Annotated in this window: 55 protein-coding genes and 3 tRNA genes (2 of these 58 running past the window's edge); 32 read left to right on the forward strand and 26 right to left on the reverse strand. The window is 51.3% G+C overall.

All coding sequences use genetic code 11. The annotated features are described in order from the left end of the window. Positions 1-620: the 5' portion of an efflux RND transporter periplasmic adaptor subunit gene (locus DU002_RS15555; RefSeq protein WP_114339398.1), read on the reverse strand. The gene continues 469 nt to the left of window position 1, outside the view; the window shows 620 of its 1,089 coding nt (coding positions 1-620); the start codon lies at positions 618-620; the stop codon falls past the left edge of the window. A gap of 49 nt (positions 621-669) precedes the next feature. After that, positions 670-1,239: a TetR/AcrR family transcriptional regulator gene (locus DU002_RS15560; protein WP_114339329.1), complete on the reverse strand. Its 570-nt coding sequence runs from the start codon at positions 1,237-1,239 to the stop codon at positions 670-672. A gap of 141 nt (positions 1,240-1,380) precedes the next feature. Here DU002_RS15560 and rep point away from each other — a divergent pair, with 141 nt between their 5' ends. After that, positions 1,381-3,396 carry a DNA helicase Rep gene (gene rep, locus DU002_RS15565; protein WP_114339330.1) on the forward strand — a complete coding sequence of 672 codons (2,016 nt, stop codon included), beginning with the start codon at positions 1,381-1,383 and terminating at the stop codon, positions 3,394-3,396. 59 nt (positions 3,397-3,455) lie between these two features. Here the strand turns inward: rep and DU002_RS15570 are convergent, their stop codons facing one another. Beyond that, a complete protein-coding gene (locus DU002_RS15570; RefSeq protein WP_114339331.1) occupies positions 3,456-3,869 on the reverse strand; it encodes a c-type cytochrome in 414 nt (137 codons plus the stop codon). Between the two features lie 226 nt (positions 3,870-4,095). On the opposite strand from DU002_RS15570, the gene DU002_RS15575 reads away from it, so the two are divergent. From DU002_RS15575 to DU002_RS15595, 5 genes are all read left to right on the forward strand, one after another. Further along, a tRNA-Arg gene (locus tag DU002_RS15575) sits at positions 4,096-4,172 on the forward strand. 40 nt (positions 4,173-4,212) lie between these two features. Further along, positions 4,213-4,288: transfer RNA gene (locus DU002_RS15580), tRNA-His, on the forward strand. A 10-nt stretch (positions 4,289-4,298) separates the two neighbouring features. Then, positions 4,299-4,375, forward strand: a tRNA-Pro gene (locus DU002_RS15585). 139 nt (positions 4,376-4,514) lie between these two features. Further along, positions 4,515-5,909, forward strand: coding sequence for a DNA recombination protein RmuC (rmuC, locus tag DU002_RS15590; protein ID WP_158538082.1), 1,395 nt, complete (start codon positions 4,515-4,517; stop codon positions 5,907-5,909). Then, positions 5,902-6,603, forward strand: a complete 702-nt coding sequence (locus tag DU002_RS15595) for a TIGR01621 family pseudouridine synthase (RefSeq protein ID WP_114339333.1) — start codon at positions 5,902-5,904, stop codon at positions 6,601-6,603. The genes rmuC and DU002_RS15595 overlap by 8 nt, the downstream gene beginning before the upstream one ends. A 70-nt stretch (positions 6,604-6,673) precedes the next feature. Here the strand turns inward: DU002_RS15595 and DU002_RS15600 are convergent, their stop codons facing one another. Then, positions 6,674-6,982 (reverse strand): hypothetical protein, encoded by a 309-nt coding sequence (locus tag DU002_RS15600; protein WP_147271882.1) that lies wholly within the window; start codon positions 6,980-6,982, stop codon positions 6,674-6,676. 244 nt (positions 6,983-7,226) lie between these two features. On the opposite strand from DU002_RS15600, the gene DU002_RS15605 reads away from it, so the two are divergent. Continuing rightward, on the forward strand, positions 7,227-8,096 hold the full coding sequence (locus tag DU002_RS15605) for a tetratricopeptide repeat protein (protein WP_158538083.1): 870 nt from the start codon (positions 7,227-7,229) through the stop codon (positions 8,094-8,096). On the opposite strand, the gene DU002_RS15610 is transcribed toward DU002_RS15605, so the two are convergent. Beyond that, on the reverse strand, positions 8,093-10,045 hold the full coding sequence (locus DU002_RS15610) for a bifunctional diguanylate cyclase/phosphodiesterase (protein ID WP_114339336.1): 1,953 nt from the start codon (positions 10,043-10,045) through the stop codon (positions 8,093-8,095). The two genes, DU002_RS15605 and DU002_RS15610, sit on opposite strands and share 4 nt — an antisense overlap. Before the next feature lie 10 nt (positions 10,046-10,055). Then, complete coding sequence (locus DU002_RS15615) at positions 10,056-10,709, reverse strand: transglutaminase-like cysteine peptidase (protein ID WP_114339337.1); 654 nt, start codon at positions 10,707-10,709, stop codon at positions 10,056-10,058. A gap of 153 nt (positions 10,710-10,862) precedes the next feature. Here DU002_RS15615 and ubiE point away from each other — a divergent pair, with 153 nt between their 5' ends. The 11 genes from ubiE (at position 10,863) to hemB (ending at position 20,358) form a co-directional block, all read left to right on the forward strand. Beyond that, entirely contained in the window at positions 10,863-11,621 is a 759-nt protein-coding gene (ubiE, locus tag DU002_RS15620; protein WP_114339338.1) for a bifunctional demethylmenaquinone methyltransferase/2-methoxy-6-polyprenyl-1,4-benzoquinol methylase UbiE, read from the forward strand. Between the two features lie 11 nt (positions 11,622-11,632). Further along, a complete protein-coding gene (locus tag DU002_RS15625; protein ID WP_114339339.1) occupies positions 11,633-12,253 on the forward strand; it encodes a ubiquinone biosynthesis accessory factor UbiJ in 621 nt (206 codons plus the stop codon). Continuing rightward, the gene (gene ubiB, locus DU002_RS15630; protein WP_114339340.1) at positions 12,250-13,896 is read left to right on the forward strand and encodes a ubiquinone biosynthesis regulatory protein kinase UbiB; all 1,647 of its coding nucleotides are present in this window, start codon (positions 12,250-12,252) and stop codon (positions 13,894-13,896) included. The genes DU002_RS15625 and ubiB overlap by 4 nt, the downstream gene beginning before the upstream one ends. 70 nt (positions 13,897-13,966) lie before the next feature. Further along, entirely contained in the window at positions 13,967-14,215 is a 249-nt protein-coding gene (gene tatA / locus DU002_RS15635; protein ID WP_114339341.1) for a twin-arginine translocase TatA/TatE family subunit, read from the forward strand. A gap of 3 nt (positions 14,216-14,218) precedes the next feature. Further along, positions 14,219-14,668, forward strand: a complete 450-nt coding sequence (tatB, locus tag DU002_RS15640) for a Sec-independent protein translocase protein TatB (protein ID WP_114339342.1) — start codon at positions 14,219-14,221, stop codon at positions 14,666-14,668. After that, entirely contained in the window at positions 14,665-15,405 is a 741-nt protein-coding gene (tatC, locus tag DU002_RS15645; protein ID WP_114339343.1) for a twin-arginine translocase subunit TatC, read from the forward strand. Before tatB ends, tatC begins: the two co-directional genes overlap by 4 nt. After that, on the forward strand, positions 15,405-16,061 hold the full coding sequence (locus DU002_RS15650; RefSeq protein ID WP_114339344.1) for a hypothetical protein: 657 nt from the start codon (positions 15,405-15,407) through the stop codon (positions 16,059-16,061). Before tatC ends, DU002_RS15650 begins: the two co-directional genes overlap by 1 nt. Position 16,062: 1 nt before the next feature. Further along, positions 16,063-16,851 (forward strand): TatD family hydrolase, encoded by a 789-nt coding sequence (locus DU002_RS15655; protein WP_114339345.1) that lies wholly within the window; start codon positions 16,063-16,065, stop codon positions 16,849-16,851. A gap of 106 nt (positions 16,852-16,957) precedes the next feature. Then, the gene (locus DU002_RS15660) at positions 16,958-18,802 is read left to right on the forward strand and encodes a sensor domain-containing diguanylate cyclase (RefSeq protein WP_158538084.1); all 1,845 of its coding nucleotides are present in this window, start codon (positions 16,958-16,960) and stop codon (positions 18,800-18,802) included. Then, positions 18,795-19,328 (forward strand): DUF3859 domain-containing protein, encoded by a 534-nt coding sequence (locus DU002_RS15665; protein ID WP_114339347.1) that lies wholly within the window; start codon positions 18,795-18,797, stop codon positions 19,326-19,328. Before DU002_RS15660 ends, DU002_RS15665 begins: the two co-directional genes overlap by 8 nt. 13 nt (positions 19,329-19,341) lie before the next feature. After that, positions 19,342-20,358 carry a porphobilinogen synthase gene (hemB, locus tag DU002_RS15670; RefSeq protein WP_114339348.1) on the forward strand — a complete coding sequence of 339 codons (1,017 nt, stop codon included), beginning with the start codon at positions 19,342-19,344 and terminating at the stop codon, positions 20,356-20,358. Between the two features lie 83 nt (positions 20,359-20,441). Here the strand turns inward: hemB and DU002_RS15675 are convergent, their stop codons facing one another. The 3 genes from DU002_RS15675 to rhlB all read right to left on the reverse strand — a co-directional run bounded on the left by DU002_RS15675 (position 20,442) and on the right by rhlB (position 24,653). Then, complete coding sequence (locus DU002_RS15675; protein ID WP_114339349.1) at positions 20,442-21,710, reverse strand: DEAD/DEAH box helicase; 1,269 nt, start codon at positions 21,708-21,710, stop codon at positions 20,442-20,444. A gap of 162 nt (positions 21,711-21,872) precedes the next feature. Further along, on the reverse strand, positions 21,873-23,378 hold the full coding sequence (gene gppA / locus DU002_RS15680) for a guanosine-5'-triphosphate,3'-diphosphate diphosphatase (protein ID WP_114339350.1): 1,506 nt from the start codon (positions 23,376-23,378) through the stop codon (positions 21,873-21,875). 3 nt (positions 23,379-23,381) lie between these two features. Then, complete coding sequence (gene rhlB / locus DU002_RS15685) at positions 23,382-24,653, reverse strand: ATP-dependent RNA helicase RhlB (protein WP_114339400.1); 1,272 nt, start codon at positions 24,651-24,653, stop codon at positions 23,382-23,384. A gap of 109 nt (positions 24,654-24,762) precedes the next feature. On the opposite strand from rhlB, the gene trxA reads away from it, so the two are divergent. From trxA to DU002_RS15700, 3 genes are all read left to right on the forward strand, one after another. After that, positions 24,763-25,089, forward strand: coding sequence for a thioredoxin TrxA (gene trxA / locus DU002_RS15690; protein WP_114339351.1), 327 nt, complete (start codon positions 24,763-24,765; stop codon positions 25,087-25,089). 200 nt (positions 25,090-25,289) lie between these two features. Beyond that, positions 25,290-26,555 (forward strand): transcription termination factor Rho, encoded by a 1,266-nt coding sequence (gene rho / locus DU002_RS15695; RefSeq protein WP_114339352.1) that lies wholly within the window; start codon positions 25,290-25,292, stop codon positions 26,553-26,555. Between the two features lie 159 nt (positions 26,556-26,714). Next, a complete protein-coding gene (locus DU002_RS15700; protein WP_114339353.1) occupies positions 26,715-27,338 on the forward strand; it encodes a DUF642 domain-containing protein in 624 nt (207 codons plus the stop codon). 23 nt (positions 27,339-27,361) lie between these two features. Here DU002_RS15700 and DU002_RS15705 read toward each other — a convergent pair whose 3' ends face one another. Together DU002_RS15705 and DU002_RS15710 are read right to left on the reverse strand one after the other, a co-directional pair. Then, a complete protein-coding gene (locus tag DU002_RS15705) occupies positions 27,362-28,903 on the reverse strand; it encodes a DUF3369 domain-containing protein (protein ID WP_114339354.1) in 1,542 nt (513 codons plus the stop codon). A gap of 77 nt (positions 28,904-28,980) precedes the next feature. After that, positions 28,981-31,407: a cation:proton antiporter domain-containing protein gene (locus tag DU002_RS15710; RefSeq protein ID WP_114339355.1), complete on the reverse strand. Its 2,427-nt coding sequence runs from the start codon at positions 31,405-31,407 to the stop codon at positions 28,981-28,983. A 116-nt stretch (positions 31,408-31,523) separates the two neighbouring features. On the opposite strand from DU002_RS15710, the gene ubiD reads away from it, so the two are divergent. Genes ubiD through fre form a run of 3 tightly spaced genes read left to right on the forward strand, consistent with a single transcriptional unit; the run spans position 31,524 to position 34,024 of the window. Continuing rightward, positions 31,524-32,993 (forward strand): 4-hydroxy-3-polyprenylbenzoate decarboxylase, encoded by a 1,470-nt coding sequence (ubiD, locus tag DU002_RS15715; protein ID WP_114339401.1) that lies wholly within the window; start codon positions 31,524-31,526, stop codon positions 32,991-32,993. Continuing rightward, positions 32,990-33,265 (forward strand): 2Fe-2S iron-sulfur cluster-binding protein, encoded by a 276-nt coding sequence (locus tag DU002_RS15720; protein ID WP_199405259.1) that lies wholly within the window; start codon positions 32,990-32,992, stop codon positions 33,263-33,265. The genes ubiD and DU002_RS15720 overlap by 4 nt, the downstream gene beginning before the upstream one ends. 60 nt (positions 33,266-33,325) lie before the next feature. Then, positions 33,326-34,024 carry an NAD(P)H-flavin reductase gene (gene fre, locus DU002_RS15725; protein WP_199405260.1) on the forward strand — a complete coding sequence of 233 codons (699 nt, stop codon included), beginning with the start codon at positions 33,326-33,328 and terminating at the stop codon, positions 34,022-34,024. 58 nt (positions 34,025-34,082) lie between these two features. Here fre and DU002_RS15730 read toward each other — a convergent pair whose 3' ends face one another. The 5 genes from DU002_RS15730 to DU002_RS15750 form a co-directional block, all read right to left on the reverse strand. Then, entirely contained in the window at positions 34,083-35,258 is a 1,176-nt protein-coding gene (locus tag DU002_RS15730; RefSeq protein ID WP_114339356.1) for a heme biosynthesis HemY N-terminal domain-containing protein, read from the reverse strand. Continuing rightward, on the reverse strand, positions 35,255-36,580 hold the full coding sequence (locus DU002_RS15735) for a uroporphyrinogen-III C-methyltransferase (RefSeq protein ID WP_114339357.1): 1,326 nt from the start codon (positions 36,578-36,580) through the stop codon (positions 35,255-35,257). Before DU002_RS15735 ends, DU002_RS15730 begins: the two co-directional genes overlap by 4 nt. Continuing rightward, positions 36,573-37,337, reverse strand: coding sequence for a uroporphyrinogen-III synthase (locus tag DU002_RS15740; RefSeq protein ID WP_114339358.1), 765 nt, complete (start codon positions 37,335-37,337; stop codon positions 36,573-36,575). Before DU002_RS15740 ends, DU002_RS15735 begins: the two co-directional genes overlap by 8 nt. Then, on the reverse strand, positions 37,334-38,263 hold the full coding sequence (gene hemC / locus DU002_RS15745) for a hydroxymethylbilane synthase (protein ID WP_114339359.1): 930 nt from the start codon (positions 38,261-38,263) through the stop codon (positions 37,334-37,336). Before hemC ends, DU002_RS15740 begins: the two co-directional genes overlap by 4 nt. 124 nt (positions 38,264-38,387) lie before the next feature. Next, a complete protein-coding gene (locus DU002_RS15750) occupies positions 38,388-39,242 on the reverse strand; it encodes a DUF2914 domain-containing protein (RefSeq protein WP_114339360.1) in 855 nt (284 codons plus the stop codon). 205 nt (positions 39,243-39,447) lie between these two features. On the opposite strand from DU002_RS15750, the gene DU002_RS15755 reads away from it, so the two are divergent. Next, entirely contained in the window at positions 39,448-41,973 is a 2,526-nt protein-coding gene (locus DU002_RS15755) for a class I adenylate cyclase (RefSeq protein ID WP_158538085.1), read from the forward strand. A gap of 38 nt (positions 41,974-42,011) precedes the next feature. Here the strand turns inward: DU002_RS15755 and DU002_RS15760 are convergent, their stop codons facing one another. Further along, complete coding sequence (locus tag DU002_RS15760; protein WP_114339362.1) at positions 42,012-42,704, reverse strand: alpha/beta hydrolase; 693 nt, start codon at positions 42,702-42,704, stop codon at positions 42,012-42,014. Beyond that, positions 42,704-43,015, reverse strand: a complete 312-nt coding sequence (gene cyaY, locus DU002_RS15765) for an iron donor protein CyaY (RefSeq protein ID WP_114339363.1) — start codon at positions 43,013-43,015, stop codon at positions 42,704-42,706. The genes DU002_RS15760 and cyaY overlap by 1 nt, the downstream gene beginning before the upstream one ends. A 72-nt stretch (positions 43,016-43,087) precedes the next feature. On the opposite strand from cyaY, the gene lptM reads away from it, so the two are divergent. The 7 genes from lptM to uvrD all read left to right on the forward strand — a co-directional run bounded on the left by lptM (position 43,088) and on the right by uvrD (position 49,983). After that, positions 43,088-43,258 (forward strand): LPS translocon maturation chaperone LptM, encoded by a 171-nt coding sequence (gene lptM / locus DU002_RS19450; protein WP_199405261.1) that lies wholly within the window; start codon positions 43,088-43,090, stop codon positions 43,256-43,258. Between the two features lie 14 nt (positions 43,259-43,272). After that, positions 43,273-44,523, forward strand: a complete 1,251-nt coding sequence (lysA, locus tag DU002_RS15775) for a diaminopimelate decarboxylase (protein WP_114339365.1) — start codon at positions 43,273-43,275, stop codon at positions 44,521-44,523. A gap of 99 nt (positions 44,524-44,622) precedes the next feature. Then, positions 44,623-45,453: a diaminopimelate epimerase gene (gene dapF, locus DU002_RS15780; RefSeq protein ID WP_114339366.1), complete on the forward strand. Its 831-nt coding sequence runs from the start codon at positions 44,623-44,625 to the stop codon at positions 45,451-45,453. Continuing rightward, entirely contained in the window at positions 45,450-46,139 is a 690-nt protein-coding gene (locus tag DU002_RS15785) for a DUF484 family protein (protein ID WP_114339367.1), read from the forward strand. Before dapF ends, DU002_RS15785 begins: the two co-directional genes overlap by 4 nt. Continuing rightward, entirely contained in the window at positions 46,132-47,043 is a 912-nt protein-coding gene (gene xerC, locus DU002_RS15790) for a tyrosine recombinase XerC (protein WP_114339368.1), read from the forward strand. Before DU002_RS15785 ends, xerC begins: the two co-directional genes overlap by 8 nt. Before the next feature lie 6 nt (positions 47,044-47,049). Continuing rightward, complete coding sequence (locus DU002_RS15795; RefSeq protein WP_114339369.1) at positions 47,050-47,778, forward strand: HAD-IA family hydrolase; 729 nt, start codon at positions 47,050-47,052, stop codon at positions 47,776-47,778. Positions 47,779-47,811: 33 nt separating this feature from the next. Continuing rightward, on the forward strand, positions 47,812-49,983 hold the full coding sequence (uvrD, locus tag DU002_RS15800; RefSeq protein ID WP_114339371.1) for a DNA helicase II: 2,172 nt from the start codon (positions 47,812-47,814) through the stop codon (positions 49,981-49,983). A gap of 153 nt (positions 49,984-50,136) precedes the next feature. Here uvrD and DU002_RS15805 read toward each other — a convergent pair whose 3' ends face one another. The 8 genes from DU002_RS15805 to DU002_RS15835 all read right to left on the reverse strand — a co-directional run. Beyond that, positions 50,137-50,418, reverse strand: a complete 282-nt coding sequence (locus DU002_RS15805; protein WP_114339372.1) for a hypothetical protein — start codon at positions 50,416-50,418, stop codon at positions 50,137-50,139. A 302-nt stretch (positions 50,419-50,720) separates the two neighbouring features. Further along, complete coding sequence (locus DU002_RS19385; protein ID WP_158538086.1) at positions 50,721-50,867, reverse strand: hypothetical protein; 147 nt, start codon at positions 50,865-50,867, stop codon at positions 50,721-50,723. A 40-nt stretch (positions 50,868-50,907) separates the two neighbouring features. Continuing rightward, positions 50,908-51,207, reverse strand: coding sequence for a hypothetical protein (locus tag DU002_RS15810; protein WP_114339374.1), 300 nt, complete (start codon positions 51,205-51,207; stop codon positions 50,908-50,910). A gap of 233 nt (positions 51,208-51,440) precedes the next feature. Further along, the gene (locus DU002_RS15815; protein WP_114339375.1) at positions 51,441-51,638 is read right to left on the reverse strand and encodes a DUF1289 domain-containing protein; all 198 of its coding nucleotides are present in this window, start codon (positions 51,636-51,638) and stop codon (positions 51,441-51,443) included. Between the two features lie 214 nt (positions 51,639-51,852). Further along, positions 51,853-52,740, reverse strand: a complete 888-nt coding sequence (gene rarD / locus DU002_RS15820) for an EamA family transporter RarD (protein ID WP_114339376.1) — start codon at positions 52,738-52,740, stop codon at positions 51,853-51,855. An 89-nt stretch (positions 52,741-52,829) separates the two neighbouring features. Beyond that, positions 52,830-54,323, reverse strand: a complete 1,494-nt coding sequence (locus tag DU002_RS15825; protein WP_114339377.1) for a methyl-accepting chemotaxis protein — start codon at positions 54,321-54,323, stop codon at positions 52,830-52,832. Positions 54,324-54,346: 23 nt separating this feature from the next. After that, positions 54,347-55,192, reverse strand: a complete 846-nt coding sequence (locus DU002_RS15830) for a substrate-binding periplasmic protein (protein WP_114339379.1) — start codon at positions 55,190-55,192, stop codon at positions 54,347-54,349. A 139-nt stretch (positions 55,193-55,331) separates the two neighbouring features. Then, on the reverse strand, positions 55,332-57,671 hold the 3' portion of the coding sequence (locus DU002_RS15835) for a family 14 glycosylhydrolase (RefSeq protein WP_158538087.1). The gene runs 366 nt beyond the window's last position; 2,340 of the gene's 2,706 nt are visible here — the last part of the coding sequence; its start codon lies beyond the right edge, outside the window — the gene reads right to left on this strand; the stop codon is at positions 55,332-55,334.

Consider the following 57,671-nt stretch of genomic DNA (forward strand, 5'->3'; position numbering starts at 1 on the left):
ATCTTGCTTAGCTGATTTTGTGGAATAGTGAAGCGAATACGCATGGTTGAGGTGTCTTCGAGCCTGACAATCTCGGTACCTGCCTCCAGATACTGTCCAAGAAACACCTGGCGAATACCTATTTGCCCTGCAAAGGGCGCGCGAATTTCACGGCGAGCGATGGTGGCTTTTTGTGCTGCGACGTCCGCCACTTGCGCTTCATAGTTGGCAACCGCTTCATCTCTTTGTCCTTCCGAGGCGCTGTTTTGTCTCAATAGCACTTCCATACGATGGGCTTGTGCTTTTAGTGCGGGCAAACTGGCTTGTGAGCGTTTCAGGTTAGCGCGCTCAACATCGGTGTCTAAAGACAGCAGTAAGGTATCAGCGGAGACCTTCTCGCCAGATTCGAAGTCGATCGTCTCAATCAAACCAGCGGCTTCACTTTTCAGGGTGACCCCCCGGTAGGGTTCAATAAAACCAATGGAGTCAATGCTTGGGATCCAATCGACCGGAGAGACGGTGGCAGTGGTCACCGGAAAGGTAGGGGCGGGCTGATTGGCCATATATTCGCCGATCATCTTTTGTTTAAACAGGTTAAATCCGATCACACTACCGAATACCAGTACAACCAAAACCAGCATAAGCAGGCTCCAGATAATACGTTTTCCGTTGACCATCACACATTCTCTCTCATTGGTTGGCGATGGCTTGCCAGCTCGCATTCGCGGCGGTGGCGATCATCGCATCATTCAAAATAAAACTGCCTTCAATATGCCGCCGCGCTAGGGCGGCACAGCTTTCAATACCTATCGCTCCGAGCACTTCAACAGGTAAAGGTTTCAGTTGTTGTGCCGCGAGCCCCGCCTCTAACATCGCGGCAAGTGGCAAAAATAGCTGTTGTCGTCGTTTGATTAAGTGCGCGAGCTGCGATTTATCGGTGACATGACGGGATAACTCCCAGCCATGTAATGTGTCTGGGTGGGCGATTAGATATTGAAACAGTGCTTGCCAGATCTGGGTAAATTGTTGCTCCAGGCTGACACCCAGCCGATGTTGTTTGAAGCAGGCATCAGCGATTAGCTCCAAATTGTTTTCCAGAGTCTCCAGCAGCAGGGTCTGTTTATCTTTAAAGTAGAGATAAAGAGTGCCTGCCGCCATATCGGCGTGCTGCGCTATTTCGCCCATGGTGGTGCCGTGAAACCCTTTATTGGCAAGGGTGACACTGGCTGCTTGGAGAATTCGTCGTCGTTTGTCCATCATCGCTATCGCATTATAATGAATGAGCGTTCATTCATTTTGTAAGATTTGTAACAGCTGATGAAAAATCAGCAGTTGATTTCGCTCACGTTCGTGGCTGGCTTGCAGTAAAATCGCCACCTCAAGTTTAGTCTGTGAGTCAGAATGAAGTTAAACCCTGGGCAAGCTAACGCCGTCAAACATATCTCTGGACCTTGTCTGGTGCTTGCTGGAGCCGGTTCCGGTAAGACGCGAGTGATCACTTTGAAGATTGCTCATCTGGTGCGTCAATGTGGCTATCAAGCTCGGCATATCGCGGCGGTGACCTTTACTAATAAGGCGGCGCGGGAGATGAAGGAGCGCGTGGGACAGACCTTAGGCCGCAAAGAGGCTCGGGGCTTGATTGTTTCCACCTTTCATACCTTAGGGCTAACTATTCTCAAGCGTGAAGTGACTACCTTGGGGATGAAAGCCGGTTTTACTTTGTTTGATGATCAGGACAGTCGTGCGCTCATTAGCGAGCTCACCGAGAAAGAGTACGACGGCGATAAAGATCAGATTAACTTGTTGTTGAATCAGATCTCCCGCTGGAAGAACGACCTGATCTTACCGCCACAGGCCATTAAGATGGCTGAAAGTGGTGGTGAACAGATCCTTGCTATGTTGTATGAGCGCTACCAGCGCCACCTGACGGCATACAATGCTCTCGACTTCGATGATCTTATCCTGCTGCCAACGCTGCTATTGAAGCAAAATGAACAGGTGCGCCAGCGTTGGCGTGATCGTATTCGCTATCTGCTGGTGGATGAGTATCAAGATACCAATACCAGCCAATATGAATTGGTGAAGCTACTTGTGGGCGAGCGTGCGCGCTTTACCGTGGTGGGTGATGATGATCAGTCAATCTACTCATGGCGCGGCGCGCAGCCGAAAAACCTGGCCTTGCTGCAACAAGATTTTCCGTCATTAGAGGTGGTTAAGTTGGAGCAGAACTATCGCTCCACGGGCTGCATCTTGAACGCGGCTAATATCTTGATCGCCAACAATGACCATATTTTCGATAAACGCCTGTTCAGCGAGTTGGGTTACGGTGAGCGTTTGCGAGTGCTTTATGCCAAGGATGAGGAGCATGAAGCTGAGCGCACGGTGGCAGAGCTGCTGAGCCATAAGTTTATGAAACGCACCAACTATAAAGATTACGCCATTCTCTATCGCGGCAATCATCAGTCACGACTGATTGAAAAATCGCTGATGACCAACCGTATTCCATACAAGATCTCCGGTGGTACCAGCTTTTTCTCCCGCGCCGAGATCAAAGACATGATGAGTTATTTGCGTCTGTTGGTGAATCATGATGATGACAATGCGTTTCTGCGTATCGTCAATGTGCCAAAGCGGGAGATCGGCCCGGCAACATTAGAGAAGCTAGGTAATTATGCCAACATGCGTGGTATTAGCCTATTTGCTGCCAGTTTTGAGCTGGGGCTAGAGCAGCACCTGACCGGACGCGGTTTGGCTTCGCTGCAGCGCTTTACCCGTTGGATGGTGGAGCTCGCTGATTTTGCTGAGAAAGGCGAAACGATTGAGGCGGTGCGCCAGTTGGTACGGGATATCAATTACGAAGAGTATCTTTACGACAGCTCCCCTAGCCCGAAAGCCGCAGAGATGCGGATGAAAAATGTCTCCGAGCTGTATCGTTGGATCACCGGCATGTTGGAGGGGGATGATCTCGATGAAGCGATGACTTTGCCAGAGGTCGTGACCCGTTTGACCCTGCGCGACATGATGGAGCGAAATGAAGGGGATGATGAGAGTGATCAGGTGCAGTTGATGACATTGCACTCATCGAAAGGCTTGGAATTTCCGTACGTCTTTATGATCGGCATGGAAGAGGGGTTGTTACCGCACCAAAGCAGCATTGATGAAGAGAATGTAGATGAAGAGCGGCGTTTGGCCTATGTCGGGATCACCCGGGCACAAAAAGAGCTGAGCTTTATCGTCTGTCGTGAACGACGTCAATTTGGCGAAAGTTTTCGTCCAGAGCCCAGCCGTTTTCTCTACGAGTTACCGCAGGATGATCTTATCTGGGAAGGTAAAACTCAGAAATCGAAAGAGGAAAAGAAAAAAACCGGCATGGCGCATTTAGCCGCGATGAAGGCGATGTTGAATAAAGATAAGTAGTGGTGGACTAAAAACAAAAAAGCCGCGAAAGCGGCTTTTTTGTTTTACTCGACGGGCAATTAGATCCCTTCAATCATAAAATCGATAGCTGCCTGGATCTCTTCGTCAGAACAGTTACCACAGGTGCCACGTGGTGGCATGGCGTTGAAGCCGTTGATTGCGTGGTCCATCAGTTTGTCCATGCCTTTTGCCAAGCGCGGCGACCAAGCTGCGGCATCGTCTTTCTTCGGTGCGTTCATTGCGCCAGTGCCGTGACAAGCAAAACAAGATGCTTGGTAGACATCGCCGCCAGAGCGAGGGCCTGCCGGTTCGGCTGCCAAAGCTTCGCCAGCAGGAGCATCGCCTTCAATATAATGGTCACCGACAGGTTTAATGCGTGATTCAACAGGGTCTACTTCTGCTGCAAAAGCAGTGGAGGCCATAACCAAGCTGGTGATTCCTGCGACGAGGAATTGTTGAAGACGAGTTGCCATTGGGATCTTCTCTCTCTATTTGTTGTTATGCAGATTAATCATGATCTATATCGGCTGCATCCTGATTTTTCGATTATAACGTTAAAACCCGGTAGCTAAAATGCTAACTGCGCTGATTTTTCAGTCAATAATGATTCGGATCGCAAGAGTTTTTCAGATTCTTTAAAATAATCGTAGACAAGCGATTAGTGCTTTTGTAATATGCGCATCCGCTGAAGGCAGGTGAGCGCCCGTAGCTCAGCTGGATAGAGCGTTGGCCTCCGGAGCCAAAGGTCACAGGTTCGAATCCTGTCGGGCGCGCCAGAGCTACAACGTACTTCATCTTCAGCAAAGTAAGACACTGGTGGCTGTAGCTCAGTTGGTAGAGCCCTGGATTGTGATTCCGGTGGTCGTGGGTTCGAGCCCCATCAGCCACCCCAGTTTTAGTGTCGGCGATTAGCGCAGCTTGGTAGCGCACTTGGTTTGGGTCCAAGGGGTCGCAGGTTCAAATCCTGCATCGCCGACCATTTCTTCAGAGCCCTCGGCAATTATGCCGGGGGCTTTGTCGTTCTAACACCCTATTCTTTCTATCGTTCCCTTGTTTGTTGCAGCAACGCGCACGGCAGAGTTATCCTGCCCTATTCTTGTTTGTCTGGAGCGACCCCTTTGGATCTTCAGTTAGCCGCTATCGCAGCTGGTAGCCTAAGTCTGCTTTTTCTCGTCACTACCCTGATCTACCGCCAGCGGGCGTCGCGTTTAGCGCAGCATTATCAAAGCTCAGAACAGCTTCTGCAGAGCGAGTTGGCGTTTAAGTCGGCAGCGCTTGAAGCGCTACAGGTTGATGTTCAGCAGCTAACAGAAAAAGAGCGGGAGCAATCCCTCAGCGCGACTGCACTCCGAACCCAGTTGGCGGTTGAACAGAGTGCCAATCAGGAAAAAATAGCGTTGCTGGCGCAGTCAGAAGCACGCCTGAAAGAGCAGTTTGAGAATCTGGCTAACCGTATCTTTGATAGCAAAGCACAGCAATTTGATCAGCAAAGCCAGCAGCGTTTGGCAGCCACGTTTGCTCCTTTGAAAGATCAGTTAGGTGCATTTCGTCAGCAGGTGCAGTCAGTTTATGAAACTGAAGCGAAAGAACGTCATACCCTAAAAGCCGAAATTTTGTCTCTCAAACAACTCAATGAGCGGATGAGTGAAGATGCATTGAATCTCACCAAGGCACTAAAAGGCGACAGTAAGCAGCAAGGGAACTGGGGCGAAGTGGTATTGGCGCGGGTATTGGAACAATCTGGGCTGCGCCAAGGCCATGAATACAGCACTGAGGTCAGCCAATCCACCGATGACGGCAAGCGTTATCGTCCCGATGTGATTGTGCATCTGCCGGAAGGCAAGCAGATCATCATTGATTCGAAAGTTTCGTTAACCGCTTACGAGCAGTATTTTAATAGTGATGATGACGTCGAGCGTCAGGCGGCGTTAACAGCCCATGTGCAGTCGCTACGTAATCATATTAAAGGGTTAGGAGCAAAAGATTACCAAGCATTACCAGGGATCCACAGCCTAGATTACGTATTGATGTTTATTCCCATCGAAGCTGCTTTTTTAACTGCGCTGGATCAGCAGCCGGATCTGGTGAAGTTGGCTTTAGATAACAACATTATGTTGGTCAGCCCAACCAATTTGTTAGTGGCCCTGCGTACGGTGAATAATATCTGGCGCTATGAGTATCAGAACCAGAACGCCAAGCTGATCGCTGACAAAGCGGCGGCGATGTACGACAAGCTGCGCTTGTTTGTTGATGAGCTGCAAAAGCTGGGTAAAGGGCTTGAGCAAGCACAGCTAAGTTATGAAACGAGCTTGAAACGTCTGGCCAGTGGCCGGGGGAACTTGCTGTCGCAAGCGGAGGGGTTGCGTGACCTTGGAGTGACAGCGAAGAAAGCGATTGATCCTGAGTGGCTCCAGCAAAAAGGTGTTGTCGTTGAGAAAAGCAGCGACAACGGCGCTGCCAATGGTGAAATGACCCGACCAGTAGCCTCAGAGCGGAGCGCCAACGATGAATAAGGCGTTAGCTGCCAATGCCGTTTCGCCGATTTTTGTTCATGACGACTTCTGGATCTTTAATAAGCCGGCGGGGATCAGCTGTCATGATGAGCCTACAACCGGTGAGCATGGCTATTTTCGCCTGCTGCGGCAGGCTCTATTGGAAGATGTTTATCCTGTTCACCGCTTAGATAAAGTCACCTCCGGGCTGCTGATTGTGGCTCGCAGTAGCGAGGCAGCCGCCCAATTTGGCTCGCTGTTCGCCAATCGAGAGATGCAGAAATTTTATCTTGCGATCAGTGATCGCAAGCCGAAAAAGAAGCAGGGCTGGGTGATCGGTGATATGCAGCGCTCACGTCGGAGTAGTTGGCGCTTAACGAGTGGCAAAAGTGACCCGGCTGTCAGTCAGTTTTTCAGCTATTCGATGAGACCGGGATTGAGGCTCTTTGTGGTTAAACCTTTATCGGGTAAGACCCATCAGATCCGTGTGGCATTGAAAAGCCTTAGTGCACCTATTGTTGGCGATCATTTGTATGCTGGGACGCCCGCAGACAGAACCTATCTGCATGCTTATGCGGTAGAGTTTAATTGGTTAGGAGAGTGTTTGCGCTACCACTGTTTACCCACTGACGGCGTTGAGTTCTCCCCCGTTGAGTCGCTGCTTATGGCAAAAGAGCTGTCTTGCCCTTGGTTGCTCCCTTGGCCACAACGTTAATGACAGTGTTGCGTACCAAGCCAAAAAGCCACCCGACTGCGGTGGCTTATTGTTATGTTTTTAAGCTAGCTTAATTATTGTAATTCAGATAGATAGGCTCGACATAGCCAGCCACGCTTTGGGCTTTTTTCACTGTCCCTGCCGCTGGCGGAGCTGTTCTGAGAAGTGTGTCTAGATCTGTTACTGTTGGATCAAACTGGTAGTTAAGGTAGCCGGGCGTAAATACCCCATTTTTTGAGGTTTTTCCCATCGGCAGCGTTGTCCCCTCGTGACTGATCTTAACTCCATAATTCAAATAGATAGGCTCTTGGTAACCGTTGTTGGCATAGGCGGATGTGGCTAGCAAGGTGGCGCCGAGAAACATTATTAGGTTTTTCATCTCTGTATCCTCCGGGCGAGCCGTGCCAGTGTTCATTGGGTTATGCCAGCTCGCGTAGTGTCTTCCTGATAGTTGACCTACTCCCAGGCCATCTGCTTTTAGACGCTGCGGTTATGAGGTGGCAGTTTAGGGTCTGAAAGATATTTAGCTGTCTAGTTAACTTTGTCTGCATATTGACTGTGCTATGGTGTCGGGGTTAAACCAATATCACGCTTTGGTTGGTTACAAATGTATGGAGAGGCCTGTGGAACAAGTGATGTCTGCCCCAAATACCATTGAGATCTCAGTGGCTAATTTTCAACAAACTATTCAGCAGTTGACGCCTGACCAGCTATTGCTTGTGGAATTCTGGGCGCCGGAGATGGAAGCTTGCCAAGCGATGAGCCCGATACTTGCGAAGGTGGCGGCGGAACATAGCCATGCGTTGGTTTTAGGGCGGGTAAATTGCGCAGCAGACCAACAGTTGGCCATGCAGTGCGGAGTGAGAAGCTTACCCACGGTGATGCTGATTAAAGAGGGCAAAATGCTTGATGGCTTTGATGGTGGTGCGGATGAGATGCAGATCCGTGCTTTGCTGGATAAGCATTTACCTAAAGAGCAGGACCAACTGTTAGCTCAAGCGCGAGAGCACCTGCAACAGCAGCAAGCTGGCGACGCATACCCGCTGTTAAAGCGTGCCATCGAGCTGGATAGCTCTCGGGTCGATATTAAACTGGCGCTATCGGATGCACTGTTGGCGTTAGGCAAACTCGCTGATGCAGAGAGCTTATTGCGCAGTATCGGGATGGCTGATCAGGATGGCTACTATCAGTCGTTGATGGCGCAATTGGAGCTGAAGCAGCAGGCGGCGCAATCGCCCGAATTAAAACAGCTTGAGGAGCAGCATGCTGCCTCCCCTGACGACCCACAAGTCAGTTTTCGGTTAGCAGTGCAGTATCAAGCGGCAAACCGAAGTGAAGAGGCGCTGGCACTGCTGTTGTCTCTGCTGAAGAAAGATCTAAACGCCGCTGATGGTGATGCGAAAGCGGCGCTGTTGGATATTTTGGCTACCCTGCCCCAAGGCGACCCCCTGGCTGGTACCTACCGCCGCCAGTTCTATAGCCTGCTTTATTAAGAGAGCATCGTTGCCGACGCGAGTGGGGCAGGTTTACCCAACAAGTAACCCTGCCCATGCTCAACACCCAACTGCCGCAGCAGTGCCAGATCTTCTTTATCTTCAATCTCTAATGCGACCAAGGTGCATTGCAAACCGCGGCATAGCTGTAACAGTGTCTGAATAAAAAACTGATTGTCTATATGTAGCGCCAGTTGGTGGCTATAGCGGCCATCAAGTTTCAGATAGTTGGGCTTCATTGATGTTAACAGGGCGAAACTGGCTGTCGCAGCGCCAAAATGGTCGATGGCGAAGCGGACGCCCAGTAATGCCAACTGTGAAATGATGTTGCTGATACTGTTATAGCTCGGCGTTAGCCGCCTTTCGTCGAACTCCAAGATTAACCGTTTGGCTAAAGTGGGATCTTTGCGGCAGCGATCAATTAACCAGAGGGAAAAATCCCGATCCTGCAGCGTCAACGGATCCAAATTGACGGAAAAATCACCACCGGGCTGCTGTTTTGCGAAGGCTAACGCTTCTGTGACTATGCCTCGCTCTAGTGCCGGTAGCTGATCCGTTTGCCGGGCTAGTGCCAGGATTGTCGCAGTCGGTAGTGCTTGCCCTTTAAGATCAGCAAAAGTTGGTAGCCACTCTTTGTACAGGTGATTGTCGCGGACCAGCTGCTTCACCCCCTGCCAGCGAAATTCAAAGCGTTGTTCCTTAATGATGGCGTCGATCAGCTGCTGTCGGCGCTGGGTATTGAGCAAAATGGTAGGTAACTCTCGGTTACCTTGATTGAAGAAAAGATTATGTGCACCTTGCTGTCGCGCCTGCTGTTGTGCCAGATCCAATTCACTTAACAGCTGATCCTGGCTATCTCCAGGACGGAAGTAGCATAGCCCGGCGTGGCCTAAGCCTTCATCGGCCAGTTCGCTCTCTTGTTCTGACAAAAATTCGAGCAGGCCTTGCATGGATCGTTCGGCACGTTGCCGGTCGCATTGTGGAAAGAGGATGGCAACTTCATCATCATGTAATCTAAATGACTGGTTTGCAGCTAATTTTTCTTGTTCGATGCGCTGAACTAATCCGCGCCACAGTTGGGTGACCGCACTGTAACCCTGTTTTTGATGCAAGGCTTCGATATTCAGTTTGAGTAGGCCGATACAGCCGATCGACGCTTGTTCACTTTGGGTTAAGTGCTGTAGTTCGGCGATAAATCCACGACGATTGCCAAGCCCGGTTTCATCATCCTGAAAAGCTTGAAGTTGTAAGTGTTCAGCTTTCTCTTCTAGGCCAGAAAATAGCTCCTTGAGTGCGTCAGACATCTGGTTAAAACTGTCAACCAAGCTGTCAATCTCCTGCGTACCAGACATGGCTTGCATCGGTTTAAAGCTGCGTTGACTGATCTGAGCGGCTTGCTTTTGTAGCTGTTGCAGTGGCTTGAGTATTCTTTTCACCAGCAGTCTGGCTGCGATGACGGCGACGAGCAGTATGATTAAAGTGGCGAGCATAAACTGCCAACCGGCAAGCCATAACCGATTGTAGGCTTGGGTGACATCGGCAGTCACCTCCACTCTGCCCATGACGCGCCAGCCGTCACTTAGCTCCATCTTTTGGGTCGGTGCTTGTAACGGGTACAGTTGTTTAAACCACTGCGGAGCACCGTTCTGTTGTTCTAGTGGGGTCTGTTTTCCCGCGATCAGGCGATTATCGTTATCAAACAGTGCTATCTGACTAAAGTAGCCCCGGTCATGCAGTGCAGTGATTGTCGCGGTGATCGCGGCGACGTCCAGGGGTGAGGTGTATGGGGTAAGCGTTAGACTTAGAGCAGTAGCAGTGTCTTGGGCGTGATTGCCTAACTGCTGTTGCATCTCGCTACGGCTGTTTTGCAAGTAAATTAGCCAACAGGCGACCAGCATTAAGCCCAGTAACAGTCCGATCATTCGCAACAACTGCCGCGATAGTGTCATAGAGTCCCTCCTAGATCTGTTTTTCAATGCGTTCCATCAACTCCTGCCAGAATGCGCCGCCCTCCTCTTTCACTTTTCCACCGCGCCCTTGCACCCGTGCCAGCCATTGGCCGTCATCATTGAAGCTGATGATGGGGAGTAGATCGGTGCGCTCACTGGCTGGGCGGATCTCCTGGTCGAGGTTGTCTAGAACCAATGGTATGTCACCGTGGCGAGGGTGGTAGGTTAATACCATGTGGGGCTGATTATCGGCAATATTCTTCACATACATCAGGCGTAGCTTTTCTGACGATACGCCCATCATCTTTAGCGTTGCCAATTTCGCCACCGAGTAGTCTTCACAATCCCCGCCGCTGGTGGCGATAAACTCCAGTGGCGTTGCCCAATAGTCCTCTTGCTGCCAATGCTCCATGTCACTGATGAAAGCCATTTGGTTGAGGAACTGATTGGTGAGCAGCAGCTTTTCGTCATCGCTGCTGAGCTGGAGACCATCATCAATCAGTGTTTGCCAAGCGAGCACGTTGGCCCGCGCATCGACACCATAGGTCTGCTCTATGTTGGCTAGCGCTTGATCCGAAAAATAATTTGATGGGTGGCTATCCATTGCCCACAAGGGAAAAGTTGTCATCCAAAGCAGCGCAGCAAAGAAAGTGTTTTTTATCATCGGCGTAATAGGATTCTCTAATTTATAAACTAAGTGTAGTCGGCAAATTCAACAAATAAACCTTATTGCCGTAGTTTGGCATGTAATTAGCGTTTGGGGAGTCGTGCTATTTTTCAGTACACTGGGCAGCAATAAGTTATTGAGGGGAAAGCAGTGAGCGGATCATCAACGGGCGATACCACCCATTTTGGTTTCAAAACGGTCGCCAAGGCCGAGAAGGAATCATTAGTAGCCGATGTGTTTCACTCTGTTGCGGCCAAATACGATTTGATGAACGATTTGATGTCTGGCGGCATCCATCGGGTATGGAAGCGTTTTACTATCGATTGTAGTGGTATCCGTCGTGGTCAACGGGTGCTGGATCTCGCTGGTGGCACGGGTGATCTTACCGCGCGCTTCTCTCGCTGTGTCGGTGACACCGGTCAAGTGGTGTTGGCAGACATCAACAGTTCGATGTTAAAAGTCGGACGAGACAAACTGCGTAATATGGGGATCTTGGGCAATGTCAGTTATGTGCAGGCAAATGCCGAGGCGTTGCCCTTTCCCGATAACCACTTTGATTTAATTACCATCGCTTTTGGCTTGCGCAATGTTACCGAAAAAGAGCGTGCACTCGCTTCGATGCTGCGTGTGCTAAAACCTGGCGGTCGCTTGTTGGTGCTTGAGTTCTCTAAGCCGCAAATAGAGTTATTAAGTAAGGCCTACGATGCCTACAGTTTCCATCTGCTACCAAAGATGGGGGAGGCGGTGTTGAAAGATGGCGCTAGCTATCAGTATTTGGCGGAATCGATCCGTATGCATCCGGATCAGGAAACCCTGAAACAGATGATGGAACAGCAAGGCTTCGAACAGGTGAGTTACTACAACCTGACCGGTGGCATTGTTGCCTTGCACCGGGGTTATAAGTTCTAGGAGTTTTGGTGATGCCGATCTCGCCGCTGTTAGTAGGCGCATTGGAAACAGTGCTCAATCAATATCTTAAGTTAGATCCTGACTATGCGAATGGCTTGCTCCCTATGGCTGGTAAGCGTTTGCGTATGGATCTGTCGGAATTGCCTTTTCCTCTGTTATTTGTTTTCAGCGCCAAGCAGATAGACCTGCTCTCCGGTGAGCAGGATGATTGGGATTGCCGTATGCAATTAGCTATCCGCGATCTGCCGAGACTACAGGATGGTGAAACGCTGGCGCAGCTGATCAAACAAGACCGGCTGCAGATGGAGGGGCAAGCGGAACTGGCACAACAGTTTGCTGCCATGCACAAAGGGTTGGACATCGATTGGCAAGAGCCGTTGTCCCGCTGGCTAGGTGATCCTGCCACGCACATGGTGGCGCAAGCCCTGACACGTGCCAAAGCGTTTGTCGTTAACCAAACGCAGGAAGGGAAACAGCAGTTCGGGCGCTTCATTACTGATGAAGTCGCACTGCTCGCTCACCCCTTGGCTCTCGCTGCATTTGCCGACGATGTGCAGCTACTTGCCGCAGATGTGGATGATGTCGAAGCCAGAGTAAGACGTTTGGAGCGTTCGCAGGCGGCTCTGTCATGAAGCCCTTTAGGCAGCTGTTTCGATTGTATCTAATTGGCGCGACCTTGTTGCGTCACGGCGTTGATCAGATCATTCCTCGTCAACGCTGGCCGTTATCGCTGAAGTGCTTACGTATTGGGTTGTTTTGGCTACGCAATCAACATCCCGACGCTTCGGAAGCGAAGCGCTTACGCCTCGCCATGGAGGCGCTTGGTCCGGTGTTTATCAAGCTCGGGCAGATGCTTTCTACCCGTCGCGACCTACTTAATGATGATTATGCCGAAGAGCTGGCATTGTTGCAGGATCAGGTTGCCCCTTTTCCTGGCGAGCAAGCCTTAGCTTTAATAGAGGCGTCGCTTGGTTACCCCTTAACTGAGCGCTTCAGTGATTTTGATGAGACGCCGTTGGCTACGGCGTCGATTGCCCAGGTGCATACCGCCACATTGTTGGCTGACGAGCAGGGACAGTCGCAAGAGATTGTCTTGAAGGTGATCCGGCCGGGGATCGACAAACAGATTTTAGCGGATCTGCATTGGATGGAAAGCTTGGCAGAGCTGGTGGCGCGCTTGCTGCCGGATGGCAAGCGGTTGCGGCCGAAGGAGGTGATCCGGGAGTATCGCAAAACTATCCTGGACGAGCTGGATATGGCGCGAGAAGCAGCCAACGCAATCCAGCTAAGGCGCAATTTTGAAGGCTCAGACGCCCTCTATGTGCCGCGTATTTACAGTGATTATTGCCGCCCTCGCCTGTTGGTTATGGAGCGTATTTATGGCATTCCAGTGGGCAATATCGCTGAGCTGGAAGCTAATGGCACCAACATGAAGCGCTTGGCTGAACGGGGTGTCGAGGTGTTTTTTACTCAGGTATTTCGTGACAGTTTCTTTCATGCCGATATGCATCCCGGGAATATCTTTGTTGCCAAAGAGCATCCGGAAGATCCACTGTGGATAGGCATTGATTGCGGCATTGTTGGTACCTTGAATCGCGAAGATAAGCGCTATCTGGCGGAGAACTTCCTAGCGTTCTTTAATCGAGATTATCGTAAGGTGGCTGAGTTACATGTGGATTCAGGTTGGGTGCCTGCTGATACCAGTATCGATGAATTTGAAGTGGCGATCCGTACTGTATGTGAGCCTATTTTCAATAAGCCTTTATCTGAGATCTCGTTTGGCCATGTGCTGATCAATCTGTTTAATACCGCCCGCCGCTTCAATATGGAGGTGCAGCCGCAGCTGGTGCTGTTGCAGAAGACCCTGCTCTATATCGAAGGCCTGGGGCGTCAGCTATACCCGCAGCTGGATCTGTGGCAAACCGCCAAACCTTTTCTCGAAGATTGGATGCAGGATCAGTTGGGGGCGAAAGCGCTGAAGCGCAACTTATTGGAAAATTTACCTTACTGGGGGGAGAAGCTGCCGCAACTGCCAGACCTGATTTTCAATAATCTGCAGCAAGCACAGCAACTACTTCCTCAGTTAGAAACGCTATCTGAGCAGTACCATCAGCAAGCTGACCGCCGTTCTCGCGGCCTGTTTTGGCTTGGTACTTCTGCCATCATCGCCTTGATTACGCTGTTTTTTGATTGGCCATCTATGACTTGGTCGATGCTGGGATGGAGTGGCGTAATTGGGTGCTGGATCTCGGCTTGGCGGTTTAGCAGCCGTTAGAGGTTTTCATGAACAACCATCTGCCTATAATGGGTCAGCATAGCCACTTCTGGCGTTTGGGAGAGTAAAAATGGGTTTTAGTTGGCCTCAGCTATTAATCGTTGCCGTTATTGTCATTCTGCTGTTTGGTACGAAAAAGCTCCGTAGTCTAGGTGGAGACTTGGGCTCAGCGGTTAAGGGCTTTAAAAAAGCGATGAGTGACGAAGATGCTAAAGGCGAAAAAGCCGATGCAGATTTCGACAAGCAGCCTATAGAACACAAACAAGACGCCAGCGCAGATGTGAAAGAGCCGGTAGTCAAGGATAAGGACAAGGCCTAAGCCGTGTTTGATATCGGCTTTTGGGAGCTTGTTATTATCGCTGTGGTTGGGCTGCTGGTACTTGGGCCTGAGCGACTGCCGGGTGCGGTGCGCAGCGTTACGCGTACCATCAGCAGTGTGAAGCGTTATGGCAGTGCGATCCGTAGTCAGGTAGAGCAGGAGCTGGAGATCGAGCAACTGCATAATGACCTGAAGAAAGCAGAAGCCCTAGGCACCAAGGTAACACCCGAGCTGCAAGCATCGTTGAACAAGCTACGTGCGCAAGCGGATGCTGTGAATCGACCTTATGCTGCAGAAGAGCCTGAGGCTCAGGTTGATGGTGATAGTGCTGAGAATAAACTCGACGTTGAAGAGGACCTGCTTTCTGCCAATGATTCCGGTCACCGAGAGTATCCTGGTCCTGATGATGAAGTGGAGCCACTCCCCACCCCCTCGGATAGTAAACGGCAATGAATAACCCCACCCAGCAGCCATTTTTAAGTCATCTGTATGAGTTGCGAGACCGCTTACTGAAAGCGTTAGGCTCTGTGCTGGTGATATTCCTCGGGCTGGTTTATTTTTCCCAGGAGATCTATCACTTTATTGCGGCACCGTTGATTGCAGAGATGCCAGACGGGGCCTCGATGATTGCAACCGATGTGGCCTCGCCGTTCTTTGTACCAATTAAGCTCACCATTGTGCTTTCCGCAGCGCTGGCAGTGCCATTTATTTTGCATCAGGTGTGGGCTTTTATCGCGCCAGGGCTTTATAAACATGAGCGTAAGTTAGCGCTGCCTTTGGTGGTGATGAGTTCACTGTTGTTTTATGCCGGTGCTGCGTTTGCTTTTTTTGTGGTGTTTCCATTGGCGTTTGGCTTTCTTACTGCGATTGCCCCAGAGGGCGTGACCATCGCCACTGATATCGGCAGCTACCTCGACTTTGTGCTGAAACTGTTTTTCGCGTTTGGGCTGGCTTTCGAAGTGCCCATTCTGATTATTGTGCTCTGTTGGGTTGGCATTACGACCCCGGAGAGTCTGAGTAAGAAACGGCCCTATATCATTGTGGCCGCATTTGTTTTTGGAATGTTGCTGACGCCGCCTGATATCTTTTCGCAGACGTTATTAGCTATACCTATGTTGCTTCTGTTTGAAGTTGGCTTGTTGATTGCGCGATTGTATCGGCGTAAAGATGATGAGCAGGAGGAGGAATAATGATCCGAACCACGGTCCTTTTATCTGTGGCGTTAAGTTGTTTAAGCGTTCATGCCGCTCCCGCTTCATTGCAGCAATGCGCCGCGATCAGCGATGATGCCCAGCGCTTGAACTGCTACGACCAACTTGCTGCTCGCACGCTGCCTGACTCTCTTGCCGCCATTGCGCCAGCGCCAGATGCGCAGCCATTGCCAGCCGTGAAACCTGCTGAGGCGGTTCCTGCTGTGGGCGGTTTAGCTGGTGCACCTGACGCCCCTGCCGCCATTGCGCCAGTGCCAGATGCGCAGCCATTGCCAGCCGTGAAACCTGCTGAGGCGGTTCCTGCTGTGGGCGGTTTAGCTGGTGCGCCCGACGCCCCTCCCGTGATAGTAGAAGAACCCACCGCCGAAGAAAAATTTGGCCTCGAGCATAAGCAAGCGGTCGCTGAAGATGCGCCTGAGACGTTAACGTTACGGATCAGCAAGAAAAAGAAAGACGCTTATGGAAAATGGGTATTAACCCTAGAGAACGGCCAAGTTTGGAAGCAGACCGATGGCACACGTTATAGCTTTAGAAATAAAGATGGCTTGGTGGTGATCGTACGAGGTGCAATGAGTAGCTTCTTTATTGGTGAGCCAGATCGTAGTAAGCGGATCCGAGCGAAGCGAGTGAAGTAAGGTGAGCTGGGTTGATATCGGGGTCAATCTCACCAATAAGCAGTTCAAAGATGACGCTGCTGATGTCGTGGAGCGTGCCCTATCGGTCGATGTTGATCAGCTGATTTTAACGGGCACCTCGTTGCTTGAAAGTCAGCAAGCGCTCTCTCTGGCAAAGAGGTGGCCTGGTACTTGTTTCAGTACCGCGGGCATTCACCCCCACGATGCGAAAGAGTTCCAGCCTGAACAGCTGACAGCGCTTGCACAGTTATTGATACAGCCGCAAGTAGTGGCTGTCGGCGAGTGTGGCTTGGATTTCAATCGTGATTTTTCACCGCGACCAGTGCAATGCGAGGTGCTAGAACAGCAACTCTCGTTGGCGGCTGAGCTAAATATGCCGGTATTTCTCCATGAACGCGATGCCAGTGACACACTATTGGCGATACTCAAACCTTGGCGAGATAAGTTGCCGGCGGCAGTGGTGCACTGTTTTACTGGTAGCGAAATAGCATTGCGTCAGTATTTGGAGCTAGATTTGCATATCGGTGTGACAGGATGGGTGTGTGATGAGCGTCGAGGTACTGAGCTTTTAGCTATGATGCCGCTGATCCCCGCCGGGCGCTTGATGTTGGAAACTGATGCGCCGTTTTTGATTCCAAGAGATCTCCAGCCCAAACCGAAGCGCCGCCGCAATGAACCCTGTTATCTGCCCCATATTGCAGCGACTATTGCTGCCAAAAGAGGGGAAACGCTAGCGCAGTTAAGTGAGCACACATTGGCTGCGAGTCAGCGCTTTTTTGGCCTGATGTAATTGATTTGTTTTTCGTGCTTGAAAGTGCGGTTTAAAAGCTAAAAGAAGGCTTTCACTACTAATGCGGATTGAGCGGCTCATATTAGCGTGGCTATGGTTAATACTGATGACTTTCAGTGTTAATGCCTCTGCTGCGTGGGTGTTGAGCGATGATACACAACAAACAGATGCGACGGTTCCCTGTTGTGAACTGTATGTGGCAGACGATAGTTCACTGTCTGCGAGCCAAGTTATGACCTTGCCGCCTGCGGCCTGGCAATCGCTGCCAACTTCCCGAGTCAATTTTGGTTTCTCTGCGAAGACGTTTTGGGTGCGGCTGACAGTCGACAACCGTGCCGCGGCCACTAAACAGTGGATATTGGCGTTGGATAATCCGCTGTTAGATGTCGTTAATGTCTACCTGCAATCCCCCTCTGTGCCGTTGCGTCAAGTGGCAGCGCTCGCTGAAGGCGATACCGGACGTTTGGTTTCTCACCCTGAATACCTTGTGCCGCTGAATATTTCTAATGATCCTGGCGTGTCTACTTTGCTAGTAAGCTTTCAGACCCAGGGGGCGGCAGAGTTATCTTTTTCTGTGTGGGATCGCGACAGCTTTATCGCCGCGGATCATCGCCGTAGCTTAGGTTGGGGACTGTTATTTGGCGCGTTATTGTTGATGGCGTTATATAACGTGTTATTGGCTGTATCGACCCGTGTTATGAGTTACTTGACCTATGCTGCTTATGTGAGCTGTGCGACCTTGTTGATGGCCGGTTTAATTGGCTTCAATAGCTATTACATGTGGCCAAACAGCCCTTGGCTACAGCACTTAACTACCCCCTTTCTAGGTGGGGCGACCTTACTATTTGCCAGTTTGTTCTTACAGCAATTGACGCAAGTCGATAGTAAACGAATCGTAATCAGTCGCTGGCTACGCGTGATCCAACTAGGCACAGTGAGTTATTTGTTACTGGTGTTTGTCCTTGACTACCGTACTGCAGTGCTTGTATTCGCGGGATTGGTCGTGGTGGTTGTGCTTAGCCTGCTCAGTATTAGTTGCTGGCTTTCCTTGCAACGTGTGGCGTTGGCAAAGTACTACGCTGTTGGCTGGTTTGCGTTATTAGTGGGGGCATTCATAAGTAGTTTGGCCTACTTAGGCTGGCTGGAATTACCTGTGTCGAATTTTACTCCTTTTCTATTGGGGGCTGTGACCGAGGTGGTCGTGGTGACACTGACCTTGGCGATGCGGGTGGGGCAATCTTATCGTGGCCGCCAGTTGGCCGAAAAATCGGCGATGGAACAGGCTCACCGGGTGCGGCAGGTACAGGACAAATCGATGCAGATGCAGGCGAAGGCCAACGCTGATCTTGAACAGAAAGTACAGGAACGCACCTTTGAACTTGAGGTGGCACTTCGTGAACTGGCTGACACTAATCGAGAGCTGGAAGAGCAGAATACCCGTGATGCGCTAACTGGCGTACGCAACCGAAAATACTTTGATAAACGCTATATAGCGGAGCAGCGACGTAGCCGTCGTGAACAGACACCGCTTGCTCTGATCATGGCGGACATCGACCACTTTAAGCAGATCAATGACACCTATGGTCACCCCGTTGGTGATATCTGTATTCGGGAAGTCGCGTCGCGAGCTGCTGAAGTGGTTAAACGTCCAGGGGATGTGGTGGCTCGCTATGGTGGTGAAGAGTTTGCGCTGATATTACCCAATACCTCGCCGGAAGGGGCGAGACAATTGGCCGAGCGGTTATGTAGTGCTATTCGTGACCAAGGTGTAGTGACGGGGGTGGGAGAATTACCTTTGACCATCAGTTGTGGTGTCGCTTGTTTGTATATTGATCCCCAACTCCCCCCTGAAACCTTACTCGCGCAGGCAGATAAAGCACTCTATCAGGCCAAACAGCAAGGTCGTGATCGGGTATGCGTTTTTATTACTGAGGAGCAGCAGGTTGAATAGTTATTGGCAAATCGCCGTTGAGCGAAGCGGATTAAGATTAACGGTGATGATAGCCGTCGGCTTGTGCTGCTTTATGCTATTAACGGGGTGTCAGGAGCAAGCCGTAGAGCAGGAATTAGAGCCCATCCAATTCCGTTTGCAGGTGAGCGATTACGGCTTATATCAACGCCCGGACAACGTCAGTGAAGAGTGGTCAAATGAGGCTGAACTGTTGCGGCAGCGGCGCAAGTTAGAACTGGGAGCGCAAACCAGTTTTGGCTTTCGTTTTATGCTGCATGCTGATCCTGCCGAACGTCCAGTGACCCTGACGTACACGGTCAAGCCGCCGGTAAGCGAAAACGGATTGAAGTCGTTACAAAAGAAAGTCGTGGTAATGCCAGAGCAGTTCCCTTACCAAGGTAGCTTTATTCACACCCTAGAAGATGCTGATAGCCTGGTACCCGGTACGTGGCTTATTTATCTCAAAGCTGATGGTGAGTTGTTAAGCCGTCAGCCGTTCCAACTATTACCTTCAGTGCAACCTTAACGGAATATTATTCATGTCTGATGTGATTAACAGTTTTGGTCAGTTTCCTGCGCGCCGCCCCCGCCGTATGCGTGCTGATGATTTTTCCCGCCGTTTGATGGCCGAGTCGCAACTCTCCGTAGCTGATCTTATCTATCCGATGTTTGTGCTTGAAGGTGAGGGGCAACGGGAATCGGTGACCTCGATGCCGGGTGTTGAGCGGGTGTCTATAGACCTGTTGTTGCAGGAAGCTGAAGAGTTGGTTCGCTTGGGTGTGCCCGCGATTGCGCTTTTTCCGGTTACGCCCGACGGGGTGAAATCTTTGGATGCTGCTGAGGCCTATAACCCTGAAGGTTTGGCACAACGGGCAGTGCGTGCGGTAAAAGCTGCGTTTCCTGAGTTGGGGGTGATCACTGATGTGGCGCTTGATCCGTTCACTACCCATGGCCAGGATGGCATTATTGATGAACAGGGCTATGTGGTAAACGATGTCACCACTGCCGTATTGGTGAAACAGGCGTTATCCCATGCGGATGCGGGTGCTGATGTGGTGGCGCCGTCTGACATGATGGATGGCCGCATCGGTGCTATCCGCGCCGCGTTGGAAGCCGCTGGTCATGTTAATACGCGCATTCTTGCCTACTCAGCTAAATATGCTTCTAGCTACTATGGTCCGTTCCGTGACGCTGTCGGTTCAGCCGGTAATCTTAAGGGTGGCAATAAGTACAGTTACCAGATGGATCCGGCCAATAGTGATGAAGCGTTGCAGGAGGTGGCTCTGGATCTCCAGGAGGGAGCCGATATGGTGATGGTGAAGCCAGGTATGCCGTATCTGGATGTGGTGCGCCGGGTAAAAGACAACTTTAAAGTGCCTACCTATGCTTACCAGGTTAGCGGCGAGTATGCGATGCATATGGCGGCGATTGAGAATGGCTGGCTAGCGGAAAAACCGGTAATAATGGAAAGCTTGTTGGCTTTCAAACGTGCCGGGGCTGATGGCATTTTGACCTATTTTGCCAAGCGAGTGGCGCAGTGGCTTAATGAGAAATAGCCCCAGTGTTGGATGCTGAAAATGGCGAATAAAAAAGCGAGCTGAGCTCGCTTTTTTATTGTCTGCTACTTTGCTAGCTAAAGTTAGCCATTCGCTGGGCGATGGCCTTTTGCCAGTTCGCCGGAGCGTTGTCCATCCGCGTGTTCGATTTTAGGTTTCTTCGGCTTTTTCGGTCGCGGAGCACGCCTTGCTTGTGGCGTGCGTGAAGGCGGTAGCGGATGAGTCGGTTCAAAACCAGATAGCTCTTTACGCGGAATAATATCGCCAATAAGTCGCTCAATAGCAGCAAGCAGTTTGAAATCATCGGCACAGACTAGTGATACCGCTTCGCCACTGGCACCAGCTCGGCCGGTACGACCGATGCGATGGACATAATCTTCAGCCACATGGGGCAGATCGTAATTGACCACATGGGGTAACTGATCGATATCCAAGCCGCGGGCAGCAATATCGGTGGCCACGAGAACGCGGATAGCACCACTCTTAAAATCGGCTAATGCTTTGGTTCGCGCCCCCTGACTCTTATTGCCGTGGATCGCTGCGGCGTTGATCTCTTTGGCGTTGAGTTGCTTGGTGATACGGTTGGCACCGTGTTTGGTTTTACTGAATACCAACACCTGTTGCCACTGATTATCTTGGATTAAGCGGGTCAATAGCCCGGATTTCCGCCCCTTATCCACTGGATAAACTAACTGCTCGATACGCTCGGCGGTAGTATTAGGGGGAGCAACGGAGACCTCAACAGGGTTGTTAACCATCCCTTTTGCCAGCGCCCGGATCTCGTTTGAAAAGGTTGCCGAAAACATCAGGTTTTGGCGTTGTTTAGGCAGCAGGGCGAGGATCTTCTTGATGTCGTGAATAAAGCCCATATCCAACATACGATCGGCTTCATCAAGTACCAGTATTTCCAGTTGCTTAAAACGCACCGCATTTTGATTGTATAGATCAAGCAGTCGACCCGGTGTAGCGACCAATACATCCACGCCCCGTCGTAGTGCCATCATCTGTGGATTGATCTTAACGCCACCAAACACCACCGCAGATCTTAAGGGTAGATGTTTTGAGTAAGTTTCAACACTTGCACCTACCTGCGCCGCCAGTTCGCGGGTTGGTGTCAGCACCAGAGTGCGCACCTGGTTGGCTTGTGCTTGCGGCCCTTTCGACAATATTTCCAAGATAGGTAAGGTAAAGCCAGCCGTTTTACCGGTACCTGTTTGTGCCGCTGCCATCACGTCCCGCCCTTCGAGTACCGCAGGAATGGCCTGCGCTTGAATAGGAGAGGGGGTTTCGTAGCCCTGCTCTTTGATCGCTGCAAGAATGGAATCAGAGAGGCCGAGTGAGGCAAATGACATATAAAGGTCTCGTTTTGTTACGGGGGTAAGTGCCTAATGGCGGGCGCGCAGCTTACCCTATAAAGAGCGCCAGCGCGAATAGGCCTATAAAATCGTTATGTGGCCTTGTTAAACAGTGTAGCGGGTTTTAGGGGGCTAAGGAGCTGAGATAAGAGTGCTCAATCAGGATCCTGTCGCCGCAGTGAGCTTTAATTCACCGCCAATCTTCAATGTGTAGCACGCTTCTTGCTGCAACTCACTGCTGACCAGCGGGTGGCTATTTAGCCATGGCTGGGAAAGTTGCAAGCTCAGGGTCTCGCCCTCTGCTGTCAAAATCAGCTCAGGTACCGAGCTGTCTTGGCGGCGGCCACAGAATATAATGGCCAAGCGCAGTAGCCGAGTCAGGCGCATGGCTGTTGTTGGCTCAATGCCGGTCAGCTGCTCATAGCAAGCACTGTCGAGAGGCCCTTGATACTGACCGAGCAGACTTGCCAACAATAATTTCTGACTGTTGCTAAAACCGGGGAGCGTGGCATTTTCGATGATATATTTGGCGTGTTGCTGGGCATTTTGATAGCCAATCAACAGGCCGATTTCGTTGAGTTGTGCCGCACTGGCAAGTAGCTCATTGAGTTCGATATCTTCTAGCTGCCATGGAGCCGCTACTTGCTGACATAAGGCCAATGCAAGTTCACTGACCCGAGTGGCGTGGGGCTGATCGATTCGAAACTGTTGTTTGAGGCCGGCGAGGGTGCGTTGGCGGACATTTTCTTGGCGCTGCTCGCCTAACATCTCGTAGACGATCCCTTCTCGCAGGGCGCCGCCAGAAGTGGTCATCTGCTCAATGCCAAACTTACGAAACAGGGCAATTAAGATCGCCAAACCACTGACAAACACCGGTTTGCGTTCTTCTGATAAGCCGACGATATTCAATGCCTGAAGTTGGCCACAAGCCACTGCTTGCGCCATCATTTGCTGCAACTTAGGCAGCGTGATCCGCTCGTCATATCCTTGCGCCAGCAACACTTCCTGTAATGCCTGTACCGTGCCGGATGCGCCAACACAACGCTGCCAGCCATAGGCGCAATAATCGACGACCAAGGGCGCGACCAAAGCTTCTGCCGCGCTAATGGCTGCATCAAAATTGCTTTGTTGCAGTTGACCGCCGGCGAAATAACGTTCACGGAACAGTACACAGCCCATATTCAAACTATGCAGAATGTGGGGTTCATACTGTTGCCCAACAATCAGCTCGGTGCTGGCACCGCCAATATCAATCACCAACTGATTACCACTGCCACTGGAGGTGTGCGCGACACCTTGGTAGATGGTTTCTGCTTCTTGCTCGCCGGTAATGATTTGGATTGGGTGGTCAAGGATCTGTTCTGCCGTCGCAATAAACTGCTCGACATTCGCGGCGACTCTGAGGGTAGCGGTGCCGACAATGCGAATATTGTTGGCGGGAATATCCTGCAGGCGTTCAGCAAACAAACGCAAACAATCCCAACCGCGGATCATCGCTTCTTCGCTAAGTTGGTTTTGCGTGTCTAGCCCTGAGGCCAGCCGCACTTTGCGTTTGATCTTCGCCAGTACCTGCACACTACCCGCGACAACCCTGACAACCAACATATGAAAACTGTTGGAGCCAAGGTCGATGGCGGCATAAAGCTGGTTAGGCGAACTATTCAAACATTAGCCTCGGCGATGGCCACCGCTGCGGCGTTGTGAAGAGCGGTTCTGTCCGCCGCCACTGCGTCTTGGGCGGTGCTGACGGATCGGCGCAGGCAGATCATCCAGCAGAGCCGTAGGATCATATTGGCTGACGGGAATGTCATGACCAACATAGCTTTCAATTGCTGGCAGATTCAGTGCGTAACGTTCACAAGCAAAACTGATGGCGTGGCCACTTTCGCCAGCACGGCCTGTCCGGCCTATACGGTGAACGTAATCTTCACAGTCATCTGGCAGATCGTAGTTAAAGACGTGAGTCACTTTTGGAATATGTAAACCACGGGCGGCAACATCTGTCGCTACCAGAATATCTAAACTACCATCGGTAAATTGCTCGAGAATTTTTACGCGCTTGCGCTGAGGTACGTCACCCGTGAGCAGTCCAACTCGGTGGCCGTCAGCGGCTAGATGGCCCCAAACTGCTTCCGATTGGTGCTTGGTATTAGCAAAGACAATTGCTTTATCCGGCCACTCTTCTTCCATCAAGGTCAGCAGCAGCGGCATTTTATGCTCGTTAGAGGGATAAAACAGTTCTGCTTTAACGCGATCTGCCGTCATCTTTTCCGGCTCGACGTGAACGTGAGTCGGATCATTCATATGCTCGTAGGCTAACTCACGAACGCGCATCGATAATGTGGCAGAAAACAAAAGGTTGAGTCGGTTATCAGGCTCAGGCATGCGGCGGAAAAGATAGCGAATATCTTTAATGAAACCGAGGTCAAACATACGGTCAGCTTCATCCAATACTACGGCTTGGATATGGTTGAGGCTGAAAATGCCCTGCTTGAAATAGTCAATCAGGCGGCCGCAAGTGCCAATAAGGATATCAACACCTTCATTGAGCGTTTGCCGTTGAGATTCGTATCCCTCGCCCCCATATACCAGACCTAGGCGCAAGTTTGAGCTTTTCGCCAGCGCTTCAGCATCATGGTAGATCTGAATGGCCAATTCTCGGGTCGGTGCAATAATAATTGCACGCGGATCCTGTGGCTTGCGCTCTTCAGCAGCAGGGTTGTTTAACAGGTAGTTGACGGTTGCAACAAGAAAGGCAATGGTTTTACCTGTGCCTGTTTGGGCTTGCCCTGCAACGTCTCCACCGGCTAATGCCACTGGCAGGCTCATCTTTTGGATGGGCGTACAATATTCAAAACCCTTGCTATGCAGGGCGGCGAGGACCTCCGGACGGAGATCAAACGCGTCAAAGCGCGTATCTGATAGGTGTGTTTTACTCATGGCGCCAAGCATATCAGGTTGCGCTTGCTTTACAACTTGAGATGATTTGAAATACTAACGCTAGTGCACATGCGCTTCGCGCTAGTCGATTAATAAAGCGGAGAAGAAAATGAACGAAAAGATTGTTCAGCTAAGCGATGATAGCTTTGAAGCTGACGTACTGGCTGCAGACCAAGCGGTATTGGTAGATTTTTGGGCCGAGTGGTGTGGTCCTTGTAAAATGATCGCCCCTATCTTGGATGAAGTGGCTGATGAGTACGATGGAAAGCTGACCATTGGCAAGCTGAATATCGACCAGAATGCTCAAACTCCCCCTAAATACGGCATTCGTGGTATCCCTACTCTGCTGTTATTCAAGGGCGGTAATGTGATTGCGACTAAAGTGGGTGCGCTGTCTAAAACTCAATTAAAAGAGTTTCTCGACGCCAACATTTGATCGTGCTCGACAATGCGGCGGGAATTCCGCCGCATTTAGTGGACGCCCCTAATTTAAGCTGCTAATCTGATCCTGCTTTGAGCATTTCCTGACCAATTTTCAATATAAATCCTTTTTAACATTAAATATTCTCGGGAATATCCAGGGTTCAGCCACGCATTCTGCGTGCTTAATACCCACCATTCAAGAAACCCACCGATATGAATCTAACTGAATTAAAGAACAAACCCATCTCAGAACTCGTTGCCATCGCAGAGTCGATGAAGCTAGATAATCTGGCTCGTGCTCGCAAACAGGACATCATCTTCGCAATTCTTAAAGCCCATGCGAAAAGTGGCGAGGATATCTTTGGTGGAGGGGCTCTTGAGATTTTGCAGGATGGTTTTGGCTTCCTTCGCAGCGCCGATAGCTCATACTTGGCCGGACCGGATGATATCTATGTATCGCCGAGTCAGATCCGCCGCTTTAATCTGCGTACTGGCGACACCATTGCCGGAAAAATTCGCCCGCCCAAAGATGGCGAACGCTATTTTGCACTGTTGAAAGTCAATGAAGTGAACTTCGACAGACCGGAAAACGCCCGCAGTAAAATCCTTTTTGAAAACCTCACGCCACTGCACGCTAACGAACGCCTGCGTTTGGAGCGAGGAAACGGTTCGACCGAAGATATCACCGCACGAGTGCTGGATCTGGCTTGCCCCATCGGTAAAGGCCAACGCGGTTTGGTGGTTGCACCACCTAAAGCCGGTAAAACTATGCTGTTGCAGAACCTGGCGCAGTCAATTGCCTACAATCACCCTGAGTGTGTATTGATGGTGTTGTTGATTGATGAACGCCCAGAAGAAGTCACAGAGATGCAGCGTTTGGTACAGGGAGAAGTGGTTGCTTCTACCTTCGATGAACCAGCAAGCCGTCACGTTCAAGTGGCCGAAATGGTGATTGAGAAAGCCAAACGTCTGGTTGAGCATAAGAAAGATGTGGTGATCTTACTTGATTCCATTACCCGTCTGGCACGGGCTTACAACACTGTGATCCCTAGCTCCGGTAAAGTACTTACCGGTGGTGTTGATGCCAACGCCTTGCATCGTCCGAAGCGTTTCTTTGGTGCGGCGCGTAATGTTGAAGAGGGTGGTAGCTTGACGATCATCGCTACTGCGCTGATCGATACCGGCTCGAAGATGGATGAAGTGATCTACGAAGAGTTCAAGGGAACTGGTAACTCTGAAGTTCACCTGGATCGTAAGATTGCTGAAAAACGTGTTTATCCAGCTATCAACATCAATCGTTCTGGTACCCGCCGCGAAGAGCTGCTGACGGCACCGGATGAACTGCAGAAGATGTGGATTTTGCGTAAAATCGTTCATCCTATGAATGAAAGCGATGGTATGGAATTCTTGATTGATAAGTTGGCCATGACCAAAACTAACAATGAGTTCTTTGATGCGATGAAGAAGCAAAAGTCATAGTCTGACACGTTTTTTTTAGCATAGAAAACCCGCCATATTGGCGGGTTTTTGTTTATCAAATGTACAGAGTTGTTAATTATTTGAGTGTTAGCTGATATACTGCAGCGGTATTCTCAGTTGTTATCGTCGTCATTCGGCGATCTGTAGTAGGGAACCCCGATGTTGAAAACCTCTTTTGTGGTCTCTTTCTTGGCATTGCTATGGGCGCCATTGGCCTCGGCAAACTTGATTGTAAATGGCAGTTTTGATCAGTTTGAACAAACACCCACACGCAGTTGGTCTGTTTATCAGTCGTTGATTGGTTGGCAAACGACAGCAGGATCCGGCATTGAAGTGGGTAAATATCATCTCTACACCAACAGCAACCCTGAGGATGATAACCCTTGGGTCGTTGAACTCGATAGTTACAACAATTCTGCTATGCAGCAGACGGTACAGGTTGAGCAAGCAAGTTTGTTTGAGTTGAGCTTCAGTTATGCGGCACGTACCAATAGGCCAAATGACAACATCATCAATGTTGGCTTGCTGCCGTTGAGCCCTGATTTGGCCAGCTTCAACGAAACAAAGCGTTCCCAGCAAGGCTGGCAAACGGTGAGTTATAAGATTTGGTTGCAACAAGGTGCTTACGACCTTGAGTTAAGTGCGGGCGGTATCAGCAACTCTCTAGGTGGTTTGATCGACAATGTGCGTTTGATTGATGTGGATGCACCAGCAACCCCTCTGCTTGCCAGTTTGGCTCTGTTTGGTTTGTTGCTTCCTCAGTTGCGCCGTCGCGGGGCGTAATCTCTTCGCTGGTGTTTATAGGTTTAATCCGGGTAACGTGCCCGGATCGCCTTAATCTGTTCGAAGTTCTCTATCAATAGGTCAACAAGGCGCGGTTCAAACTGTTTACCACGCTCTCTTTGCATTAGATCGACAATTTTGTCGTATGACCATGCCTCTTTATAACAACGCTGGCTGGCCAAGGCGTCTAACACGTCGGCCACGGCAGTGATCCTGGCGGCTACGTCGATCTCTTCTCCCGCTAACCCTCTTGGGTAACCTGTGCCATCCCAACGTTCATGATGCTGCCCGGCAATCACTGAGGCGAGCTTAAGTATTCGCTTGCCGGAACGTGCCAGCAGGGTTTCACCAAAATTGGCGTGGGTCTGCATGGTTTGCCATTCCACATCGTCCAGTTTGCCTGGTTTATTGAGAATACTGTCGGCGATACCGATCTTGCCGATGTCATGCAGGGGCGATGCATACTTGATTAAGTCTGCCGATTCTTCGTCTAAGCCATAGCTGAGTGCGAGAAAATGGCTGATTTTGGCAACCCGTTTAACATGGGCGCCGGTCTCCTTTGAGCGCCCCTCAACAGCTTCACCTAGGATATAAACAAGCTCCCTCTGGGTATCCTCCACCTCTTCCCGGATCAACAGGTTTTCGTAGGTAAGGCCAACATTGGAGGCGTAGATCTCCAGTAGTTGTTGGTCGAGATCGGTGAGATCTCCCGGATACTCCAAATAGAGCAAGTTTTCTGCCCCCATGTGAGAGCGCTTGTAGCAGACGTAGTAGTGTTCGGTAGCGAATGATCCCTGTGTTTCTGATGCTTTTTTAAAGGCATTGGCAACTTCTGCAGGCAGTTCGTCAATGGATTGCACATCCTTGTATTTGTCCATGTCACCACTGGTAGCCAGCACATGGTAGTGGCCTTCCTGTACGCTGGCGGCGTAAGCGCTGAGTTGGCGGCAGCAGATCGCATCTGACTGGAGACCCAGTAAGTTGATGATCTGATCGAGTATGGCCGAGGCGAGCGTGCGTAACGTGTGTGATTCATTGACTTCACTGATTGCGTCGATAACCCGGCGTAACCCTTTACGACTTTGATTGACGGTGCATATGTCGCGGTAGCTGCGGATAGTGGAGTAGACGAGCGTTTTCATTTTGGTGGAGGTTAGTTCGGTTTTGTCTTTGTAATCGTTGATGTCATAGTCTCGAATGACTTGCTCTTCCGGAGCTTGCCCTGGCTGACCGGTTCTAAGAACGAGGCGCGTGTATTTGTTTTTCATCTCTTCACGGATCACGCGGGCGCAGTTGAGACCGGCATCGGGGGTTTCCATCACTACATCAAGTAACGCCAGTGCGATATCTTCTCGCTCTGCCATCACTTGCAATGCTTCTTCACCGGTATAAGCGCTGATCAGCTTCAGAGGTCGGCCTTGAACTTCCATGCCGCCGAGCACCATGGTGGTGATCTGATGCACTGCCGGTTCATCATCGGCGATTAACACATGCCAAAACTGTTGTGCGTCGTGATTACTGGGAACCGCGACTTCTTCTTCACTGAATAACAGTTTGTCGTCCATTCATACTCTCCTATCCACCTCATAAGAAAAGATAATTCAAGCCGCCGGTAATGCCAGTGAAGCGACGATAATTACTTCTATTTTGGTAGATTGAGCAGCCTTTTTATTAATACCGGGTACTCTTTGGCCATGGCTTGCCATTGCTGCTGATCAAAGCTCAGTACCTCAACAGCACAGATCGCTTTGGCGCGATTGGTACAAGGGGTGGGTGTTGCTGGGTCTTGACCTAGTTGCACCCCCGCCCCCTTGGCACTGATATCGGTGATGTGGCCTTTGTCGGTATCAAAAACCTGCACTGTTCCCGCCAACAACAGTAGCCAACATGATCTGCTCTTTTCGTTGAACAGCAGCTCGCCTTCGTCGATCAATCGGTGCTGGCCATGTCTGAGTAGTGACTGCAGGTGTTCGATGGGCCATTTTTGTAGAGACTCTAATTGCTGTAGTTGTTGTAACTGGTTTTCATGCAGTGAGGGCAGTTTGAAGTGCTGTAACTGCGCCTTTTTCATTTGGTTGTCGGTAAGCAGCTTTTCTCTCTCCCCACTTTCCAGCAAGCCTTGGCTGGCCAATTTTTCAATCGTTTCAGCTCGATTGTTGAGCAGTACACGTTGACTGATATGGGTTTGTAATGCCCGACATAAAGCGGGGTAGTGCTGTTCTAATGCTGCGAGCCGGAACTCAAGCTGACGTTGGTTTTCATGGAGTAAGTGCATTACTTCATTGGCTATCTCTACGGGCGGCGAAAGTGTGGGTAGCAGGATCTGCAGATCCTGTTGTGCCTGGACAAATCCCCGTGCCATATCGTATTGCAGGCGCAGCCTCTGCTGTCCCAGTGCCAAGGTATTGTTTTGCCATCCCGGAAACTGACTGATTAAGCGGTGCCAAAGCGGCGGTTTGGTGAGCTGATCCAAAATTTGATGATGGTTTAATTGCGGCTTGCCATCCAGTGCCAAGTCGAGCGCTTGGAGCAGTTTATGCAGGGCACTGCGGCTGAGATAGCCCTGGTGATACTGTTGCCAATAGAGCTGGCGCTCGGCCTCCAATAACTGACGGAATAGGGCTTCCCGATCGGTTGGAGTGCCGAGTTCGTGAGTCTGTTGAATTCCCAATTGCTGCTCAATTCTAGGCCAGTTACTGAGGCGTAGATGGGGGTTATTCTTTAGTTCGGCAGCGCTGGCTAGCGTTGCTTGATTGAGCAAACCGCAGGCATGGTCCATGGCGGCTTGTTTGGCGGGTGATAACCGGTCCAACTTTAACCATTGGCAAAGGTGGCGCATGGTGGCGGCATTGATAAGTAGGGTCAGTGATACCACCCCTGCGGTGAGGAAGAGGATTTGATGGCCACGTTCGTCGCTTAAGCTCGGCGCATGCATCAGGCTTAAGGCGAGTACGAGAGCGACAGCGCCCCGTAGGCTACCCCATACCAGTACTATCGCTTTGTCGAGGCGAAAGCCCCCTGGCATTTTCTTTAGAGCGGGATAAAGCAGGGCAACGGTGATTGTGCGTACCAACATGACGATTAAGTACACCCAGGGGATCAGTCCCCAAGACAATTTGTCGTCTAACGGAATATTGACCGCGATGGTGATGCCAACCAGCAGGAATGCCAGCGTATTGGCGACATGTGCCAATAGGTGCCAGAACTGATCAAGAAACCGTATCACCTTGTTCGGTAGCCAAAGGGCGATGTGGGTGGCGAGGGTAAGCCCTAAGGCTACCACGGCGACGACGCCGGAAAGGTGGAGTACTACTTCCGCCAGCATGTAGCAAAAAAAAGCGGACACGACGGAGAGACTGATCTGAGCCAATGGATCCTGCTGCAAGCGTCGCATCCAGATGAGGAATAGGCGGCCAATCAACCAGCCGAGTACCCCTCCGCCGATGGCGACCACCACAAAATCGACCAGCGTCATACCGCTCATGGTGGCACCCGGCTGCAACAGCCCAAGGAATAGCAGGAAGATGACAATGGCGGTGCCGTCGTTGAGGAGTGACTCCCCTTCCAGCAGTGTTTCCAAGCGCTTTGGTGCGCCAAGCTCCTTGAGGAGAGCGACGACCGCCACCGGATCAGTTGCACTGATCAGCGCGCCAAATAGTAGAGCTTCGGTCCAACTCCATTGCCAGGGCAAAAACATGCGGCAGGCCCAAGCGGTGAGTACGGTGGCAATAATCAGTCCAGGCACGGCGAGTAAACTGATCTGTGGAAATAGCCGTTTAAATAAGTGCGGCTCCATATTGAAGGCTGATTCGAAGATTAAGATGGGCAGAAACAGCGCGAGGATCAGGTGGGGTTCCATGGTGGCGATGTAGCTGACCATTTGATTGCTGACGGGGTCGATCTCTCGCAACAAACCGCTGCGGTCCAGCCCGCCAAGTAGGAGGCCGACCAACATCAGTGCCACCGTGTAGGGTAGTTTTTTCCCATGCAGCATCTGCCGCACGGCAGAGCCGATCACCAGCGCGCTGATGGCGCATAGGAGCAAGAGCAGTTCGGCGGTGAGTTGCATAGGCGACTCCGGCAGATATCTTGTTGAAGTATAGGTGCTGAGGAAGAGAGCTTGGGCATGGCATGGTTCACTGTCATCGTTATAATGACGTCAATCAAAGATTGGGTAGCAAACAGATGAAATATAGGGATTTACGAGAATTTATCGCACATCTTGAAGAGATGGGGGAGCTAAAGCGGGTATCACAAACCATTGACCCTTATCTGGAAATGACCGAGATCTGCGATCGTACCCTGCGGGCAGAAGGGCCAGCGTTGCTGTTTGAACACCCGAAAGGGCATCAGGTGCCGGTGTTGGCCAACTTGTTTGGTACGCCGCGGCGGGTCGCTTTGGCGATGGGGCATGATGATGTGGCATCGTTACGGGATGTGGGTAAGTTATTGGCTTACTTGAAGGAGCCTGAGCCACCGAAAGGCTTCCGTGAATTGATCGATAAGCTGCCTGCGTTCCGTCAGGTGTTAAATATGCCCACCAAAAAGATTAAACGCCCGCCGTGTCAGCAGGTGGTGATGAGTGGTGATGAAGTAGATTTGACGGCGTTGCCGATCCAGCATTGCTGGCCGGGAGATGTTGCCCCATTAGTGACCTGGGGTTTGACCATCACCCGTGGACCACTTAAAAAACGTCAGAATCTGGGAATTTACCGCCAGCAACTGCTTGGTCGCAACAAGCTGATTATGCGTTGGTTATCCCACCGTGGTGGTGCGTTAGACTTTCAAGAGTGGCAGCAAGCGCATCCTGGTGAAAAATTCCCCGTGGCAGTGGCGTTGGGCGCCGATCCTGCGACAACGCTGGGGGCGGTTACGCCGGTACCGGACACGCTTTCAGAGTATGCCTTTGCCGGTTTACTCCGGGGCAGTAACACCGAAGTAGCGAGTTGTTTGAGCTGTGATTTAGAGGTGCCAGCGCACGCTGAAATTGTGCTTGAAGGTTATATTGAACCAGGTGAAGAAGCGGATGAAGGGCCTTATGGCGATCACACCGGCTACTACAACGAAGTTGAGCGCTTCCCTGTGTTTACTGTTACCCATGTCACCATGCGTGAGAATCCAATCTACCATAGTACCTATACTGGTCGTCCGCCTGATGAACCGGCAGTATTAGGGGTGGCACTGAATGAAGTGTTTGTACCGATCTTGCAGAAGCAGTACCCCGAAATCACCGATTTTTATCTGCCGCCGGAAGGTTGCTCGTATCGTATGGCCGTGGTGACGATCAAGAAACAGTACCCGGGACATGCCAAGCGAGTCATGATGGGGGTGTGGTCGTTCCTACGTCAGTTTATGTATACCAAGTTTGTGATTGTTTGCGATGACGATATCAATGCCCGTGATTGGCAAGATGTGATCTGGGCGATCACCACACGGATGGATCCTAAGCGTGACACCACCTTTGTGGAACATACGCCGATTGATTATCTCGACTTTGCCTCCCCTGTGGCAGGCTTAGGGTCAAAAATGGGGCTTGATGCCACCAATAAATGGGCAGGGGAAACCGACCGTGAATGGGGCGAACCGATCACCATGGATGAAGCGGTTAAGAGCCGAGTCGATGAGCTATGGGATGAGCTGGATATCCTGAAGTGAGTCAGGTTTTTCAGGTGCAGGTGAATGACGGTGAATATGAGTTTACCGTCGATGGGGGCGAGACCTTGCTGCAAGCAGCATTAGCTGCGCCTGTGCCTTGGCCACATCGTTGTCGTCAAGGTGGTTGTGGCAGTTGCTTATGCAGGGTGACTTCCGGTACCGTGTGCTACCCTCGGATGGCGCCGATGCTAACAGTGCCAGAACAGCAAGAGGGTTGGTGTTACGCCTGCTTGGCGACACCGACTAGCGATTTAACGATAGAGATTGGCTGAATATAGAGACTGGTTGGGGTCAATGTGTCCCGACGGCTTTCAGGTGAGGAGTTTCAAAAAGTGTCGCAGATCCTGCAGTGTAAGGTAGAGACAGTTACGCCGTTGACCGAGTTTGTCTATCGGGTGAAGTTGCGTTGCCAAACGCCGGTTGAGTTTGCCGCAGGTCAGTATCTGCAGTTATGCATTACTGAGCGGGACAAGCGCCCGTTCTCTATTGCATCGGTTCCCGGTGACAATGTGATCGAGCTGCATATCGGCGCGTCTACCCGCGATGGCAAGGCGATGGAGGTGATCCACTTCCTGCAGGTTAATCGTGATATTCAGGTGGAGTTGCCGTTGGGGGATGCGCAACTGCGACAACCATTGGCACGTCCTATCATTTTGGTGATCGGCGGCACGGGTTTCTCATATGCCCGTTCTATTGTTGGCGAACTGCTGAAACAGCCTCTATCACAACCGGTTTATCTTTATTGGGGCGGTCGTGATCGGCGCTCTTTGTACTTGGCGCCGTTAGCACAGCAATGGGCGCAGCAAACTCCGCATTTCCACTTTATTCCGGTGTTAGAGAACCCGCCATCGGGTTGGCAGGGAAAGCAGGGCAAGGTGCATGAAGCTGTGTTGGAGGATTTTGTCAGCCTGGACAGTTACGATGTGTATGTGGCCGGTCCATTTGAGATGGCCGGTGTTGTGCGAGCCGCATTTGCCCGTCAAGGGCTGCACCCTGATCATCTATACGGTGACGCCTACGCGTTTATCTAGCGCATACCTCAGGCCAACTTTCTGTTGGCCTGTATCTGTTATCTATTCACTCATTTGCCTAGGTTAGATCTAAACTGCTTTGGCGATAATGTTTCAGCGCTTGGTCGGGGTTATTACTGGCCGCATGCACCTCTGCCAGTGCCACATGGGCGGTTGTCGATGGTGCCAGTCTTAGCGATTTCTCAAGGTAGGTTTTTGCGTCTTCCAGGCGTTTCGCTTTTAGGCTGAGTTGACCCAGTGTTGCCAGCAAGTGGGGATTCTCCGTTTGACCCTTTAGCCAATGCTTTGCTTCCAGTAACAGAGCTTCGGGCTCCGCTTTCAGTTTGACCACCAGATCCAGTAGTGCGCCATCGACCTGCTTGCGCAGTGCCTTTATCAGTATGGACTGCACTTCATCATCTTCGCCGCAGCGCAGCATTTGGCTGACATAACTGGCGGTAATGGTGGGATCGTGGCGCAGCTTGCGTGATAGGCTTTGCCAATGTTCCTGCAACCCTTGCCCACTCTGGTGAGAACCGAGCTGAGCAAAGTAACCCTGCTGTGCCTGTCGTTCTAGGGCATCGAGCTCAGCACTAGGCATACGCTTTGATTGTCGTAACGGTGTCAATAGATCCAGCAAGTTCGCCCAATCTTCCAGCTGTAGATACAGCTCCTTTAATAACATGACAGCGTGGGGGCTATCTGGGTACTCGCGCTGAATACTGCTTAATGTGGCTAAGGCCTGCTCTTTTTGACCCTGTTGGATCTGCAACCTCGCCTGCGTTAAAGCCACGGCTAACGGGTTGTTTCCCTGCTTTCTATGTGCCAATTTAAGGTATTCGTCGCGTCGCTCAACTAAATTTTGTGCCTGCGCGGCTTCTGCGGCACCGAGATAGTTAATGACAGGCAGCGCAGCCCCTTTGGCGCCTTTGGTCATCAGTTTTTCGGCGTTAGCCCATTCGCCGCTCATCAAGGCGAGCAGGCCACTGCGGGTAAACTGACGGGATTGACGTCGGCGGCGACCGGAGATCAATTCACGGGCTTGGCGGGTAGCGTTGATCGTGCGCTTCAGCAGCCATTCAATCAGCCAGATACTGAGTAGCGCTACGGTTAATAACAGGCTAAACGTCACAGCCGTCATTTCGATGGTGGTATGCCCTAGGGCGAACAGGACGTAGCCCTTGTTTCCAGCCAGCCCTGGTCCCAGGATGAGCCCTGCTGCGGCAATGACAATAAGAATGATCAGCTTGCTCATATCTGCTCGCCCTTATCTGCGCTGTCAGCTGCCGGTACCTCGTTGGCTGGTATCTCCTGCTGAGGCTGTGCTTGCGCTTCTGGGGACTCTTCTGGCGCTGCCTCGTCGGTTGGCTTGACGTCTACGGGTGGTGGCTCCGTGACGACGGCTTTGTCTTGCTGTACAGGCGCGTCGCTCTGCAGTAGTGACTTCAGGCGTTTTTCCAAGATCCGCTCCAGAGGTTGGCGAACCATAAAGTCTTCTGGATAGCTGGGCTCGATATTGTGCTTTTGCAATGCCAGAAGCTCTGCCTGCATCGACTTACCTAAGTCGGAGTCATCGATGAAGTAGGTATTGATCCATTCATGGGCGGTAGCTAGGGCGTCTTGATACACACCTTGCTGCTCGCGAAACAGGGCAAGCTGCGCCAGCATCAGCTTGGCACGCAGGTTTTCCTGCAGATACCAGCGTTGATCCGGTGCGAGTAGCGGTTCCACATCGTCCGTGCGTTTGCGTATGGTAATGAAATCATCGGCAAATGAATGCCAGGTTTTGATTAGGTTATCTTTCCAGTCTTCAGGTGAGTGACTGAGGCGGTTTTCTGCTATGGCCTCATCTAGATCAGGAAGAACAACCCCTTTCAGAGGCAGTTCAGTTACTTGACTGGTGAGTGCACTCAAGGTCAAGGCTATCTCACTGCGATCAAGATCCGGCAATGCTTTCAGTGCTGCCATATCTTTGGCTAAATCTGCGCGCAGCGGGATTAAGCTGGGATCTTGCAATTCAGCTAGGCGTTGATCCGCTTCCCGTAACAACATCAGAGACGTGGTGACATCGTGCTCTAACCACAGTTTATGGCCCGCCAGGCGCACCAGATAGTTGGTTTCTGCCAGCAGCCAATCACTTGGTTGACGGCTTGCCAATGACAATAAGGTATTACTGAGGCGATCCATCTCTACCGATTGGCGTTCAAAACGGCCATCCCAATCCAGCTTTAATGCTCCGATTTTGGCGGACAGTTGGTTGAGGGGCTGCATCTTATCTAGCTGCAGTTGCTGTTGTAGTGCTTTTGATTTGAGTTCCGCGATATCAGTACCGGCGTCGTGCCCTCGTTGATACAGGTGATAGCTGATAAACAGTAGCAGGGCGATAGCGATCACTGACAGCAGCAATGCCAGCTGTGCGAGTCGGCTCTTGGCCGGCGAATTGGTAGCCGCTTTGCTGACCGCGGCAGCCTTAGGCTGCGGCTCTGTTTTGGCCGGTGAAGGCGTCGTTGATTCGGCCTTGGCGGATGAGGTGTCTGCGTCGGGTTGAATGTTTTTATTATTCTCTTGTTCAGCCATTGGCGTTACCTGTGTTGGTCATTTCTGACAATACCCTGATGACGGCATCATCACTTGCGCCTTGAGTATTGATAATATTAGTAAAATTAAGCGATTGTGCGATCTCTTTCACGCGTTTACTCGGCACTAGTAGGGTAAGTGCTTGTTTCTGTGCTGAGTTCTCTGGGATTACCTGGTCGATTAACTCGACCAGCTCAGCGCTGGTGGCTAATAGCGTGTTGATTCTTTTCTGTTTTAAGATATCGGCCAAGCGTGAGGTGTTGCCATGGGGCTGGCGTCGGTAGAGGTCAAAACTGTGCACAACGGCACCGCGTTGTGCTAATTCGTCTTCTAGCAGTGTGCGCCCGCCTACGCCTTTGAGGATGACGACCTGCTTAGCCGCGATAGCGTTGGGCTGCAGCGACGGCAGCATCAGTATGCCTTCACTGTCTGCATGCTGGGGCACGGTGGCGTTTACTCCCAGAGCCTGCCAGTGAGTGGCTGTGGCATTACCTATGGCAATCGTTTCGCTGGATGGCCAGTGGGTTACGGTGTCAGCCAAGGCGAACAAAGCATATTGACTGGTGGCTATCACCTTGTCGTCGGCGCAGAGCTTGGCGAGTTGCTGCGCTGCACTTTTAATATCTGGGCCGGGCAGGATCTGTAGCAGCGGTAGTAGTTCGCACTGACAACCAAGCGCTGCAGCTTTAGCTTGCAGCGCTTCTCCTCGCCCTTGCGGTCGGGTGATAAGCATTCGGATCCCAGCGGGAGCACTCATGCGTCGTTGTATACCTCAGCCAGTACTTTATCAGCCCCTTGCGCCAGCAGGTCATCGGCGACCTGATGACCTAAGCTGACGGCATCAGCAATAGGCGCTCTGGCTTCAGCGGTGTACATCACTGAGCCGTCTGGGTGGCCGACAAGACCGCGTAACCAAAGTTGCTGGTCAACGATCTCGGCATAGCTGCCGATCGGCACCTGGCAACCGCCTTGCAATCTCAGGTTCATCGCGCGCTCTGTCGTCACTCTCGCCGTGGTGGCTTCATGCTGCAATGCTGCCAGTAGGCTTTGCGTTTGCAGATCATCGGCACGACACTCAATACCGACGGCGCCCTGGCCGACGGCTGGCAAGATCTGTTCGGGGCTGAGTTTGGCTCGGATACGCTGCGGCATCTCTAAACGTAATAAGCCTGCGGTAGCCAGAATGATGGCGTCATATTCGCCGGCATCCAGCTTGGCTAAGCGGGTATTTACATTGCCCCGTAGATCTTTGATCACCAGATCTGGGCGCTTGCTGCGCAATTGACACTGACGACGGAGGCTTGAGGTGCCAACCACGGATCCTGCTGGCAGCTCGTCGATACTGGCGAAGTGATTACTGACAAAGGCATCGCGGGGATCTTCCCGTTCGCAGATGGTGTGGAGCAGCAAACCTTCGGGAAAGTCGACGGGCACATCTTTCATTGAGTGCACAGCGATATCGGCACGGCCCTCAAGCATAGCGACTTCCAGCTCTTTAACGAACAGACCTTTGCCACCGACTTTCGCCAGTGGTGTATCAAGGATCTTATCGCCTTTGGTGCTCATAGGTACCAGTTCGATGGTGAGATCCGGATGAGCAGCCTGCAAGCTGGCTGCGACAAATTCGGCTTGCCACATGGCCAGTGGACTTTTTCGTGTTGCAATGCGGATGGTGTGAGTCATAACAGCGGATCAATATCGATAGATAAACTCATCCTACCATGCTGTTATGGTCAGGTCATCGTGGCTACTTGCTGTTTGTTTTTAAACAGAGTTATTCGATCTGCACTACGCGTTGCTAGGCCGTTTAAGGTTGGCGATAGAAGTCGTAATAGGCCAATAATTCTTGGCTTGGGCCACGTAGTTCTACCCGCCATTGTCCCGGCAAACTGGCAGAGATACGCTTACTTGAATAGGTACGCCAGCGATCACTGCCCACACGGAGTGAGATATCAGCGATCACTCGTTCATTGTAGAGCCAGCGATGATGCACGGTTTTTCCTGCTAACCCAGAGAGCTCGGTAAAGTAGTACAGGGTTTGTAGCTCCCCCCCTGTGACGATGCTGCCTGCGGGCAGTTTGTCTTGTGGCTCTTTCTGAACAATGGCGGTGGTGAGCGTGTGGCGTTCCACCAGTTTTGGTTTTAGCAGCGCCATGCCGATAGTGTCAGTGGGTACGGCTGGCTCTGATGCTGCCTCCTGTTCAAGGGTCATTATCTGCTCAGCTGCCGGCGTCTCCTCGATTGTTGCTGGTGGTACTTGTAACGGCGCGCTGTTTGCCGTCGCCGGTTCACTTGGTAAGGCTACGGGTGGGTGTTCGACGTCGATCTCTGCTGTTTCGTCTGCTGCTGGCTTGGGTAACTTTGCTGCCTCAGCGGCAGGCGTCTGTGGTTGCACTTCAGCAGCTAGCCGTTCTGTTGCAATGGGCAGTACGGCGGCGACAGGCAGCGTTCTATCTACGTCATTTGCCACAACGACAGCGCCTTCGGCAGCTAGGGTGTTGTTCGCTTTTTCATCTATAAAAACAAAGTAAAACAACAGGCTGGAGGCACAAGCCAAAGCCAAAATCAGGCCGCAGATACGCCGCCAATGCCACTGATGCTCGATCTGTGCGCTTGGTTCTGGTGGCGTGATATTAACTTTGATATTGAGTGTTGCGGGCATGGATTAATGTTGATCGCTTGTTAATAGATAAAGGAATATACCCAAAAACGCTTACAACAAATAGGGTTGTTGGTTTACTGAGCAATTGAGTACTGTTATGCTGCTCACAATACCAACAGAAAATACCGCCTTGATCACGCCGTTTGCCTGGTGCAATGTGGTTCACCAATAACAATTATTTAACAGGTTGCAGAGGTCGGTTGATTTGCAGATTGCACAGTTAACGAGAGTGAAGCAGCGGGTTGTCAATTACAACCAGCTTCGTCTCAGCCGTGCGGAAGCTGGTCTGACCACTGTGGGGCGTCGTGTTTTCCGCCTGTTACCTACCCTGTTCCACTTCAATCATCCTGAACTGCCCGGCTTTGTTTCCCTCGATACGCCGTCAGGTATTGCCAATTTTGAGCCCAGTAATCAGCAGCTTTCGTTAACCGAAGAGCTGATCCGCAATATGGGCGGTGCTGGAATTGAGCAACTACCAAGCCCTCAGCAGACCGATATTATTGGCCTCTACTGCATGGGCTCGACCGCTTCTATCGGTCAGTGCAGTGAAAGCGATCTGGATATCTGGGTGTGCCATCATTGCCATTTAGCACCGGCCGTACTTGAATCCCTGCGCCTGAAGTGTGAGCAACTCACCGCTTGGGCTGCAACCATGGGTGTTGAAGCCAATTTCTTCCTAGTGAACCCCGAGCAGTTCCGTAGTGGTCACAATCAGGTGCTCAGTGAAGATAACTGCGGTAGTGCGCAGCACTGGTTGCTGTTAGATGAATTTTACCGCAGTGCAGTCCGTATTGCCGGGCGTCACCTTGTTTGGTCATTGATCCCTGCCGATCAGGAAGCGAATTACAACGAAGTTGTAGAAGGCTTTTATGAAAGTGGAGAAGTGGATAAGAGCGAATGGCTGGATATGGGCGGTTTCAGTGGTGTTCCGGCTGAAGAGTATTTTGGTGCGACGCTTTGGCAGCTTTATAAGGGGATCGACTCTCCCTACAAAGCCGTTATCAAAACTTTGCTGATGGAGGCGTATTCCCACGAATACCCGCACAGTAAGCTGCTTTGCGTGGAACTGAAGCGTATTCTCCATGAGGGCTGTGACGATCCGCTGCTGTTAGATCCTTATTATCGTATGTTGTTAAAGGTTACTGACTATCTTGAGAGTCAGGGCGATATGCAGCGCCTAGATCTGGCACGTCGTTGCTTCTATTTGAAAACCCATGAAAAACTGAGTTCTCCGGATCGCCATGAGGGTGAGTGGCGACGGCAAGCGATCCGTGAACTGGTAGATAGCTGGGGCTGGGATCAGGAAAAACTTCGTCATCTAGATAATCGCAGTCACTGGAAAGTGGAACAGGTGCGTGTGGCGTACACTGAGTTGCTGGATACGCAGCTACTTAGTTTCCGCAAACTAATTCAGTTTGCCCGTGACAACGATCTCTCTGATGCGATTAATCCCGAAGATATCTCTATCTTGTCACGCAAACTCTACTCCGCATTTGAAAGCTTGCCCTCGAAAATTAACCTGATCAATCCGCAGATATCTCCTGATCTCCATGAGCCGGAAATCACCCTGATTGAGGTACCGGAAGGGCGTAAAGTTGATGCCGGTTGGTATCTGTATAAGCGCCCGTTGGAAACCTCAAAATTGATCGGGGCCAAGCCACAAAAGCATGCCGATTCACTGCTGAAGGTCATGAGTTGGGCGCATTTTAATGGCGTGATGACGAACGACAGCGAGCTTTATCTCTATCGCCAGTGTAGCGCGCTGGATCTGCGGACGTTGCAACAATGCAGCAGTGATTTACGCAATTGTTTTCCGGTACGGCGTCCGGCGGTGGACAAGCAAGCGTTGTCGCGACCTAGTCAGATTGGTCAGTTAGCGGTATTCATCAACTTGGTTGCCGATCCAACGGTACGTTGGCGCGACCGCGTGATCGATTTCGATGTCAGTAGCCATGATGTGTTGAAATTTGGCCCCGAGCAGCAATGCTTGGTGACAAGTATTGATCTGCTTTATCTGAATAGCTGGAATGAGCTGCATGTAACCAGCTTTAGTGGTGAGCAAGCGCTATTGGATGGCATTAAAGCGATCACCAATAAGATGAGTAAACATGCCAGCCCGCCGACGCAGATCGACCTGTTCTGCTACAGCGAACAGTTTTCCAGTCAGATACGTCGTCGCGTGCAAGGTATGCTGCAAGAGTCGATAGAGCATCGTCTGCATCGCGATTGTCACCGCCCTCACCTGATGGTGGTACCTATCGGCCGCGACAAGTATGGTTTGACCTTCTCGGCAAAAGAGGTCAGCAGTCAGCAGATCGATAATTCCGTGGACCTGTACCGTCATATCTCAAAATGTAAGCGCGAACATGCGGCAGTGCAGTTTGATGACAGTGGCGAGCTGATGGTGCCGAAAGTGGTGGAGGCCAATGCCAGTGAAGGCTTAGTCCAGTACTTCTTTGAACAGTTGGCTGATCAACTGAATATCTACGTGGTTGATGAGAACAATCGTGTCGAGGCCTATGGTGACTACAACGGTAGTCGGGAAGATCTCGTGCAGAGTGTGAACCGCTTCTTCACCTCTTCGGAGCAGGCGTGCAGTGCGGAGCAGGTAAACTTTAATCTGCCACAGTTTTACGACATTGTTAGTATGGGGAGTGATGACGTGCAGGTGCAGCCGTACCGTTCATGCCGTCAAAGTGTCGCTGCCGAGCCAGTACCGCAAGCAGTCTGACCCTTCAGTATTAAATCCCCTGTTGTCGCTATTTTCGCTCAGTCGTTGAGTGGTGGCAGCTGTTTCTGAATAAACCCACCGATCTCCTTGAGCTCATTAAGATCCACTGTGTGGGCGAGCGGATAGGTATTGAACGCCACGTTAAAACCATTTGCTGTTAAAGTCTCGACGGCGGCTTTACCTGCCGCATAAGGCACCACCTCATCTTGTGTGCCGTGACCAAAAAAGATCGCTAGTTGGCGATTTTCCGGGCTGGCCTGCCCCGCCATCAAGCTGGGCTGACACAGATAGGTTGATAATGCTACCAACCCTGCCAATGGCTGCGCATATCTGACCGCGAGATGCAGTGCGATAACGCCTCCTTGAGAGAAGCCTGCTAATAAGATCCTAGATGACGGGATCCCTTTAGCGATTTGTTGCTCTATTAGTGCGGTGACCTGCTGGCACGACACCAGCACCTCATCCAGCGGTGCTCTGCCCTCCAGATCCATGCTTTTGATGTCGTACCATGCGCGCATCGCCATACCGTTATTAATGGTCACTGGGCGCACGGGGGCGTGGGGAAAGATAAAGCGAATACGATGATTTTCCGCTAGATCCAGATAGGGGGGGACACCAGCAAAGCCATCACCGGAGTCGCCCAAGCCATGCAGCCAGATCACGCAGGCATCTGCTTCCTGTTTTGGGTTCAGTTCTACATAATCGAGTGGTTCTAAGCTGCTATCGGCCATTAGAAAGAGACCTCTTCGCCACTTTGCTGTTTGATGGCGCTGCTTAATACAGTAGTAAATTCATCACCGCTGCGATCATCTATCCACTGACCATCAACATAGTTGTAGTGATAGCCACCAAACTTGGTTGCTAGCCATAACTGATGCAGTGGTGCTTGCTTGTTAATAATAATTTTACTGCGATTTTCGAACTCCAGTGTCAGGATCCCACCTTGGCTTTCATAATCGATATCGGCACCGGCGTCATCGATTGCTTGTTCAATGGCGCTCATCTGTTGATCGGCTAATTGGTGATATTGGCTATCGTTCATTCTTGGTCCGCTTTGCTTTTATCCGTATGGGTGCGATTATAGAGGTCATTTTGATTCAGATCACCGACTGCCATGATGGAAAAGAAAATAGGCTTACTACTGGCGTGTGCTTTGCTACTTGCCGCGGGTTGCGGCAATAAGGGAACGCTTTATCTGCCAGAGAAAGCGCCTGACCCTGAAAAAACCGAACAAGTAGCTGCGCCATCCGCAGTTGATGAAGTAGAAGCTGTGCCTGTTGATTGATAAGGAATACGCATTTGGACCATTTTAATTATCAGGACGGCCAACTGTTTGCCGAACAAAATCCTGTGACTGACTTGGCGTCACGCTTTGGTACGCCGCTGTATGTTTACTCTCGAGCAACGATTGAACGTCATTTTCAAGCGTTTGAAACCGCTGCTGGTGATCACCCTCATCTGGTCTGCTATGCGGTGAAAGCGAACTCAAATATTGCCGTCCTGAATGTATTGGCGCGGTTGGGAGCTGGGTTCGACATCGTATCGGCTGGAGAGCTAGCGCGAGTGGTACAAGCGGGTGGCGACCCTTCGAAAGTGGTTTTCTCCGGTGTGGCGAAAACCGAACAAGAGATGGCTTACGCCCTGGAGTTGGGGATCCACTGCTTTAATGTAGAAAGCAGTCAGGAACTTGATCGCCTAAACCATGTGGCTGAATCTATGGGCGTGCGTGCCCCGGTATCTATCCGGGTTAATCCAGATGTCGATGCGAAAACCCATCCCTATATTTCTACCGGGTTAAAACAGAACAAGTTTGGTATCGCCATTGAGCAGGCTCCGGAGATCTACCAGAAAGCCGCCAGTTTGAGCCATTTGAATGTGGTGGGAGTGGATTGCCATATTGGTTCGCAGTTGACAGAGTTGTCGCCGTTTATTGATGCACTCGATCGGGTGCTGACTCTGGTCGATAAGCTGGCTGAGCAAGGTATTGAGATCCGTCATCTGGATGTTGGTGGTGGTTTAGGGGTGACCTATGACGATGAGACACCGCCGCATCCGGAAGTGTATGCGAAAGCTTTACGTGAGCGGGTCGCTGACCGTCCTGAATTGACCCTGTTGTTTGAGCCGGGCCGGGCAATTATGGCCAATGCTGGCTTGTTACTCACCAAGGTCGAGTTCATTAAGCCCGGTGATGAGAAAAACTTCGCCATTGTTGATGCGGCGATGAATGATCTTATCCGCCCTGCGCTCTACAGTGCTTGGCAGGCGATTGTGCCAGTGGTGCCACGACTGGATGAGCCGGAAGCGGTTTACGATATTGTTGGTCCGATCTGTGAGACCGGAGATTTCCTTGGCAAAGATCGTGCGCTTGCGCTGCAGCCAGGAGACCTCTTGGCGGTGCGCTCAGCGGGGGCTTACGGCTTTACCATGAGCTCAAACTATAACTCTCGACCTCGTGCTGCCGAAGTGATGGTTGATGGTGAACAGGCGCATCTGATCCGTGCGCGGGAAACCCAAGCTTCGTTGTGGCAAGGGGAAGCGTTGTTGCCCTAGTCTGGCTGCGGCTTGGCTAATTTAGTCTTTTCAATTTGTCGGTGCTCGTTATATCTTCGAGCCTGCGAATAGCGTACAGAATATTGCGGATACGAGTGGATGCTGGTTAATTTTTCCAAAATGCATGGTTTAGGTAATGATTTCGTCGTCATCGACAGCGTTACTCAGAACGTGTTTCTTTCCAAAGAACAGATCCGGAAATTAGCGGATCGCAATTTTGGTATCGGTTTTGACCAGCTACTGGTGGTGGAGCCACCGTACGATCCTGAGCTTGATTTTCATTACCGCATCTTTAATGCCGATGGTAGTGAGGTTGAGCAGTGCGGTAACGGTGCCCGCTGTTTCGCTCGCTTTGTACGCTCCAAAGGGCTGACCAACAAGCAGCGTATCGGGGTGACGACTAAATCAGGCAAAATCGTATTGCAGATCGAGCGTGAAGGCGGTGTCACCGTTAATATGGGGGTGCCAGAGTTCGAACCCTCGAAAGTACCGTTGCGTGCCAATAAACAAGAAAAGACCTATCTTGAGCGTGTCGGCGATAAAACGGTGTTTTTTGGCGCTGTCTCCATGGGCAATCCCCACTGTGTGTTGGAAGTGGATGATGTGACCAGCGCTGATGTTGAAGGCTTGGGCCCTTTGCTGGAGCAGCATGAACGCTTTCCTGAGGGCGCTAATGTCGGTTTTATGCAGATTGTCTCCCGTGAGCATATCAAATTGCGGGTATTTGAACGTGGCGTAGGCGAAACCCTGGCCTGTGGCACCGGGGCTTGTGGCGCGGTTGCTGTGGGCTATCTGCAGGGGAAATTGGCCGAAAGAGTGCAGGTCGATCTGCCTGGTGGCAGTCTGGTGATCCGCTGGCAAGGCCCGGGCAATCCGTTACGTATGACGGGACCGGCGGAGTTTGTATTTGATGGACAGATTAACTTATGAGTGAACAATCTAGCGAAGAAGTAGTATTGGCAGAGCTGGACGATATCCGGGTTTCCGAGTATTTGGCCCAGCATCCCGATTTTTTCGCTCAACATCCTGAACTTCTCAGTGAGTTGCGTTTACCCCACGCTGAGCGTGGCACCATCTCTTTGACGGAGCGTCAGCTCACTGTCTTGCGGCAGCAGAACCAGCAGCTGAAAGAGGAGATCACTGAGCTGATGTCGATGGCATCGCGCAACGAAAAGATTTTCCGCGTTTATAGTCAGCTATATACCGATCTGTTGAGTTGTCATCAGATCAGTGAGGTGCAGAAGCTGTTGCAACAACATTTGGCAGAACAGCTGGGATTGCCCGTGGTGGCCCTGCGCTTATTTGACTATGCCGGCGACCGCCAGTTGACCTTGATCCGTGATGACGCTGAGCAGGTACTTACTCGTCGCCTTGGCGGTGGCAGCTGCTACTTTGGTCGTTTGGGACAGCAGGAGCAGTGGTTGCTGTTTGGTGAGAAAACGGTCGAATCGGCTGCGTTGTTGCTGATCGGTGAGCCGGGAGAGGCGCACGGTATTTTAGCCATTGGCAGTCATGATGCTCACCATTTTGAGCCAGATATGGACTCGTTATTGGTGGATCAATTGCGGGCGCTGTTATCGACTCTGCTGCCTCGTCTGCTTACGGCTGATGAGTAGCAAACCGGCTGCTGCGCTGGAGCATTGGATCCAGCGCTTTCTCGACTATCTGCGTTATGAACGTGTGTCCTCGCCCCATACCTGCAAAAATTATCAGCGCACTTTAAATCACTTCAGTATAGAGATGGCTGAGCATCTGCCTGATTGGCAGGCGCTTAAACCGAGTTATATCCGCGAGTATATTAGTGAATTAAGTTTTCAAGGGCTGGCTGCCTCATCGCTTAACTTGCGACTGTCGGCTCTACGTAGCTTCTGCCGTTTCTTGCTGCGAGAAGGGGTCCTTCAATCTAATCCGGCGGATGGCGTGCAAGCGCCAAAGCAAGCTAAACCGCTACCAAAAAATATGGATGTCGATGAGCTAAATCAGTTGCTCGATATTCAGGATGACGATCCGCTCGCATTGCGGGATAAGGCGATTTTTGAGCTGTTTTATGCCAGTGGCTTGCGTCTAGCGGAACTAGTGTCACTGGATATGGTGATGGTGGATCTGCGAGAGCAGGAAGTGAGGGTCACAGGTAAAGGTAATAAAACCCGCATCGTGCCCTTTGGCAAGCAAGCCCGTGATGCGATCAAAGCTTGGATAAAAGTGCGGGGAGAGTTAGCCCCCGCTGATGAATCGGCGCTGTTTGTTAGTCAGCGACGCCAGCGCATGTCCCCCCGTAGCGTCGAGGCGCGGTTAAAACTTTGGGCCAAGATCCAGGGGCTGGGTGACAACGTCCATCCACACAAGTTACGGCACTCCTTTGCTACCCATATGTTGGAATCATCAGGTGATCTGCGGGCAGTGCAAGAGTTGCTAGGGCATGCCAACCTGAGCACCACACAGGTATATACCCATCTAGATTTTAATCATCTGGCAGAGGTCTATGATAAAGCCCATCCGCGAGCTAAGCGTAAGGAGTAAGCTGACATGATCCCGCAATGGCGCTGTTATCGAAGCTATCATGCAGCAGATGCGATCAGCTTCGATCTCGATGATACGCTCTATGATAATGTGCCGGTGATCCTAGCCGCAGAGCAAGGTACTTGGGAGTTTTTGCAACAGCAGGTACCGCAATGGCAGCAGTACCGCCGCGAGCAATGGTTGGCGAAGCGTCATCAACTGGTTAAGCATTATCCGTTCTTGCAACATGATGTCAGTCGCTTACGCCGTTGGGCGATCCGCGAGATGGCATTGGCGGTGGGCGTGAATCGCCGCGATGCCCGGCGCTTGAGCCATGATGCCTTTGAGCATTTTTTACTGTTGCGCAATCGTGTCGTTATCGCCGATGAAGTACATCAACTTCTGGCGCAACTGGCCGAACGCTATCCTTTGGTGGCGATCAGTAACGGCAATGTTAGCTTGGAAGCGATCGGCTTGGCTGAGTATTTTGATTTGGCGTTGTTTGCTGGTGAAGGTTGGCCAATGAAGCCCTCCCACTGTTTGTTTCGCGAAGCCGAACGGCGGTTGAAGCTTAAGCCCCGTCAGCTTCTGCATATAGGTGATAACCTGCATGCAGACGTTCATGGTGCCCATATGGCTGGATGGCAAAGTGGCTGGTTTAACCTGCAGCAAACGGAGCTACTATATGAAACCACGACATGTTCGCTGCCGACCTTTGAATTCTCTGATTTAGCCGCTCTCTATCGGTTGCTATAATACTGCCTTCAAATTATCTCCAAGAGTGTATTGATGGATGTTTCTCACCTGCTCGATGGCCTGAATGAGCATCAGCGACAAGTGGTTAGTGCCGCCCCCTGCAGCAAATTGGTGTTGGCAGGAGCTGGCTCCGGTAAAACTCGGGTACTGGTGCATCGTATCGCCTGGCTAATGCAGGTGGAACAGCTCTCTCCCCACGCTATTCTGGCGGTGACCTTTACCAATAAAGCCGCTGCAGAGATGCGCGGGCGGGTGGAAAGATTGCTTGGTAGTAATGTTCGCAGTATGTGGATAGGGACCTTCCATGGCTTGGCGCATCGCTTGTTGCGTGCCCATTACCGCGATGCCAAGCTGCCGGAAGGGTTTCAGATCCTTGATGCTGAAGATCAGCTGCGGATGGTTAAGCGGGTGATCCGGGCGATGAACCTGGATGAAAAGCAGTGGCCACCGCGGCAAGCATGCTGGTATATCAATGGCCAGAAAGATGAAGGCTTAAGGCCAGAGCATATTGATCATTTCAATGATCCGCAGGCGCGGGTGCAGCTGGATATTTATCGAGCCTATCAGCAAGCCTGTGACTTGGCGGGGCTGGTCGACTTTGCTGAACTTCTATTGCGCGCCCATGAACTGTTGCGGGACAACGAACATCTGTTACGCCATTACCAGCAGCGCTTTGGCAATATTCTGGTGGATGAGTTCCAGGATACTAATGGCATTCAGTATGCGTGGTTGCGCCTATTGGCTGGCAGTCAAGGCAACCTGATGATTGTTGGTGATGATGATCAGTCGATCTACGGTTGGCGCGGTGCCAAAGTGGAAAATATTCAGCAATTTCTGCAGGACTTCCCTACCGCTGATACCGTGCGGTTGGAGCAAAATTACCGTTCCACGGCGACCATTCTCAATGCTGCCAACGCCCTTATTTCTAATAACGCTGGGCGCTTGGGTAAAGATCTATGGACCGATGGTAAAGAGGGGGCGCCCATCTCTGTGTATGCCGCCTTTAATGAACTGGATGAAGCGCGGTTTATCGCCGGGCAGATCAAGCAGTGGTTGGACGACGGCAATGCCTTGAATGACGCGGCTATCTTGTATCGTAGTAATGCCCAGTCTCGGGTACTGGAAGAGGCTCTGCTACAAGCGCAGTTGCCCTATCGTATATATGGTGGTCAGCGCTTCTTTGAACGGCAAGAGATCAAGGATGCGTTGGCCTACCTGCGCTTAATCAGTAATCGGGATGACGATGCCGCGTTTGAACGGGTGGTGAATACGCCAACCCGTGGCATCGGTGATCGCACTCTAGGCATTTTGCGCAGTCATGCGCGCGACGAAGGCAGTACCCTTTGGCAGGCAGCCCAAAGCCTGTTGGCGAAAACGGGATTAGCCGGTCGTGCCGCGAAAGCGGTGGAAGGCTTTCTCGCTTTGGTGCAACAGTTGGATGACACCGTTGATGATTTGCCCCTGCACAGTCAAACTGAGCGGGTGATCCATGGCTCAGGTTTGATGGCGATGTATCAGGCGGAAAAAGGTGAGAAGGCGGAAACACGGGTGGAGAACCTGAAAGAGTTAGTTTCGGCCACCCGCGGCTTTGTGCCACCGGAAGATGCCGAGTCGATGCTGCCGCTGGACGCCTTCCTTTCCCATGCTGCGCTGGAAGCGGGTGATTCCCAAGCTGATGAATTTGACGATGCTGTGCAGCTGATGACGCTGCACAGTGCCAAAGGTCTCGAATTCCCACTGGTGTTTATGGGTGGGGTTGAAGAGGGGATGTTCCCCAGTCAGATGTCTTCCGAGGAGCCGGGGCGTCTGGAAGAGGAGCGCCGCCTCTGCTACGTCGGTATGACCCGTGCTATGCAGCAGCTCTATATCTGTCACGCTGAAAGTCGACGGATCTATGGCCGGGAGAATTATCAACGCCCTTCTCGCTTTTTGCGAGAGATCCCGGAGAAGTATCAACAGCAGATCCGTATTCGCTCGCAGGTGGTTAGTGCGCCTGTGCAGCAGCCTAACCGTTTTAGCCAAGCGCCGGCACAGTTTGCTGAAAGCGGATTGCACTTAGGCCAGCGGGTAGCACACCCGAAATTCGGTGATGGTACCGTGCTGAATTACGAAGGTGTGGGTGAGCAAAGCCGGGTGCAGGTTAATTTTGACGATGCTGGCAGTAAATGGTTGGTGGTGGCCTACGCCAGACTACAGGGGTTGTAACGCCCCAGGGCTCGTCGGCTCTCTTCCTTGCGCCATAGTGGAATAGTTTTACAGTGGTGACGACAATGGTTCGGCCGCGTCATGGGTAACACCCCATGACATAATGCGGCCGCATTATGTCACCGAGGTAACAGAGCCCGTTGCCGTGGCAGGCTAGTTTGTATAGCTGTCGCTGTAGGGGTCATCACTCTCTTCATCGAGCGCCGTTGTCATCGGCTCATCGAAATTATCTTCTTCAAAGTAACCCCGCGCCTCCAGTTCCTGAGCCATGCAATCCATTAGGTACTCGGTTTGATCGACCGTTGGGATCTGTTGTGAGTCAGCCCATTCTTGGCAGAGTTGACGCACTTCATCTTCGGCAAATACCGAGGCGGGCTCTGCAAATGCTTTACCACCAAAGCAGCAGAAAATAACTAGTAGGTATGATGGTTTCATTCGTCTCACTATCCATGTTGTTGAGTTGAGTAGGGTGTCGCCAATCGATCAGGTTTGGCAGATAAAATAATGTCACTATTCTGGGAAGAAAAATCAATTGATTAAGTTTGATTTTTTGGCCTAGGTACCAATTTTTATATTTTTTGATTCTTTATTAATCAATGGTTTAGGTGCCTTTTTATTAGTGGATTCAGATGTAGTGTCTCACTATTGGTCGCTTGATTTTGGTGCTGGTATTGGGATCTGCTTAGGGGAGATAGCAGGGGTTTTGACACCCCTGCGCGGGTTAACGCGGGAGCTCGCTAGTTTTTATATCTCTTTTGATTTTTACCATGAGCTTGTGGTGATTGATCATCCCAGTCGTCTGTTTGCTGATCATGACTTTTTAGCTTTTTACGCTGCTGCCGCAGTTGTCTTTTCAACTTGCGGTCATGCTGCTCGTCACTCATAAACTCTTTCATAGCGGTCAACTATCGATTATTGGGGCCGTTAATACGCTTCTGGCGCAGGCTCGTCGAGTTCGACCTCTTTCGCGTAAGGGTCGTCGCCTTCACCTTCCATCTCTAACTGTTCATCAGTGGCTTGCTCGTCGTAATAGCCCCTCGCCTCCAGCTCTTCTTGCATGCATTTCGCTAGGAACTGGTGGTGTTCTGAGGAGGGGACCTCCTCGGCTTCCGCCCACTCTTCGCAAAGCATTCTTACCTCTTCTTGCTCGTAAGGCGGAGCGGGTTCAGCAATGGCCGCACTGCTGATGGAAACAAAAAAACTTAACAGATAAATAGGCTTCATTGTGGTGTTAACAATCCAAGTTATTGACCCCCTCAGTTTGCGGCTGATTGGTGAAGTTTGGCGAGTGAAAAATATTCATCGTGATATAAAGAAAAACTAGCCAAACAGTATGGCGTTGCGGTCGGCGCTGCTGTGAGCCGTGGCTTATGATTTTTAAAGGGGGGCAACTGTTCGGATGGCATGCATCAGCGAAGCAGCGGTATTTGATAGGGTAAGAGCTATGAAGCTGTTGGTTAGCGTTGTCGTTCACTGCGGCGCATGAGGCACTCCTCTAGCATCTGTGCCTTATGCTCTTTACTTGACTCCCTCCACGCCAATATCTCTTCGAGAGAGCGAAAGCAGCCCAGACAGATATCGTTATCGTCCAAACAGCAGTTGCGGACGCAGGGCGAGCCTGTTGTGCGGTGTGCTTGCTGGATTTTATCAACCATGATCTACCACCATTACTTCCCTATTTAATAAATGGCCTAACTAATTAGAATATAGCCTAAGCCACCGGTGTCCGCGCAACTAATCAGTCATGGCTGTGCAGTCACAGTGGCTGTATCGAAAGGGATTGTGAATGTGGTACTCGGCTTGCCCCTCTTTGAGAGTGCTCACCCGTTTTAGCTTGTGTCAGATATCGGTTCTCTGTTGACCCTTATATCAACCAAGCGTGTCAGGTTTTTTTCTCAGACTGTCATAGGTGAATAGCGCCAGCCCTGCCCAAATAAAGCCAAAGGTAATTAATCGCTCGAGCTGCAGTACTTCGCCATACAGGCCAATGGCTAATAAAAACATACAGCTGGGCCCTATATATTGGAAAAAGCCGAGGGTTGATAATGGCATGCGTTTAGCCGCGGCGGCAAAGCAGAGTAACGGCAAGGTGGTGACCACGCCGGCGGATATCAACAGCGTGTTGAGGTAGGTGGTATTTGCCGATAGGTCACTGCTGGCAGAGTCGAGATTCGCCCAGTAAACGAGCGCTAGCGGCAGTAGCAGTGCGGTTTCTAGCAATAAGCCGGTGAGGGCATCTACGGGGATCTGTTTACGGATCAAGCCATAGAGGCAGAAGCTACTAGCAAGGGTTAATGCAACCCAGGGCAAGGTACCGAGTTGAAGTAGAGGGATGAGTACGCCAACCGCAGCCAATGCGACGGCTCCCCACTGTAAAGGGCGCAAGCGCTCACCGAGGAATAACATGCCCACGACGACATTGAATAGTGGGTTGATGTAATAGCCCAGGCTGGCCTCCAGCATCATGTCGTGGGAGACCGCCCAGATGAAGAGACCCCAATTACCAGCGATTAGCACTGAGCTAAGGGTTAACAGAGCAAGGTATTTGGGCTGACGAAACAGCTGTTGTACCTTATTCCAGCGCCCCGCTAGCAGGATCACTACCAGCAGCAATAGGAACGACCAAACCACACGATGGATCAGCACTTCAGGGGCGCTTATGCCTGCTAACTGTTTGAAGTAAATAGGCGCAACGCCCCACATCAGATAGGCCGCTAAAGCGAAGAGGGTACCGTGACGAGCGATAGAGGTTGTCATTGCCGTTGTTCTGAAGGGTAACGCGGCGATAGTAGCAGAGAGAGATGGCGGGAGATAGCCTTGCTTAGCTACCTCCCAGAGAGTCGGTCCTACAAGCTGAACTTACCTAGCTCCCCTTTCAAATCACTACTAAGCGCGAGTAATTTTTCACCGTGGCGATGGATCAGTTGGGCGTCGTCTTCGACCTGTTGTGACAGGCTGTGGATCGAGGTGACGTTGCGGTTGATATCTTCTGCCACTGAGCTTTGTTCTTCCGCAGCGGTGGCGATCTGGGTGTTCATATCGTTGATGCTGGTGATATTGAACTGGATCTGATCAAGCGACTGGCCGGCACTTTGTGACTGCTCTATGGTGTTATCGACAGCGGTGCGACTCAGTTGCATGGCGTCGTAAGCATTGTTGGCGGCGGATTGCAGCTGCTCGATGATCACTTCAATCTCTTGTGTGGATTGTTGCGTACGTTGTGCCAGGCTCCGAACTTCATCGGCAACGACGGCAAAGCCTCGACCTTGTTCCCCTGCCCGCGCAGCTTCGATCGCTGCGTTCAGTGCTAACAAGTTAGTTTGTTCGGCAATACTCTTAATCACTTCCAGCATTGAGCCGATGTTGTCGCTGTTATCCCGTAACTGCGAAATTCGCTCCGCAGTTTCGCTCATATCATTGCCGAGCCCTTCAATCTGCTGAATAGTCTGGCCAACAATACCGCCACCCTCCTCTGCCAACGCAGTGGTTTCACGGGTGCTGGCAGCGGTCTGATTAGCATGCTGGGCAACTTCATGGGTGCTGGCAGACATCTCGTTAAGTGCAGTTGCGACTTGCTCTGTCTCTTGCAATTGTTGGCCGGTAGCTTGGGTGGTGCCTTGCACTGTGCGGGTCATTTCGTTGGCGGCAGCGGATACCTCCTCTGCGGAGTGAACCACTGAGCTGAGCAGTTGATGCAGTTGTTCGATGAAACGGTCGAAGTTATTGGCCAACAAGCCGATCTCATCATCGCGATCGATGTGCAGTCGGCGGGTGAGGTCGCCGCCGCCCGCGGCTATTTCGCCCAAGGCATCTGTCACCTGCTGCACTGGCTGAACTACCAATGAGCGCAGCGTCATTAAGTTGGTGATCTGTAATGCGATTAACAGCACGATGACGATGACTAAATAGGTGAGCAACACGCCGGTGAGCTGTTCGTTGGCGCTGTCCTTGCGGTAGCTGATCTCTAAGGTGCCGATCTTATCTTTGCCTTCCCACAGCAGATTGACGGTTTGCATGACGATATCGGCAGCTGCCGGCTCGTCACCGGCTTGGGTGACATCACCTAAGGCTTTGCCTCGCTGGTCCACTGCCTTAATTTGATAGACAAAAGGATACTTGCTGAAAGTTTCCAGAATGGTTTTTATCTGATCCTTGTCGTAACTGTAGACCGGCTCCTGCATCACCACGGATAAGGCTTCGCTGGTGTCTCGCATATTATTGTCGAGACGTTCCATGATGCCGCCACGGGCGACCATATAGCTGATCGTGAAGATTATCAGCATAACCACCAAGGATGCTGCCGAGAGCGCCACCATGGATTTTTTGGTAATAGAATTCATCGTCTTTTTGACTCCAGTGAGCGTTACAGGCTGTTGATATCCAACCAAAATTCTTTGCGATTAACCGGTGTTTTCGGATCCATTAGCGGGTTGGGCAGACGGATCACCGTACGTTGTTTGAGTTTACTCAGTTGCAGTGCCTCTTTAATCATCGGGTGGTTAAAGAACAGCTTGTCGTAACTGCCATCAGCGATCGCCGCTTCAAAGCCTTTGTAAATTAGATCGTGAAGTTTTTTATCGTCTTTATTGACGAAGAAGTACATGGCAAAGGGGTAGATCAATAGCACGTTGTCATCGACCTTAAGTCCCAACTCTTTGTTTCTCTGAACTTCGCCCCAAGGTTCGTTGACCGCTCTGGGGAAGTAATCAAAACGGCCACCTTCTAACATAGGAAACAGGTTGTGGTATTTGATGGTGGTTGCCACCGGAATATCATTTGCCTGCAAGATAAACGTGTCACCCCAAAATCGCCCTTGGCCAGCGGTTAACCTTTTTAGGTCGGCAAGATTCTTGATGGCGCTGAAACGCGCTTGATCGTTGCCGCGGATGATGAATATACGATGGCCGAGCAAGCCCTTAAGTACCGGGATACGCACCGGTGCCATTCTTTTTTCAAAATCGGGTGTGGTGCCTGCCCACATTACCGACATCTTACCGGCATCGATCATCTCCATCCCGCGGGCTTGGTTGACCGGCTCGCTCAAAGCCTGATATTTGGTGCCGGGTGCAGATTTGGAAAGCGCTAACTTTAAGATGTCGAGGAACAGTGCTTCGCTATCGCTGGCGACCGGGTTGTGGATCAGCGGGGCTGCATGCATGCTAAAGCTGAAACAGCATAGCGTGAAGAACAGGGTCAGGGTACGTCGCACGTGGGCATGCTCCAGATCGCAGTTAAAGTAACTCTAAATCTAGAACAGAAAACATTATGCTGCCCATTCAGTTTGTTACTGAATGGGCAAACTGCGAACTTAACGGGCTAACTAAAAGTTGAGGTCGCAAAAAATGCGATCATTGCGCTTTATTGATCAGTCGGGTCAGCTCTTTCATCGGTGTGGGATGGTCATCAAACAGGTTTTGCATCCGCAACAGGGTGATCCCACCAAAACCAGGCTGACGGTCGAGTGCGCGGGCGATCTGCTGCCATCCCTGTTTGCCATAAAGCTCGCCAGCTAGGGCGTTCTCACCCATTAGGCTAATGCCTAGCTCGGCCGCCGCATCTGCCACCCAGTTAACCAGGTCTTCTGCACGAGAATAGCCTTCATAATCTTTATTGATCATCTCCAGGCAGGTGAAATGCAGAATAACTTTCTCCCGCAGATGAGAGGGCACCAACTGACCGAGCAGTTTGACATATTCACCACGATTGTGGGGGCCAAGCTCTGGATGAGGCGCGACTAAACCTGCCGTGATCTCAGCGACTCGGGGCATCGCCGGATCACTGATCTCCCAATGAATGCCTGGTACTTTGACTCCCAGTGGCACGTTCGCCATCGCGCCCTCACTGAATACGTCGTTGGCACATTCAAGAATGCCGCGTCCATGCTGAATCAGCTCTCCTTGATACCAAGTGAGGAATTCGCGGGCCCAGCTGGAGTAGAGATAGTTCTTCTGTTCAAACAGCGGATGTGGATCAGGAATGGCAACGCTGTCAAAGCTCTTGTGTTGGCCGTTGAAGGCGTAGTTAAGGGCTTTTACGGTTTTGAATTTTTGCTTCAGGTGACTTTTCCAGCGTTGCTCGGCAAGACGGCTAAAGCATTGTAGTGTGCCGCGGTTGGGGTATTCACCCCAATCGTGGGCATTGTAGCTGGGGTAGCGAAGCTCACCAGCAGGGCCCAAGCTGACATTAATCTCATCAATCAGGTCGGCACGATCTTGGTAGTGATCACGAAAGGCCTGCATAAACTGCCGGTAGTAGGGCACCACATATTCATCGGCCCAGAGCGATACATACTCCATCGATGTATCCCCCGTTTCACTGACATATTGCAGATCCCGCACCGACTCCAGTTCATCGTGGTTTTCGATTAATTTACCCCACAGCCACAGTGGAATGGTCTGCATGAAGTCATCATTAACGTTACCTCCCGCCTGATGAAATGACAGGATGGGTACCCAATGCATCTCATTCGCTGCCAACACCTCGACCATGCGGTCATAGTAGGTCCAGTCGAATAGGCCCGGTTGGCGCCCCTCGATGAGTCCCCACCAAAGGTCAGTTGATATGGCACTGACACCGATTTTCCGAAGTTGCCGGATCTCCCGTTCAAATTCGATCCAGTTCTCCTCTTGCAACATCATCAGCTGGTTACCCACTTTCAGATGCAGTGGCCCCATCACCCGGAAGCTCTTACGTCCTAACTGTTGGCCGACTTTACCCATGCCATGTTTCATTCGGCCGAGTTGACGCAACCTGGCCGCACCGGCTTGTTCGGTGTCTAACACCGAATCCAGATCCCGCAGCGCCCAACCGGCAACCCCGGTTTGCTGCAGGCTACGTTGCATCAGTTTGTCCCACGCCAAATGGTCATCTAGTGCATTGGCCTGGCGGTTTTCCACATACAGTTGGATGCCTAGCTCACCGGCGCGCCCTACCCAGTCGCTCATTTGATAATGGGGCTGGGTGGATTCGACACCCGACAACAAGACGCAAAGTGAGTTTGCGTCGGAGTTCAGTTCTATCTTGCTTAAGGCATCAAACAAGCGGCTAAATAATGCGGTCTCATGATCCAGAGCGACCCCTGCTAAAGCCAAAGCGTGTTGATCAGCATGGTCGTTACTGGCGTTGAGTGACACTGGAACGCGCAAACCAAAACCACAAGACCATTGCTCTGGCAGGGTTTGGCTGAGCGACGACAGGGTCTCTGCACTGAATGTAATTAGCTGTGATTGATACCAGCGGTAGAAATCGCTGATCGGCTTCGAGCTTCGTGTGTTGTCGGCGAGTAAGGTGTTGATCTGCTGCTGTATCTGCCCGAGTAAATCATTGGCAGTCAGAGCGTCATCTTCTACCTCCCAAGCACGATACCAGGCCGCTTTTTCACCATACTGAGAGAGCATGGCCTGTTCAAAGCTGTCTACTGCGATGCCACTAAAAACGCCGAGCTGGTGTTGGTCGGCGGGTTCAATCAATGCATCTAAAATAGGGAAACGTACTTCGCCGTCAGGCCCGGCACCGAGCAAAATTTGCGGAATACATGATTGAAATTCGGCAGCATGATGAAAAAACGCTTTTAGCCACTGGCTGACATAAGGGGTGTAGAGCTCTCTCGCCCACAGGCTGGGAGCGGAAATTGTGTCATTACCCAGTTGGTCGACATATTTTAAGCTATCCTGTGGCCAGTCTGCGGG

The sequence above is a fragment of the Corallincola holothuriorum genome (assembly GCF_003336225.1).
In the GTDB taxonomy this organism is placed as follows: Bacteria; Pseudomonadota; Gammaproteobacteria; order Enterobacterales; family Neiellaceae; genus Corallincola; species Corallincola holothuriorum.

What these genes read in the sequence shown, in the direction of transcription:
- DU002_RS15825 (WP_114339377.1), bottom strand. Translation starts at nt 54,323, where the DNA reads ATGAATTCTATTACCAAAAAATCCATGGTGGCGCTCTCGGCAGCATCC.
- DU002_RS15710 (WP_114339355.1), bottom strand. Translation starts at nt 31,407, where the DNA reads ATGCAACTCACCGCCGAACTGCTCTTGCTCCTATGCGCCATCAGCGCG.
- cyaY (WP_114339363.1), bottom strand. Translation starts at nt 43,015, where the DNA reads ATGAACGATAGCCAATATCACCAATTAGCCGATCAACAGATGAGCGCC.
- rho (WP_114339352.1), top strand. Translation starts at nt 25,290, where the DNA reads ATGAATCTAACTGAATTAAAGAACAAACCCATCTCAGAACTCGTTGCC.
- DU002_RS19385 (WP_158538086.1), bottom strand. Translation starts at nt 50,867, where the DNA reads ATGAGTGACGAGCAGCATGACCGCAAGTTGAAAAGACAACTGCGGCAG.
- DU002_RS15740 (WP_114339358.1), bottom strand. Translation starts at nt 37,337, where the DNA reads ATGAGTGCTCCCGCTGGGATCCGAATGCTTATCACCCGACCGCAAGGG.
- DU002_RS15735 (WP_114339357.1), bottom strand. Translation starts at nt 36,580, where the DNA reads ATGGCTGAACAAGAGAATAATAAAAACATTCAACCCGACGCAGACACC.
- DU002_RS15815 (WP_114339375.1), bottom strand. Translation starts at nt 51,638, where the DNA reads ATGGTTGATAAAATCCAGCAAGCACACCGCACAACAGGCTCGCCCTGC.
- DU002_RS15810 (WP_114339374.1), bottom strand. Translation starts at nt 51,207, where the DNA reads ATGAAGCCTATTTATCTGTTAAGTTTTTTTGTTTCCATCAGCAGTGCG.
- rhlB (WP_114339400.1), bottom strand. Translation starts at nt 24,653, where the DNA reads ATGAGTAAAACACACCTATCAGATACGCGCTTTGACGCGTTTGATCTC.
- DU002_RS15625 (WP_114339339.1), top strand. Translation starts at nt 11,633, where the DNA reads ATGCCGATCTCGCCGCTGTTAGTAGGCGCATTGGAAACAGTGCTCAAT.
- ubiD (WP_114339401.1), top strand. Translation starts at nt 31,524, where the DNA reads ATGAAATATAGGGATTTACGAGAATTTATCGCACATCTTGAAGAGATG.
- DU002_RS15615 (WP_114339337.1), bottom strand. Translation starts at nt 10,709, where the DNA reads ATGATAAAAAACACTTTCTTTGCTGCGCTGCTTTGGATGACAACTTTT.
- tatC (WP_114339343.1), top strand. Translation starts at nt 14,665, where the DNA reads ATGAATAACCCCACCCAGCAGCCATTTTTAAGTCATCTGTATGAGTTG.
- DU002_RS15705 (WP_114339354.1), bottom strand. Translation starts at nt 28,903, where the DNA reads ATGGACGACAAACTGTTATTCAGTGAAGAAGAAGTCGCGGTTCCCAGT.
- DU002_RS15600 (WP_147271882.1), bottom strand. Translation starts at nt 6,982, where the DNA reads ATGAAAAACCTAATAATGTTTCTCGGCGCCACCTTGCTAGCCACATCC.
- uvrD (WP_114339371.1), top strand. Translation starts at nt 47,812, where the DNA reads ATGGATGTTTCTCACCTGCTCGATGGCCTGAATGAGCATCAGCGACAA.
- DU002_RS15560 (WP_114339329.1), bottom strand. Translation starts at nt 1,239, where the DNA reads ATGATGGACAAACGACGACGAATTCTCCAAGCAGCCAGTGTCACCCTT.
- DU002_RS15610 (WP_114339336.1), bottom strand. Translation starts at nt 10,045, where the DNA reads ATGACACTATCGCGGCAGTTGTTGCGAATGATCGGACTGTTACTGGGC.
- ubiB (WP_114339340.1), top strand. Translation starts at nt 12,250, where the DNA reads ATGAAGCCCTTTAGGCAGCTGTTTCGATTGTATCTAATTGGCGCGACC.
- DU002_RS15760 (WP_114339362.1), bottom strand. Translation starts at nt 42,704, where the DNA reads ATGGCCGATAGCAGCTTAGAACCACTCGATTATGTAGAACTGAACCCA.
- hemB (WP_114339348.1), top strand. Translation starts at nt 19,342, where the DNA reads ATGTCTGATGTGATTAACAGTTTTGGTCAGTTTCCTGCGCGCCGCCCC.
- DU002_RS15660 (WP_158538084.1), top strand. Translation starts at nt 16,958, where the DNA reads ATGACTTTCAGTGTTAATGCCTCTGCTGCGTGGGTGTTGAGCGATGAT.
- DU002_RS15595 (WP_114339333.1), top strand. Translation starts at nt 5,902, where the DNA reads ATGAATAAGGCGTTAGCTGCCAATGCCGTTTCGCCGATTTTTGTTCAT.
- rep (WP_114339330.1), top strand. Translation starts at nt 1,381, where the DNA reads ATGAAGTTAAACCCTGGGCAAGCTAACGCCGTCAAACATATCTCTGGA.
- lptM (WP_199405261.1), top strand. Translation starts at nt 43,088, where the DNA reads ATGATGGAAAAGAAAATAGGCTTACTACTGGCGTGTGCTTTGCTACTT.
- DU002_RS15730 (WP_114339356.1), bottom strand. Translation starts at nt 35,258, where the DNA reads ATGAGCAAGCTGATCATTCTTATTGTCATTGCCGCAGCAGGGCTCATC.
- xerC (WP_114339368.1), top strand. Translation starts at nt 46,132, where the DNA reads ATGAGTAGCAAACCGGCTGCTGCGCTGGAGCATTGGATCCAGCGCTTT.
- DU002_RS15785 (WP_114339367.1), top strand. Translation starts at nt 45,450, where the DNA reads ATGAGTGAACAATCTAGCGAAGAAGTAGTATTGGCAGAGCTGGACGAT.
- DU002_RS15750 (WP_114339360.1), bottom strand. Translation starts at nt 39,242, where the DNA reads ATGCCCGCAACACTCAATATCAAAGTTAATATCACGCCACCAGAACCA.
- DU002_RS15805 (WP_114339372.1), bottom strand. Translation starts at nt 50,418, where the DNA reads ATGAAACCATCATACCTACTAGTTATTTTCTGCTGCTTTGGTGGTAAA.
- dapF (WP_114339366.1), top strand. Translation starts at nt 44,623, where the DNA reads ATGCTGGTTAATTTTTCCAAAATGCATGGTTTAGGTAATGATTTCGTC.
- DU002_RS15795 (WP_114339369.1), top strand. Translation starts at nt 47,050, where the DNA reads ATGATCCCGCAATGGCGCTGTTATCGAAGCTATCATGCAGCAGATGCG.
- hemC (WP_114339359.1), bottom strand. Translation starts at nt 38,263, where the DNA reads ATGACTCACACCATCCGCATTGCAACACGAAAAAGTCCACTGGCCATG.
- rarD (WP_114339376.1), bottom strand. Translation starts at nt 52,740, where the DNA reads ATGACAACCTCTATCGCTCGTCACGGTACCCTCTTCGCTTTAGCGGCC.
- DU002_RS15675 (WP_114339349.1), bottom strand. Translation starts at nt 21,710, where the DNA reads ATGTCATTTGCCTCACTCGGCCTCTCTGATTCCATTCTTGCAGCGATC.
- DU002_RS15650 (WP_114339344.1), top strand. Translation starts at nt 15,405, where the DNA reads ATGATCCGAACCACGGTCCTTTTATCTGTGGCGTTAAGTTGTTTAAGC.
- trxA (WP_114339351.1), top strand. Translation starts at nt 24,763, where the DNA reads ATGAACGAAAAGATTGTTCAGCTAAGCGATGATAGCTTTGAAGCTGAC.
- DU002_RS15700 (WP_114339353.1), top strand. Translation starts at nt 26,715, where the DNA reads ATGTTGAAAACCTCTTTTGTGGTCTCTTTCTTGGCATTGCTATGGGCG.
- DU002_RS15570 (WP_114339331.1), bottom strand. Translation starts at nt 3,869, where the DNA reads ATGGCAACTCGTCTTCAACAATTCCTCGTCGCAGGAATCACCAGCTTG.
- tatA (WP_114339341.1), top strand. Translation starts at nt 13,967, where the DNA reads ATGGGTTTTAGTTGGCCTCAGCTATTAATCGTTGCCGTTATTGTCATT.